Origin of the sequence: Pseudoalteromonas sp. NSLLW218 (assembly GCF_015864775.1) — a bacterium.
Lineage (GTDB): Bacteria > Pseudomonadota > Gammaproteobacteria > Enterobacterales > Alteromonadaceae > Pseudoalteromonas.
Genome location: NZ_JADYWO010000003.1, coordinates 115344 through 173014, shown reverse-complemented (window position 1 = coordinate 173014; position 57671 = coordinate 115344). Strand labels below are relative to the sequence as shown.

General features: G+C 39.4%; 40 protein-coding genes (2 of these 40 cut by a window edge). 27 read left to right on the top strand and 13 right to left on the bottom strand.

Going from position 1 to position 57671, the window contains the following annotated elements; all coding sequences use genetic code 11:
- A protein-coding gene (locus I6E80_RS05535) for a dicarboxylate/amino acid:cation symporter (protein WP_024599384.1) crosses the window boundary here: on the bottom strand, nt 1-254 show its 5' end (the start). It extends 1081 nt beyond the left edge of the window; the window shows 254 of its 1335 coding nt (coding positions 1-254); the start codon lies at nt 252-254; its stop codon lies off the left edge, out of view.
- A gap of 194 nt (nt 255-448) precedes the next feature.
- Here I6E80_RS05535 and I6E80_RS05530 point away from each other — a divergent pair, with 194 nt between their 5' ends.
- Together I6E80_RS05530 and topA are read left to right on the top strand one after the other, a co-directional pair.
- Nucleotides 449-3784: a hypothetical protein gene (locus tag I6E80_RS05530; protein ID WP_197185026.1), complete on the top strand. Its 3336-nt coding sequence runs from the start codon at nt 449-451 to the stop codon at nt 3782-3784.
- Nucleotides 3785-4032: 248 nt separating this feature from the next.
- Entirely contained in the window at nt 4033-6741 is a 2709-nt protein-coding gene (gene topA / locus I6E80_RS05525; RefSeq protein WP_197185025.1) for a type I DNA topoisomerase, read from the top strand.
- Nucleotides 6742-7056: 315 nt separating this feature from the next.
- On the opposite strand, the gene I6E80_RS05520 is transcribed toward topA, so the two are convergent.
- Entirely contained in the window at nt 7057-7299 is a 243-nt protein-coding gene (locus I6E80_RS05520; protein WP_007582596.1) for a hypothetical protein, read from the bottom strand.
- Nucleotides 7300-7538: 239 nt separating this feature from the next.
- On the opposite strand from I6E80_RS05520, the gene I6E80_RS05515 reads away from it, so the two are divergent.
- Complete coding sequence (locus I6E80_RS05515) at nt 7539-8084, top strand: TIGR00645 family protein (RefSeq protein WP_007582598.1); 546 nt, start codon at nt 7539-7541, stop codon at nt 8082-8084.
- A 92-nt stretch (nt 8085-8176) separates the two neighbouring features.
- Here the strand turns inward: I6E80_RS05515 and I6E80_RS05510 are convergent, their stop codons facing one another.
- Complete coding sequence (locus tag I6E80_RS05510) at nt 8177-9799, bottom strand: alpha-glucosidase family protein (RefSeq protein ID WP_197185024.1); 1623 nt, start codon at nt 9797-9799, stop codon at nt 8177-8179.
- Between the two features lie 662 nt (nt 9800-10461).
- Here I6E80_RS05510 and I6E80_RS05505 point away from each other — a divergent pair.
- From I6E80_RS05505 to I6E80_RS05480, 6 genes are all read left to right on the top strand, one after another.
- Nucleotides 10462-13245 carry a TonB-dependent receptor gene (locus I6E80_RS05505; RefSeq protein ID WP_170071017.1) on the top strand — a complete coding sequence of 928 codons (2784 nt, stop codon included), beginning with the start codon at nt 10462-10464 and terminating at the stop codon, nt 13243-13245.
- A gap of 109 nt (nt 13246-13354) precedes the next feature.
- Entirely contained in the window at nt 13355-14845 is a 1491-nt protein-coding gene (locus I6E80_RS05500) for a tryptophan halogenase family protein (RefSeq protein ID WP_197185023.1), read from the top strand.
- A 2-nt stretch (nt 14846-14847) separates the two neighbouring features.
- The gene (locus I6E80_RS05495; RefSeq protein WP_197185022.1) at nt 14848-16698 is read left to right on the top strand and encodes a glycoside hydrolase family 13 protein; all 1851 of its coding nucleotides are present in this window, start codon (nt 14848-14850) and stop codon (nt 16696-16698) included.
- A gap of 90 nt (nt 16699-16788) precedes the next feature.
- The gene (locus I6E80_RS05490; protein WP_197185021.1) at nt 16789-18648 is read left to right on the top strand and encodes an alpha-amylase family glycosyl hydrolase; all 1860 of its coding nucleotides are present in this window, start codon (nt 16789-16791) and stop codon (nt 18646-18648) included.
- Nucleotides 18641-20146: an MFS transporter gene (locus tag I6E80_RS05485; RefSeq protein WP_197185020.1), complete on the top strand. Its 1506-nt coding sequence runs from the start codon at nt 18641-18643 to the stop codon at nt 20144-20146. The genes I6E80_RS05490 and I6E80_RS05485 overlap by 8 nt, the downstream gene beginning before the upstream one ends.
- Nucleotides 20147-20156: 10 nt before the next feature.
- A complete protein-coding gene (locus tag I6E80_RS05480) occupies nt 20157-22565 on the top strand; it encodes a glucan 1,4-alpha-glucosidase (RefSeq protein WP_197185019.1) in 2409 nt (802 codons plus the stop codon).
- Between the two features lie 290 nt (nt 22566-22855).
- Here I6E80_RS05480 and I6E80_RS05475 read toward each other — a convergent pair whose 3' ends face one another.
- The 3 genes from I6E80_RS05475 to I6E80_RS05465 form a co-directional block, all read right to left on the bottom strand.
- Nucleotides 22856-24763, bottom strand: a complete 1908-nt coding sequence (locus I6E80_RS05475) for a S9 family peptidase (protein ID WP_197185018.1) — start codon at nt 24761-24763, stop codon at nt 22856-22858.
- 72 nt (nt 24764-24835) lie between these two features.
- Entirely contained in the window at nt 24836-28021 is a 3186-nt protein-coding gene (locus I6E80_RS05470) for a TonB-dependent receptor (protein ID WP_197185017.1), read from the bottom strand.
- Nucleotides 28022-28299: 278 nt separating this feature from the next.
- A complete protein-coding gene (locus I6E80_RS05465) occupies nt 28300-29316 on the bottom strand; it encodes a LacI family DNA-binding transcriptional regulator (protein ID WP_197185016.1) in 1017 nt (338 codons plus the stop codon).
- A 291-nt stretch (nt 29317-29607) separates the two neighbouring features.
- Here I6E80_RS05465 and glk point away from each other — a divergent pair, with 291 nt between their 5' ends.
- The 6 genes from glk (at nt 29608) to I6E80_RS05435 (ending at nt 36834) form a co-directional block, all read left to right on the top strand.
- On the top strand, nt 29608-30600 hold the full coding sequence (glk, locus tag I6E80_RS05460) for a glucokinase (protein ID WP_197185015.1): 993 nt from the start codon (nt 29608-29610) through the stop codon (nt 30598-30600).
- Between the two features lie 36 nt (nt 30601-30636).
- Nucleotides 30637-31650, top strand: coding sequence for a LacI family DNA-binding transcriptional regulator (locus I6E80_RS05455; protein WP_076923932.1), 1014 nt, complete (start codon nt 30637-30639; stop codon nt 31648-31650).
- A gap of 335 nt (nt 31651-31985) precedes the next feature.
- Nucleotides 31986-33836 carry a phosphogluconate dehydratase gene (gene edd, locus I6E80_RS05450; protein ID WP_076923933.1) on the top strand — a complete coding sequence of 617 codons (1851 nt, stop codon included), beginning with the start codon at nt 31986-31988 and terminating at the stop codon, nt 33834-33836.
- 33 nt (nt 33837-33869) lie between these two features.
- On the top strand, nt 33870-34490 hold the full coding sequence (eda, locus tag I6E80_RS05445; protein ID WP_002959756.1) for a bifunctional 4-hydroxy-2-oxoglutarate aldolase/2-dehydro-3-deoxy-phosphogluconate aldolase: 621 nt from the start codon (nt 33870-33872) through the stop codon (nt 34488-34490).
- 9 nt (nt 34491-34499) lie between these two features.
- Nucleotides 34500-35504 (top strand): type I glyceraldehyde-3-phosphate dehydrogenase, encoded by a 1005-nt coding sequence (gene gap / locus I6E80_RS05440; protein WP_076923935.1) that lies wholly within the window; start codon nt 34500-34502, stop codon nt 35502-35504.
- Between the two features lie 205 nt (nt 35505-35709).
- Nucleotides 35710-36834 (top strand): sterol desaturase family protein, encoded by a 1125-nt coding sequence (locus I6E80_RS05435; RefSeq protein ID WP_197185014.1) that lies wholly within the window; start codon nt 35710-35712, stop codon nt 36832-36834.
- Nucleotides 36835-36927: 93 nt separating this feature from the next.
- Here the strand turns inward: I6E80_RS05435 and I6E80_RS05430 are convergent, their stop codons facing one another.
- The 4 genes from I6E80_RS05430 to I6E80_RS05415 all read right to left on the bottom strand — a co-directional run bounded on the left by I6E80_RS05430 (nt 36928) and on the right by I6E80_RS05415 (nt 43373).
- Complete coding sequence (locus I6E80_RS05430; RefSeq protein WP_197185013.1) at nt 36928-38217, bottom strand: leucine-rich repeat domain-containing protein; 1290 nt, start codon at nt 38215-38217, stop codon at nt 36928-36930.
- 78 nt (nt 38218-38295) lie between these two features.
- On the bottom strand, nt 38296-39009 hold the full coding sequence (locus I6E80_RS05425) for a YebC/PmpR family DNA-binding transcriptional regulator (protein WP_010555049.1): 714 nt from the start codon (nt 39007-39009) through the stop codon (nt 38296-38298).
- A gap of 271 nt (nt 39010-39280) precedes the next feature.
- A complete protein-coding gene (locus tag I6E80_RS05420) occupies nt 39281-41359 on the bottom strand; it encodes a M13 family metallopeptidase (protein WP_197185012.1) in 2079 nt (692 codons plus the stop codon).
- 235 nt (nt 41360-41594) lie between these two features.
- Complete coding sequence (locus I6E80_RS05415; protein ID WP_197185011.1) at nt 41595-43373, bottom strand: ABC transporter ATP-binding protein/permease; 1779 nt, start codon at nt 43371-43373, stop codon at nt 41595-41597.
- 101 nt (nt 43374-43474) lie between these two features.
- Here I6E80_RS05415 and I6E80_RS05410 point away from each other — a divergent pair, with 101 nt between their 5' ends.
- The 7 genes from I6E80_RS05410 (at nt 43475) to I6E80_RS05380 (ending at nt 48769) form a co-directional block, all read left to right on the top strand.
- The gene (locus I6E80_RS05410; protein WP_197185010.1) at nt 43475-43936 is read left to right on the top strand and encodes a hypothetical protein; all 462 of its coding nucleotides are present in this window, start codon (nt 43475-43477) and stop codon (nt 43934-43936) included.
- Between the two features lie 109 nt (nt 43937-44045).
- Nucleotides 44046-45884, top strand: coding sequence for a protein translocase subunit SecD (gene secD, locus I6E80_RS05405; RefSeq protein ID WP_197185009.1), 1839 nt, complete (start codon nt 44046-44048; stop codon nt 45882-45884).
- Nucleotides 45877-46821, top strand: a complete 945-nt coding sequence (gene secF, locus I6E80_RS05400) for a protein translocase subunit SecF (RefSeq protein ID WP_197185008.1) — start codon at nt 45877-45879, stop codon at nt 46819-46821. The genes secD and secF overlap by 8 nt, the downstream gene beginning before the upstream one ends.
- Before the next feature lie 180 nt (nt 46822-47001).
- Nucleotides 47002-47478 carry a GreA/GreB family elongation factor gene (locus tag I6E80_RS05395; protein ID WP_024605994.1) on the top strand — a complete coding sequence of 159 codons (477 nt, stop codon included), beginning with the start codon at nt 47002-47004 and terminating at the stop codon, nt 47476-47478.
- Nucleotides 47479-47799: 321 nt separating this feature from the next.
- Complete coding sequence (locus tag I6E80_RS05390) at nt 47800-48057, top strand: type II toxin-antitoxin system Phd/YefM family antitoxin (RefSeq protein WP_010555056.1); 258 nt, start codon at nt 47800-47802, stop codon at nt 48055-48057.
- Nucleotides 48045-48362, top strand: coding sequence for a type II toxin-antitoxin system RelE/ParE family toxin (locus tag I6E80_RS05385; protein WP_024592928.1), 318 nt, complete (start codon nt 48045-48047; stop codon nt 48360-48362). Before I6E80_RS05390 ends, I6E80_RS05385 begins: the two co-directional genes overlap by 13 nt.
- A 197-nt stretch (nt 48363-48559) precedes the next feature.
- Nucleotides 48560-48769, top strand: a complete 210-nt coding sequence (locus I6E80_RS05380) for a zinc ribbon domain-containing protein (RefSeq protein ID WP_024600295.1) — start codon at nt 48560-48562, stop codon at nt 48767-48769.
- Between the two features lie 286 nt (nt 48770-49055).
- On the opposite strand, the gene I6E80_RS05375 is transcribed toward I6E80_RS05380, so the two are convergent.
- Nucleotides 49056-49394 carry a zinc ribbon domain-containing protein YjdM gene (locus I6E80_RS05375; RefSeq protein ID WP_197185007.1) on the bottom strand — a complete coding sequence of 113 codons (339 nt, stop codon included), beginning with the start codon at nt 49392-49394 and terminating at the stop codon, nt 49056-49058.
- Between the two features lie 303 nt (nt 49395-49697).
- On the opposite strand from I6E80_RS05375, the gene I6E80_RS05370 reads away from it, so the two are divergent.
- The 3 genes from I6E80_RS05370 to I6E80_RS05360 are packed head-to-tail and all read left to right on the top strand — an operon-like array spanning nt 49698 to nt 52730.
- On the top strand, nt 49698-51092 hold the full coding sequence (locus I6E80_RS05370) for a RimK family protein (RefSeq protein WP_197185006.1): 1395 nt from the start codon (nt 49698-49700) through the stop codon (nt 51090-51092).
- A gap of 4 nt (nt 51093-51096) precedes the next feature.
- Nucleotides 51097-52209, top strand: a complete 1113-nt coding sequence (locus I6E80_RS05365; protein ID WP_197185005.1) for a GNAT family N-acetyltransferase/peptidase C39 family protein — start codon at nt 51097-51099, stop codon at nt 52207-52209.
- A gap of 8 nt (nt 52210-52217) precedes the next feature.
- The gene (locus tag I6E80_RS05360; RefSeq protein WP_024600291.1) at nt 52218-52730 is read left to right on the top strand and encodes an MgtC/SapB family protein; all 513 of its coding nucleotides are present in this window, start codon (nt 52218-52220) and stop codon (nt 52728-52730) included.
- A gap of 15 nt (nt 52731-52745) precedes the next feature.
- Here the strand turns inward: I6E80_RS05360 and I6E80_RS05355 are convergent, their stop codons facing one another.
- Nucleotides 52746-53972 carry an EAL domain-containing protein gene (locus I6E80_RS05355; protein ID WP_197185004.1) on the bottom strand — a complete coding sequence of 409 codons (1227 nt, stop codon included), beginning with the start codon at nt 53970-53972 and terminating at the stop codon, nt 52746-52748.
- An 88-nt stretch (nt 53973-54060) separates the two neighbouring features.
- Nucleotides 54061-55071, bottom strand: coding sequence for a GlxA family transcriptional regulator (locus tag I6E80_RS05350; protein WP_197185003.1), 1011 nt, complete (start codon nt 55069-55071; stop codon nt 54061-54063).
- A gap of 126 nt (nt 55072-55197) precedes the next feature.
- Between I6E80_RS05350 and I6E80_RS05345 the strand changes: the two genes are divergently transcribed.
- On the top strand, nt 55198-57105 hold the full coding sequence (locus tag I6E80_RS05345; protein ID WP_197185002.1) for a beta-ketoacyl synthase: 1908 nt from the start codon (nt 55198-55200) through the stop codon (nt 57103-57105).
- 194 nt (nt 57106-57299) lie between these two features.
- Nucleotides 57300-57671, top strand: partial view of an energy transducer TonB gene (locus I6E80_RS05340; RefSeq protein WP_076923950.1) — the 5' portion only. 654 nt of this gene lie beyond the right edge of the window; only the first 372 of its 1026 coding nucleotides appear in the window; it begins with the start codon at nt 57300-57302; the stop codon falls past the right edge of the window.

Below are 57671 nucleotides of genomic sequence, written 5' to 3'. Positions count from 1 at the left end.
CAGGTACCACAAACAAGCGATACAAAAACAAGAGGCACAACTAACATTTTCAAGCTGGCAATAAATATTTGACCACCAACATGGAAAATACCATCAACAAAAAAGGCTTTAATTGGCAAAGAGAATAACCCAAGTGGTATTAGATAATCGTCTTCACCAGCTAATATAGCCTGAAATATAAAACCTACTGCAACCCCAAGCGCCATACCAATCATGATGCGAGTGGTTAAACTCATTGAACGGATTTTTGACATATTTCCTGATCTACATTTTTATAAATTTGCCATAGACTACCAGCAAGGAAATATTTACTACAGAAAAAGTTAGTATTTATTTAAAAATATTTTGCACAAAAAAGTAATAAAAAACTGTGATTTTAGACTAAGTTATAGGTTAATATTAAGTGTAAATTAATTTTGATTATAATAACAACGCTAGGGAGAGGTTCATGCCTTTAATGCGACTGCTCGGCATTTCATTGCTAAGTTTTTTACTCACAGCCTGTGGTGGCGGTGGGTCACTTGAAAAAGACGGTTCTATTAGTGATGGTGATTCCACTACAGAGACTAGTACATATTTGGTTTCACTGAAGGGATATTCTCAAACAGACGCAACAGAGTCAAATTCTGTTACTGCTACCTCCTCTTTAGATTTACGTGCAACTCTTACTCAAGACGGGGTAATTGTCGCGGGTAAGCGTATTGCTTTTACATTAGAAGATGAAATTGGTGAATTGTCTCCATCAAGTGCATTAACTCAAAACGATGGTATTGCAACGGTTGAACTTACCGCCGGTACTGAAGCCGGTGCGGGTGAAGTAACTGCTACTTATACAGTCGATGGTGAATCTTATACAAGTACTTTTGCTTTTCAATCAAGTGGTGGGCAAGGTGATGATACGGGTGTTAGTGGTTCAACAACCTTAACGGTAAATATAGTCGATGAGAGTGGCGCTAAGTATTCGGATACAAATCCGGTTACAACTGACAACTTAGGCACGGTTACAGCGACTTTAAAAAATGATGGAGTTGCACTCAGCGAGCAGCTTGTTACTTTTACTACAAACTTCACAGGTAAAATAACGCCTGACTTAGGTACTGCAATTACTAACTCAGCGGGTGAGGCAAAAGTAACTCTCTCTAGTGGTAGTTTTAAAGGTGCAGGTCAAGTTGTTGCTACTTATAACCCTACTAACTCTACAGAAGTGAGTAATACAGCTGTATTTTATTCATCAGGTGATTCTGCACCAGTTGATTTGGCACAATTCTCTATATCAGTAAAGCTTTTAACAGGCTGTAACGTTGGCTGGGACGATAATCGTTCTAGTGTAAAACTTGACCCTACACAAATAGCGTCGGGTTGTACGGTAGCTAATACTATCTCTTCATCAGAACTAGGTGAATTATTTGTTGAAGTCATTGATGAGCAAAGTGGTGAAGGTAGTAAAAATTCGCTTGTTAATATTTCAACAAATTTAGGTTCTGTTCTTCCTTCATCTGGAACAGCCCTTACCGATAACTTTGGTATTGCTTTACTAAAATTGCAACCTGGTAATACTGGTGGCGCAGGTACTGTTACTGTAACGTCTGTAGGTGAAAGTAATTCAACTAATTTTGCTGTAGGTATTGCTGATTTAACCCTAGAGGTTGATAACGGGCTTAATACAGATACTTCAGGAAATGTTATCCCTTTAAAAGCAGGTGGTAGTACAGTTATTGAAGTAACACTTTTAGATGAAGATGGTAATTTATACTTAACTCCAACAGATGTTGAGTTCAGCTCAACGTGTGTAATTAGCGGCGACTCAGTAATTGATGCATCAGTAAAATCATCAAGTGGTATCGCAACATCAACATACCGAGCTACAGGTTGTAGTATTGATGATGATATTAATATTACGGTTGAGACAGGTGGTAAAAACTTCACTGCAACTACGATTATTCCTGTAGAAACATCAGCGGTACAATCAATACAGTTTGTTGATGTCAGCGAAACATTTATTGCATTACCTCCAGGTGAAGGCGGCGCTCCGACTCAATCGATTGTTAGATTTAAGCTAATAGATGCGGATGGTCTTGCTTCCACGCAGCAACGTATTGATTTTAAGTTAACAGATTCAGTGGGTGCAGCTAAACTGTCACTTAGAACAGGTGATACAAATAATGAAGGCTTTGTTCAGACAACGGTTGAATCTGGCATAGTACCTGGTCCATTAGTGGTAAAAGCGTGTTTTATTTCTAAAGAAGATGTTAATAATTTACCTGAAGGTGATGACTTAACATGTTGGGTTGATGATGTTGCGCTGTGCTCTGCAGACCCAACCAATGAAATTTGTCCAGATGGGACACTAACTTTAGTGCCGTTGAGTGAGCAAATAAGCTCTGTATCAGCTCAGTTAACTTTAGCTTCGGGCGTGACAGACCAAAACAGTTTTGATGCAAGCCCAAATACGCTTAATACGAACTCACTTAATTATAACGGTGTTTTAAATGATATTACGGTATATTTTGGTGACCAATTTAATAATTATAACGGTGACGGTGTAGAAGCAACTATTTTAGCTGAAGCTGGTGTTATTGGCTCATCTAGCAATGAAGTTACTTGTAAAACTGACGATGCTACCTGTGTTGTAACCTGGCGCTCTCAAGGAGACCGTCCATTTTATGATTATAAATGGGGTAACCGAATTGGCGATATTGATGGGGACGCAACAACTACTGAAGGTATTAATCCAAAAACCGGTATTATAAATTGTGACCCATATTTTGGTATTGCAGCTCCTTGTATAAATGGTATTACACGCGCTAAAAATAATGCTGATGGCGTTGTTATGGGAGGGCGTGTAAGTGTTCTCGCTGTTACTAAAGGGCAAGAGAATTTTGTAGATGAGCAAACCAGTGATGATGTTAAACGCACTAATGGCTTGTTTGATATTGGCGAGTATTACGCAAGTTATGACTTACCAGAGGCATTTATTGATCATAATGAAAATGCAAGCTTTGATAAAGTCGATTGTAGTGATGCGCGTGGTGGTGATTATAATGCTGATGAGGATGCGTGTTCAGAGAAAAACTCACGGGGCGGCCATAATGAAACGTGGCGCGATTTAGACAATAACGGTACTTATAACTTCGCTGATGGCTTATATAACGGTTTGTTATGTAGTGAAGCTGCACAAATAGATGAAAAATGTTCTCGAGAGCTAATTGAAGTACGTAAACAAATAGAATTGGTTATGTCTGGAGATGATCCATACGTTCGTTTTTCTGTACTGAAAACTACGGATATTCTTGATGCGCCGTATCCTGTTTACGTACCAGCAGATTGCTCAAGCTCTATTGTTGCTTCTCTGGAAGGTTCTGATGTGCTAGAACGTTGTGATGCTGAATCTATTAATTTATCTACGGTTAACGTTATTATTGATAACCCAGATTATGATGATACGGATCCAGATGAAACAGATCCTGAAACACTTACTATTGATATAGGTTTAAGTGGTATTACAGTTCGTATTCACTACACAGATGAGTTTGGTAATCCACTACCAGCGGGTACAACTGTATCTATAGCCTCTACAAATGGCGACTTATCTATTATCGAAAATAACGCGATTATTCCAAGTACGAATACGGATAAACCGATGTATTCAGATGTTCGTATTTCTCGTGAAGCGGATGGTAATGATAAATTTGATGGTGTACTTTCAATAACATTTGAGTTTACTACTCAGGCTGGTGGCACTAAAACAGTCTCCAAGGGAATTGAAATTTACGATAGTAAATAAGGCTTTATTTTAAAAATGCCAACCTTTAGGTTGGCATTTTTGTTTCTGTTCTATATATTCCACATCAATTAATCTAAAAACACCTGTTTGTTTAATTTAACGACAAAAATTGTTCGTTTATTCAGTAAATACTGAAAAGTTTGTATTAAAAGCTTGTAACAACTAGTGTTTGTAGATATACCTATAAATATTCGCGCCGCTTATGTCGGCAAAACACATTTTTAATATTTGGTTAGAAATAGGCAACTATGGGCAAATCGCTAGTAATTGTAGAGTCTCCTGCTAAGGCTAAAACAATTAATAAATATTTAGGTAATGACTTCATCGTAAAGTCCAGCATTGGGCATGTACGAGATTTACCTACTTCAGGTTCGAGCAAAGCTAAAGTGCCGGCAAGTAAAACGCCAGCAGAAGTTCGTAAAATGGAACCTGAAGAGAAAGCAGCGTATAAAAAGCAACGAGATTATACAAACTTAGTCGCGCGTATGGGTATTGATCCAAACCAAGGCTGGGATCCGCATTACGAAATACTGCCTGGTAAAGAAAAAGTTGTTCAAGAATTACAAAAGCTGGCAGAAAATGCAGACCAAATATATCTCGCAACGGATTTGGATAGAGAAGGGGAAGCAATTGCTTGGCACCTTCAAGAAATCATTGGTGGTGATCCTGCTAAGTATAAGCGCGTAGTTTTTAACGAAATTACTAAAAACGCAATACAGCAAGCGTTTGAAACACCTGGCGAGCTTAATACTGATATGGTTTACGCTCAGCAAACACGTCGCTTTTTAGACCGTGTTGTTGGCTTTATGGTATCACCTTTATTGTGGGCTAAAGTGGCCCGTGGACTTTCTGCAGGACGAGTTCAGTCTGTTGCGGTACGTTTATTAGTAGAGCGTGAGCGTGAAATTAAGGCTTTTATCCCTGAAGAATTTTGGGATATTCACGCTGACGTTAAAAATGCTGAGTCTGAGTTACGTTTAGAAGTAGCCAAACAAGCAGGAAAGCCTTTTAAGCCTGTAAATGAAGCTCAGGCTAGCGCAGCGGTTAAAAGCCTTGAGAATGCAGAATACAAAGTAATTAGTGTTGAAGAAAAACCAAGTAAAAGTCGCCCAAGTGCACCATTAATTACTTCAACCATGCAGCAAGCGGCAAGTACACGCTTAGGTTATGGCGTTAAAAAGACCATGATGCTTGCTCAGCGTTTGTATGAAGGCGGTTATATTACATATATGCGTACCGATTCAACTAATCTTTCAAAAGATGCCGTTGAAATGTGTCGTGAGTATGTAACAAACGAGTTTGGTGCTAAATACTTACCAAAAGATCCAATTAGCTACAGCTCCAAAGGCAATGCACAAGAAGCGCATGAGGCAATACGTCCTTCAAGCGTTACCGTGTTATCTGGTCATGTTGAAGGTGTAGACGCCGATGCTAAAAAGCTGTACGAGCTAATTTGGCGTCAGTTTGTAGCGTGCCAAATGGTACCTGCTGAATACGATTTAACAACACTAACTGTTGCGGCTAACGACTTCCAGCTTAAAGCGAAAGGCCGTGTGCTCCGCTTTGATGGTTGGACAAAAGTACAACCTGCAGTACGTAAGAAAAACGAAGAAGATCAATCACTACCGGCTGTTAAAGAAGGTGAGATCCTTACTTTAATCGAACTTGATCCCAAGCAACATTTTACTAAACCACCAGCGCGCTTTAGTGAAGCAAGTTTAGTAAAAGAGCTTGAAAAACGCGGTATTGGTCGTCCATCTACTTATGCGTCAATTATATCAACGATTCAAGATCGTGGTTATGTACGTGTAGAAAACCGCCGTTTCTTTGCTGAAAAAATGGGTGAAATAGTTACTGATCGCTTGGTTGAAAATTTCACTGATTTAATGAACTTTGATTTTACAGCTAAAATGGAAGGCCGTTTAGATGATATCGCTGAAGGCGAGCGTGTATGGACTCAAGTTCTAGATAAGTTTTATGCTGATTTTTCAACGCAATTAACTGTCGCTAAAGACGAGCCAGAGAATGGTGGCATGCGTCTTAACGAGATGGTTGAAACCGATATTGAATGCCCTACATGTAGCCGAAAAATGGGTATACGTACGGCATCAACCGGTGTTTTCTTAGGGTGTACTGGTTACAGCCTTCCGCCAAAAGAGCGTTGTACTACGACAATGAACTTAGTGTCGGGTGATGAAGCTGTTGCAGCTGATGTAGAAGATGTAGAAACTGAAAAGTTAATGCAAATGAAGCGTTGTCCTATTTGTGAAACTGCAATGGACTCATACCTAATCGACGAAACCCGTAAATTACATGTGTGTGGTAATAACCCGGCATGTAAAGGGCATATTGTTGAAGAAGGTACCTTTAAAATTAAAGGCTATGACGGACCAATTATCGAATGTGATAAATGTGGTTCTGACATGGAACTTAAATCGGGTCGTTTTGGTAAGTACTTTGGCTGTAATAATGACGAGTGTAAAAACACACGTAAACTACTTAAAAGTGGCGAAGCTGCTCCACCAAAAGAAGATCCTGTTCACATTACTGAGTTAGAGTGTGAAAAGTCAGATGCGTATTTCGTATTACGTGATGGCGCCGCGGGTATATTTTTAGCTGCAAATACTTTTCCCAAGTCTCGTGAAACACGTGCACCTAAGGTAGAAGAGTTAAAACGCTTTAGAGACCGTATCTCGCCTAAGTTTTATTACTTAGCAGATGCACCTGCTAAAGATCCTGATGGTAATCTTGCTGTTGTACGCTACAGCCGTAAAAATAAAGCTCAGTATGTTATGACTGAAGTTGACGGCAAAGCAACTGGCTGGACTGCTCATTATGAAGCAGGTAAATGGACAGAAGAAGCGAAGAAAAAGGCAGCACCTAAAAAGAAAGCTGCTGCAAAAAAGGCACCAACTAAAGCAAAGCCTAAAGCTAAAGCTAAAAAAGAAGATGAATAAGCACATTATCGCTTATTCATAACTTTTTATAGGTTTAAAAACTATAAAAAAACCGGAACGCACAGCTTGTGTCTATTCCGGTTTTTTTGTGCCTAGTTAAATGTTTTCGCAACGGCTTTATTAGCAGTACATTCAACTAAGCGTATTGGAGATACCAATTTTATTAAAAACATGGTCATTATGTTGCACTAAATAACCCACTCACTGTGTTAAAAAACATTTATATAAAACAACTATATGTCATGCTTTTCGACTTGCTATTGAGCTATTTTTTTAGCGCTATAATAGCTCACTAATTTAATGCAATTGGTATGATTAAATCTTAACAGAAGATACTTTTTTATAGCCTTCAGATTCAAGCTCATCATTTACGCATTTTAATACGTAGGCATTTAGCTCTTCATTGCTTACGTCATCATCTTTAGCCCAGTTAACACACATTTCTGTGTATTCTTTTACCATTTCGGCTGAAGCTGTTGGCGCATCGTCTGCTACCGCGTAAGTCGCAGATACTGCAAATAGTGGTGCTACGATTAATGCTAGCAATGCTTTTTTCATTCGTTTATTCCTAAAAAAATGGTGTGATGACTGATTTACCCAGTTTAAGGTTAGGTTTAAACCAGTAGTGCCCAATCCAGAACAACTCTGTTGGTATATTGATTTTTAAACGAAAACGAAATAAAAGATAACGAAATATTTTTATCGTGAGGATGAGTAATTCACTTGTCAGGATTTCGCAACATTGTGTTGTAGTGGTTTATAAGCTAAGGTCGCTTTTTTAATTAAAAGTCAAACCAATGTCATCACACACCCCTAATAAAAAACCACGCCAAGCTAATAAAGTAGAGCATGCATTAGAATCTTTTATTTTTAAAGGGCGTTGGTTACTAGCCCCATTTTTTGTGGGTCTACTATTTGCAGTTGTACTGTTGTTAATAAAGTTTTTTAAGCAGCTTTATTTAATGGGTATTGCGACATTTACAGCAACCAATCAAGAGTTACTTGTCGGTATTCTAACTTTAGTTGATACGGCATTATTAGCGGGGTTATTGCTGATCATTACATTTAGTGGTTACGAGAACTTTGTTTCTAAGCTTAATATTGATAATCACGAAGACAGACCATCTTGGATGGGCAAAGTTGGTTTTTCAGGTCTAAAGATGAAATTAATAAGTGCGATAGTGGCTATTTCTGCTGTTGAGTTATTAAAAGTTTTTATTAACTCAGGTGCATATCCAAGTGATGAGCTACTTTGGAAAGTGACTATTCATGTCACGTTTGTAATGTCAGGCGTTTTATTTGCTTTAACTGATTACTTAAACAGTAAAACCCAAAGTCATTAGAAAAATTAAATGCACAAAAAAGCCCAAGTAATTTACTTGGGCTTTTTATGTTTAGAGCTTAGCTGTAACATTGAGTGTAATTATTGATGTCATTAACACTCTGCATAAAAGCAAGCGAAAGGCTCAAGCGTTAGTCTGTCTTGGCTTAATTTTGCGCTGTGGTGGCTAAGCTCGTTATATTCTTTAACGATTGATGTCGGCATACCAATATTAGTTTGTTGAGAGCTTAGATTAAACAGGCAAAGCATTTTTTGCGTTCCAAGCGTTCTATAAAAAGCAAGCACAGGCTCAGGCGTTTCAATAAACTCAATATCACCCTCAAGTAAAACTGTTTGCTTTTTTCGCCACGCCATAAATTCACGGTAGGCGTTTAAAATTGAGTGACTATCATTTGTTTGCATCGCAACTGATTGCTGTTTGTGTGCATGATCAACGGGTAGCCAAGGTTTCACATCACTAAAACCAGCATGAGATGAATCAATTTGCTCCCAAGGCATTGGTGTTCTACAGCCATCACGCCCTTTAAAATTAGGCCAAAATGTAATGCCATATGGGTCTTGTAAGTCTTCAAAGGCAACAGATGCTTCGCCTAAACCAAGCTCTTCACCTTGGTACATACATACACTGCCACGAAGGGAAGCAAGTAGGGCGGTTAGCATTTTACATTGCTGAGGGTTTATTATGCCATTTTCACTCCAGCGACTCGCTACGCGCTCTACATCATGGTTGCTAAATGCCCAACACGGCCAACCCTCAGTCATACGTTGTTCAAGAGTTTGAACCGTGGTTCTAATATATTCACTTGAATAATCATTTGTTAAGAGCTCAAAGCTATATCCCATGTGCAGCTTATCGCCACCTTGGGTGTACTGCGCCATAGTCGCTAATGAATCCTCTGATGAGATTTCTCCAAGCGATACTGTACCTGGGTATTTATTAAGTAATGTGCGAATGTCTTGCATAAACTCAATATTTTCTGGCTGAGTGTTGTTGTAGTAATGATACTGAAATGCGTATGGGTTATCCTCACTAAAACCACGACCCTGGCGCTTATCTTTTGGTTTAGCTGGGTTATCGCGAAGTTGTGCATCGTGATAGCAAAAGTTAATAGCATCTAATCTAAAGCCATCTACGCCTTTTTTAAGCCAAAACTCTACGTTATCAAGTACAGCTTGTCTTACGTCAGGGTTATGAAAGTTTAAATCGGGTTGTTCGGTTAAAAAGTTATGCAAATAATATTGCCCACGGCGAGGTTCCCACTGCCATGCGCCACCACCAAAAATAGACAGCCAATTATTAGGTGCTGTGCCGTCATCTTTGGCTTCAGCCCAAACATACCAATCCGCTTTATCGTTATTTTGATTTTCGCGGCTATCTGTAAACCATTGGTGTTGATCTGATGTATGGCTTAGTACTTGGTCAATTATAATTTTAATATTGCGATCATGGGCTTGGCTAATAAGTTCATCAAAATCGTTTAAATCACCAAAAAGCGGGTCAATGTCACGGTAGTCACTAATATCGTAGCCAAAGTCTTTCATTGGCGATTTGAAAAAAGGTGAAATCCAAATTGCATCAACGCCTAAGCTTTTAATGTAATCAATACGATTAATAATCCCTTTTAAATCACCAATACCATCGTTGTTGCTATCTTGAAAGCTACGCGGATAAACTTGATAAATAACCGCACCTTTATACCACTGCTTTTGGGTCATGCTTTTCTCCGTCATTCCACACAGTATTTAGACTATTCTTTATTGTGATTACGATTAATCACGTTATTTGCAAAAAGCATACGTGAAGCCTTTAATCCTGTAAAAAGTCTGCATACGTATGCACTAAAAATAATGCAATAAATTTATTAAAAATAAGTGCTTAGAATAGCTTTAGTAGCGTTCATTTTGCGTATCTATTGTTTACCAATTACGTCAGTCATTGATTTATTAGTTAAATTGAATCTAACAGATTGTACTGTAAGGGAAATATATCCCAGGATCTATATGAATTGGTCTGACCAATTTAACGCTTGGTAAATGTGGAATAATTTAAACGTTATTTGACAGTGATAATTAATTTCACCTTGTTTACATTTAAGTAAAAGTGCCATTAAGTTTCAATAGAATTGATTTGACTATTGATGTTTGTCTTGTGTTTTTTATCTATCTTATTACCAATAAAATCAATTGGTTAAAAATACACGTGTGTAATATGTGTTAATGTTAGGCTACATTGAAATTGTTGAATACGTATGCATAAAGTTGTTAATAAAATAAATCTGGCGTTAATATTCATCCTGACAACAAAATTAGCTCGCCTTGTTTAACTATCACTTAAACATTGAACGCGGGTATCACAATATGGGTAACGGGAAAACATTATGTCTATGTTCAAACCAAGTATATTAACTTTGGCATTAACAGCTGCAGGCTTATCGAGCTTTGCTACACAGGCTGCTCAAGAAGATACAATAAAAAAAGATGATGTAGAAGTTATCGAAGTTAAAGGCTTTCGTGGCAGTGTGGTTGAGTCTATTAACACAAAACGCTTCTCTACACAGGTTGTAGAATCTATATCGGCTGAAGATATTGGTAAATTGCCAGATTCTTCAATTGCTGAATCGATTGCGCGTTTACCCGGTTTAACAGCTCAGCGCTTAGACGGCCGAGCAAGTCGTGTCTCTATTCGTGGTTTTGGCGAGAATGAAAGTGGCACAACGTTTAATGGTCGTGAACAAGTATCGATTGGTGATAACCGTGGTGTAGAATTTGACCTTTACCCATCAGAAATAATGAGCGGTGTAACTGTTTATAAAACGCCAAATGCAAGTATTGATGCTGAGGGTATTGCTGGTGTTATTAATATGCAAACAGTTCGTCCTTTAAGCAAAGGCGAACGTGTTGTACAAGTAAATGGACAGTATGAGCAAACCAGCTTTAGTAAATTAAACCCTGACGGCAACGACGACGGTTACCGAGGCACTATTTCATACATTGATCAATTTGCAGACGATACCATTGGTGTTGCATTTGCACTAAACACCATGAGTTCACCAAATCAAGAAAAACGTTGGAACTCATGGGGTTATCCAGAATTCACTGAAAATGGTAACGATTATTCAATTTTAGGTGGTGCTAAACCTTACGTACGTTCATCAACGCTTGAGCGTGATTCGGCAATGCTTGTTTTAGAAGCGGCGCCCACAGATAAATTAAATATGACGTTTGATGCGTTATATGTAGATTTTACAGATGAAAAAATTCTACGCGGTATTGAAGTTCCATTTGCATGGGGACAAGGTAGTATTGATGCAAATAGTGTTGTAGTTGATGAAGCATCTGGCTTTATAACAAGTGCAGTAACACAAGGTCAGCGTGTTGTAGTTCGTAACGATTATGAAGAACGCGAAGCCGAACTTACAGCCTTTGGTTTTAATACTAAATACGATATTGACGATTCATGGTCAGTTGAGTTTGATGCAAGTTACTCACAAGTAGAGCGCAAAATATGGAGTGTTGAAAGCTATTCAGGCACTGGTCGTGGTGATGCTCGCGGGGTAGCAGATAACTTGGGTTACACATTTAATGGTGGTAACACTGGAGCTACTTTTTCACATGATTTAGATTATAGCGATTATGGTTTAATACAATTAGGTGGCCCACTATCGTGGGGTGCAAGCTCTGCACTTAACGATAAATATGGTTTGACTGGCACTGAGTATGAAAACCAAGCGCAAGATGGTTTTATTAATGCACCGACCATTGAAGATGAATTATCAACATTAAAAATAGCGGCTTCAAAGGTATTAGAAAACGAGTACATAAGCTCTATTGAATTTGGTATGTCTTACAAAGAACGTGAGAAAACAAAAGATTCAGAAGGTTACTTTATGACGTTATCTAGCTTTTCGCTTGATAACCCAGGCATGCTTAGCGTGCCAGAACAGTACCGTAACGGAAGTGTTGACCTAGGCTTTATAGGCATGGGCGATATGATTGCTTATGACGTAAATGGCTTAGTTAACGATGGTTATTACGACTTACTTGCAGAGAGCTTAACAAATACAAGTCATGCGACGAAATCGTGGACTGTAAAAGAAGAAATTACTTCTGCATTTGTTCAAGCAAATATTAATGCTGAAGTAAGCGGTCTTGCATTAACGGGTAACGTGGGCGTGCGTTATGTACAAACTGATCAATCATCACAAGGTAATGCATTTAGTACTGTTGATGGTGTGGTTGTTACATCACCTACAAACATAAGTCATGATTACTCACACGTATTACCTAGCTTAAACCTGTCACTTGCGATTGATGAGCAACAAACGATACGTTTTGGTGCTGCTAAAACAATTTCTCGTGCACGCTTAGATGAAATGAATTCATCAGTTAATGCGTCATATAATCAAACGCCAGATGAAAATGGTAACTATTGGTCTGTATCGGGTGGTAATCCAAATTTAGAGCCTAAAGAAGCAACAGGCTACGATTTTACTTACGAGAATTACTTTAGTGATGAGGGTTACTTCTCTGCAGCGTTTTTCTATAAAGATTTAACTCAGTGGATTTTTGACGGTACTTACGCAATTGATATGTCGGGTGTTGCAGATCCATCTACCGGAGAATTACCAGCAACATCATCGGGTACTGGCAGTGGTAAAATAAATGGCGGCGGTGGCGATCTATATGGTTATGAGTTGTCACTGGCATTACCGTTTAAAATTTTCCATCCGTCTCTTGAAGGTTTTGGTTTAATTGCCAGCCATACTGGTATTGAGTCTGATATTGAGGACCAAAACGGTAACGAATACGAACTACCTGGTCTTTCAGATAAAATTCAAAGCTTAACGGTTTACTACGAAATGCATGGTATGCAGTTACGTACCAGTATGCGCAAACGCAGTGCCTTTAAAGGCGATGTATATGGTTTAGGCTTTGATACGGAACAAGTTGATATTTTAGGTGAAACTATTTGGGATGTTCAAGCGGGTTACGACTTTAGTGAAGCAGGTATAGAGAGCCTTGAAGGTTTATCAATTCAGTTCCAAGTACAAAACCTAACCGAAGAACCGTTTACGTCGCTTTCAGGCGACAATGCTTTACAAGTACGTGATTACCAAGATTACGGTCGCACTTACTTGTTAGGCTTTAGCTACAAGCTATAATAAAAGCTGTGTGTAGAAGCCCTTGTAATTTGTGTTACAGGGGCTTTTTTATAGCTAGTTTACCTAACTTTTTAACCGTACTTAAATTTAATAAAACGTGGATAATAATATGAAACCAATAAAACACGTGGTAATTGCAGGCGGTGGTACCGCAGGGTGGATAACAGCAGCACTGCTTAATAAAGTGTTAGGTAAAGTAATTAATATCACACTAATAGAATCATCAGCTATTGGTACGGTAGGAGTGGGTGAAGCAACGATACCGCCCATTATTCAACTTAATAACGCGCTGGGTATAAACGAGCAAGATTTTATTAATGCCACTAATGCTTCAATAAAATTAGGTATAGAGTTCGAAAACTGGAAAACGCCAGGGCATAGCTACATGCATGCGTTTGGCTCGTTCGGTAAAGATTTTCCCTTCTGCGATTTTTATAACTTTTGGCTAAAAGGTCAAATTACGGGTTGCGAAGACGACTTATGGGATTTTTCACTCAATTACCAAGCGGCTAAACAGCATAAGTTTGCACCCCTCAATACAATTCCTAATACCCAACTACCTGGGCTGAGTTACGCATATCATTTTGATGCGACGCTTTACGCTGAATACTTAAAAAAGTTGGCTATATCGCGCGGTGTTAAACACATAGATGCAAAAATAAGCCACGTTGAACAATGCGATACAGGCAATGTTAAAAGCCTAGCACTGGATAACGACAGTCAAATTAGTGGGGATTTATTTATAGATTGCACCGGGCTGCGTGCACTATTAATTGAACAAACACTAAATACAGGTTTTATTGATTGGTCTCATTACTTACCATGCGATAGTGCAGTAGCCGTACAAACAAAAAGTACTCATGAGCTTAAGCCCTATACGCGATCTATTGCACATAGTGCTGGTTGGCAATGGCAAATACCACTGCAAAATCGTATTGGTAATGGCCTTGTTTATTGCAGTAGATACTTGTCAGATGATGATGCTAAGCAGTTACTGCTAAAAAGCTTACCCGCTGAGCCAATTACAGAGCCCCGTATTATAAAATTCAAAACAGGTCGGCGTTTAAAGCAATGGCATAAAAATGTGGTGTCGGTTGGCCTCTCAAGTGGTTTTTTAGAGCCGCTAGAGTCAACCAGTATTCATTTAATTCAAACTGCGGTTACGCGTTTAATTAAGCTATTTCCACACAACGGTATTAGCGATGCGTTAGTAACGGAGTTTAATAAACAAAGCGTTATTGAATTAGAGCACATACGTGATTTTATTATTTTGCATTATAAACTCACCGAGCGAGAAGACTCCCCGTTTTGGCGTCAATGCATGCAAATGGATATACCAAATTCCCTTACCCATAAACTGAATTTATTTAAACACACAGGCAAAGTAATACGTGAAGATGATGAACTATTCGCCGAAGTTGCTTGGCAGCAAGTCATGATAGGGCAAGGGCTTATCCCTGATGACTATAACAGTATTGTTGATTCACTAAGTGATGATCAACTGAGCGATTTATTCTCTACTTTAAAAACGTTGATCAGCTCAACTGTAACGCAGTTACCAACTCACCAGAATTTTTTAGCCAGCATTAAAAAGGTATAACAATGCGATTTTTAAACACACTTTTACTCGTAAGCGCTTGTAGCTTACCAAGCTTTAGTTATGCACTTAATGTAGAGCCTGCCAATTGGTGGGTCGGCATGAATAAAAATAACATTACAGTACTCGTGCATGAGCAAAATATAGCTAACGAAGAATTTAAATTAGATAAGTATAAAGGGGTTGAACTTAATAACGTAACACGTACCGACAACCCTAATTATGCTTTCCTTCATTTAAATATTAGCGATAACGCCAAAGCAGGAACGGTCAAGTTTAACAGCACTAATACAGCGCATAGCTTTGAGTTTCCTTTATTTACCCGAGATAAAAATAGCGCGCAACGCCAAGGTTTCACAAGTGCAGATGCTTTATATTTAATTAACCCAGATCGCTTTGTAAATGGCGACTCCACAAATGACACCGTTAAAAGCATGCTAGAAGCTGCAAACCCAGGTTTTAAAGGCGGGCGACATGGAGGGGATATTCAAGGTGTGATTAACGCATTACCGTATTTAAATAATCTAGGCGTGACACAGCTTTGGCTAACACCTGTGCTTGAAAACAACATGCCTGATTACTCTTATCATGGTTACGCGATTACAGACTTTTACAACGTTGATCCACGTATGGGTTCAAACCAGTTGTATAAAACGTTGTCAACAAAGGCTAAAGAGCAGGGCATTGGGCTTGTTATGGACATGGTGCTTAATCACTTTGGCTCTGAGCACCTGTGGATGAAGGATAAACCAACTCAAGATTGGATTAACTTTAATGGGCAGTTTGAAAATGGCAAAAATGCCACAAGCCATGCGCGCCAAACAATTCAAGATCCACACGCAAGTAACTACGATAAACGCCAATTTAGCGATGGTTGGTTTGTCGCTAGCATGCCCGATTTAAATCAGCGCCAACCATTATTAAATGAGTATTTGATTCAAAATGCAATTTGGTGGATTGAATACGCAGATTTAAGCGGTATTCGTGTAGATACTTATTCTTATTCAGATAAAGCGTTTTTAAGTGATTGGACCAAGGCCATTATGGATGAATACCCACACTTTAATATTGTTGGCGAAGAGTGGACTTCAAACCCTGCAATAGCGTCGTATTGGCAGCGCGGTAAAGTTAATCAAGATGGGTATGTGTCAAGCTTACTCAGTGTGATGGACTTTTCGTTGCAAGAGGCGGTAATTCGAGCTTTAAATGAAGGTGAAAGTTGGAGCACAGGCTGGGTTAAAGTATATCAGTCATTAGCTAACGATTTTTTATACCCAGACACCAATAACATTATGGTGTTTGCTGATAACCACGATATGAGCCGTGTATATACGGAGCTTGGGCAAGACTTAGCTAAAACTAAAATGGCGATGACTTTGTTTTTAACAACGCGCGGCATTGCTCAAATATATTATGGAACCGAAATATTATTGGATAACACGCCGAGTAAAGATCATGGTGATATACGTATTGATTTTCCAGGTGGGTTTAAAAATCAAAACGCCAATGCGTTTACTGGAATAGGTTTAAGTAAAGAGCAGCGCGATATGCACAAGACTATAAGCACGCTTCTTAACTTTAGAAAGCAAAGCCCGGCACTTACAAAGGGTAAGCTCGTTCATTTTAGTCCGAACAATGGTGTGTATAGTTATGCTCGTGTTAGTGATACGCAAACAGTATTAGTTTTTATGAATAAAAACAAAGTAACACAAAAGCATAATCTTGATTACATGCAAGAAGTTATACCAAAAAATGCCAATGCGCAGGTATTATTCAAACAACACACTTTTAAACTAACTAACAGTATTAACTTAAAGCCAATGGCTGCTACGGTATTAGTGATTAATACGCCGTGAATGTTTAAGTGAATACGTATGCAGCAACTGTATGCTTGCTGCAGATATCTTTAGTATAAAGCTATAACACTACTGACAAAAAGACACACAATGAAAAAATCAGTTTATGTACCTGCATTACTATGTAGCGCACTTATAACAAGTGCGTGCTCAGACAATAATGAAACCGAACAACAGCAAGCGCCTAAACAGGCGCAAAATGAGTTAACAAAGCCTGTTGTATACCAAGTATTTACACGCTTATTTGGCAACACACAGACCGCGAATGTGCCTTGGGGTACGAAAGAGCAAAATGGCGTAGGTAAATTTTCCGACTTTAACGATGCTGCACTTAAAGGTATTAAAGAATTGGGGACGACCCATATTTGGTATACCGGTGTTTTACATCATGCGCTAGTGGGCGATTATACCGAGTATGGAATTACGCAAGATGACCCTGATGTAGTTAAAGGCCGTGCAGGTTCACCTTATGCAATAAAAGATTACTACGACGTAAACCCAGATTTAGCCATAAATGTGACCAATAGAATGGGTGAGTTTAGTGACCTGATTGAACGCACTCATAAGCATGGCATGAAAGTGGTTATAGATATTGTACCTAACCATGTGGCTCGTAATTATAAATCAGTAGCAAAACCCAAGGGAATAAATGACTTTGGTGAACAAGACGACACCAGCAAAGAGTACGATAAAAATAATAACTTTTATTATGTACCAGGTCAGTCTTTTCAGGTTCCAACATCACAAAGCTATCTAGTTTTAGGGGGGAGTACTCACCCTTTAGCTGACGGTTTTTTTGATGAAACCCCAGCAAAATGGACGGGTAATGGTGCGCGTGCACCAAAGCCAGATATTAACGATTGGTACGAAACCGTAAGAGTGAATTATGGCGTTAAGCCTGATGGCAGCTATGACTTTCCTGCATTACCTAAAGAACTAGAAAACCAAGATTATCGCGCTCATTATGCGTTTTGGCAAAATAAAGAGCTTCCTAATAGTTGGTATAAATTTAGAGACATCACTTTGTACTGGCTTGATAAAGGCGTAGATGGCTTTAGGTACGATATGGCCGAAATGGTGCCGGTTGAATTTTGGAGCTTTTTAAATTCATCAATAAAAATGCAAAAGCCCGATGCGTTTTTATTGGCTGAAGTTTACAACCCACAAATGTACAGAGCGTATATTCAGCAAGGAAAAATGGATTACTTGTATGACAAAGTCGGCTTTTACGACACATTAAAAGCCATTATGCAGGGTAAGCAAGCTGCTAATACTATTTTTGCAGCCCAAAGCCAAGTGGCTGATATTGAAGCGCATATGCTGCACTTTTTAGAAAATCACGACGAACAACGCATTGCGAGCCCTGATTTTGCAGGTGATGCACGCTGGGGGAAACCAGCAATGGTCGTTTCTAGCTTAATTAGTCGCGCACCCACTTTATTATATTTTGCCCAAGATGTGGGGGAGAACGGATCTGAAAACGCAGGTTTTGGAACACCTACTCGCACCAGCATTTTTGATTATATTGGTGTACCAGCGCATCAAGCATGGATGAATAAAGGCAAATTCGACGGCGCTAACTTAACGAGCGAACAAGCATCACTTCGTGATTATTATAAAGCAATAATGGCTCTTAATAGTTTACCCGCTGTTGTAGGTGGAACCATGACAGCGCTTTCGGTTAGTGGTAGCGAGCGCGTTGTTGGTTTTGTACGCACGCTGGGACAGCAATCTATTTATGTTTTTAGTAATTTTAGTGAGGAGCCACAAACGGTATTAATTAATTTAACACCAGAGCAAGTAAAGACCTTTGAGCTAAATAAACCGCTACACGACTTACTTGAACAAAATACGGTAAAGATCATCACTGACAAAGAAGTTACAAAGCTTATGCTTTCGCTAGATGCATTTAGTAGCGCAGTTTTAACTAATAAGGCTAATCATGAATAATCAAAATAATAATTATGACAGCAACAAACCAAATCTAAGTTTTTGGCAAATATGGAATATGTGCTTTGGCTTTTTAGGCATTCAATTTGGTTTTGCACTACAAAACGGCAATGTGAGCCGTATTTTTCAAACCCTAGGCGCTCAAGTTGATGATATTCCTATTTTATGGGTTGCAGCACCGCTAACAGGTTTGATAGTGCAACCAATAATTGGTTATTGGAGTGATAAAACATGGGGACGTTTTGGTCGTCGACGTCCATTCTTTTTCATAGGGGCGGTACTTACTACTATCTCACTCTTTATCATGCCGCATTCACCAACCCTTTGGATTGCTGCAGGTATGTTGTGGATTATGGATGCATCAATCAACGTCACTATGGAACCTTTTAGAGCGCTTGTAGGCGATAACCTGCCAGAAAAACAACGTGCTACGGGCTATGGCTTACAAAGCTTTTTTATTGGTATTGGTGCGGTATTAGCCTCAGCACTACCATGGATGATGACCAATTGGTTTGACGTAAGTAATACCGCTGCGCCAGGACAAATCCCTGAATCTGTTAAATATTCATTTTATTGGGGTGGGGTTGTATTGCTAGTTGCAGTTCTCTGGACAGTTATGCGAACCAAAGAATATAGCCCTGAGCAATTAGCTGCTTTTGAAAACCACACTGCCAAACCGACTAACATCGCATTAGTAGATATCAACTTCAATAAAGGTGCCATTATTTTTGTGGTGTTAGGTTTAGCAACACTTGCTTTAGTAATGGGTTTATCGCTTGAAAAAGAGTTATACCTACTTGCTGGTGGCTTACTAGCGTTTGGTATTGTGCAGTGGATAGCAAGCGCATTAAAGGCTGCTAACAAAATACAAGGCGGTTTTTACCAAGTAGTACAAGATGTATTTACCATGCCAGAGGCAATGAAGCAGCTTGCTTGGGTGCAGTTTTTTAGCTGGTTTACGTTATTTGCTATGTGGATATACACCACAGCCGCAGTAACAAGCTTTCATTACGGTAGCAGTGATGCAACAAGTAAAGCCTTTAACGATGGGGCTGATTGGGTCGGCATTTTATTTGCAGCTTACAATGGCTTTGCGGCTATTGCTGCTATGTGTATTCCGTTTTTAGTTAAAAAAATGGGATTAAAAGGCGCGCATTGCTTTAACTTATTACTAGGCGCATTGGGCCTTGCGAGCTTTATGTTTATAACAGATCCAAAAATGCTCCTTATTCCAATGATAGGCGTTGGCTTTGCATGGGCTTCTATTTTATCGCTTCCTTATGCAATGTTAAGTAATGCACTACCGAGTAACAAAATGGGCGTGTATATGGGTATTTTTAACTTCTTTATTGTTATACCGCAATTGCTTGCCGCTAGTATTTTAGGGCTTATTTTACGACACGTATTTTCTAATCAGCCTATTTACGCATTATTAATTGGTGCTGCATCATTCGTTGTTGCTGCAATTGCTGTAATGCGCGTTAAAAATTCAAACTAAGGGTCACACAATGAAAAAATATAACCTTATTACCACCGCTCTTTTAACTTTGGGTTTAACAGCCTGTGGTGCACAAAATAAGAATAACGAAAATATTGACGCTACAGTTTCAGCCGCTCCTGGCGCACCAGGTGCTGAACCATTTTGGGCTTACGCGGGTAAAACCGGAATTGGTACTTCTTTTGAGCAATACCAAAACGGCCAATATAATAACAACGCTGCGACAGGTGAAGTATCAAAAGTATGGTTTTCAATTGCTAAAGGTATGATCACCGAAACTATGTTTGGACTCATTCACCAAGCACAAATCAAAGATATGCAGTTTGTAGTAACCGGTAAAGACTTTACAGTCACTGAAGCTGACGACTTAGACGTTACAATTGATTACTTACATAAAGACGATAAAGGTAGACCACTATCGCTTGCTTACAAAGTAACAAGCACAGATAAGCAAGGGCGTTTTACCCTCGAAAAACACATATTCACCGATCCAGGCGGACAAACATTGTTTGTACGCAGTATTTTTAATACATCACTTAAAGGCGTGAGAGCGTATGTTGCTGTTAACCCTTATATAAACAACAACGGCTTAGGTGATTTTGCAAAAACCACTGAGCAAGGCTTAGTTGCCTGGGAAGACGATAACTTTTTAACGTTGCAATCATCTACGCCATTCAAAATGCAAAGTGTAGGCTTTACAGGTGTGAGCGATGGCATCACCTCACTTAAAAAACAACACACACTAAGCAAACAATATTCAAACACTGGCGATAAGGCAGGTAACGTCACTCTGCTGGCAGAGCTTGGTAATATCGATAGTAATACCACATTTGATTTAGCACTAAGCTTTGGTAAAACCCAGCAGCAAAGCCATCAACAAGGTGCGCAGAGCTTATCTAAAGGTTATCAAAATGTGCTTGATGCCTACAACGGTAAAGGTGAAGCGCTAGGCTGGGAAGATTATTTACAAAGCCTTGAGCCATTAAACGCCATGGTTAATCAAACAGCCGATGACGGTAAGCTACTTTATACCAGTGCAATGGTGCTAAAAGCGCAAGAGGACAAAACCAATGCGGGTGCGCTCATTGCCTCACTTTCTAATCCTTGGGGTGAAACTGTTTCAGCCAAAGAGGGTTCTACAGGTTACAAAGCGGTATGGGTTCGTGACTTTTATCAAGTAGCTATGGCGTTTATGGCCTTAGGCGATACAGCCACTGCAAAAACGGCCTTCGAATACCTTGAAAAAGTACAAGTTACTAGCAAAACTCCCGGTAACAATGGCGACACTGGCTGGTTTTTACAAAAAACACATGTTGACGGTGAACTTGAATGGGTAGGGGTACAGCTAGATCAAACGGCTATGCCAATTATGCTCGCGTGGAAGTTACATCAAGCAAACGTACTAAGTGATAACGAACTTAAAGATTGGTACGCACGCATGCTAAAACCGGCAGCTGACTTTTTAGTTAATGGCGGAAGAGCTAAAATTTTATGGAACGACATGCAAATCACTCCACCTGCAACACAGCAAGAGCGCTGGGAAGAGCAAAGTGGTTATTCTCCCTCAACAACGGCTGCCGTTGTTGCTGGCCTTATAACAGCCAGTGACATAGCAACACTCAGTGGTGATACTCAAAATGCTAATCGTTATTTAGCAACGGCTAAAAAGTACAACAGTAATATAGAATCGCAAATGTTTACCACCCAAGGTAATTTAAAAGGTGATAGCACCGATGGCGAGTATTTTATTCGTATAGGTCAAGACACCGACGCTAACTCTAATACTAAAATTAACGCCAACAATGGCCGTGAAGGTTTTAACAAAAAGCAGATTTTAGACGGTGGTTTTTTAGAATTAGTCCGCTACGGAGTGAGAAGTGCCAACGATTCAAGTATAGTTAAAACCTTACCTGAATATGACGACGAAACGCTTGAAGATAACTTACAAGTTAAATACAGCTTTAACTTTACCGATGGTAGCGGCACATTTGCAGGCTATCGCCGTTATGGTAACGACGGTTACGGCGAAGATGAAACCACAGGCACTAATTACGCCGAAAGCGGGAGCAACACGCCAGGCCAACGTGGTCGTGTATGGCCATTTTTTACAGGTGAGCGCGGGCATTATGAAATAGCAGCTGCAAATGCAAATAATGCGCTTGATGATAAAAAACAAAGCGAGATCAAAAACAGCTATGTTAAAGGATTAGAGCAGTTTGCCAATAGCGGCATGATGCTACCGGAGCAAGTATGGGATGGCGTAGGCGTAAATAAAGCAGGTTATGAGTTAGGCGAGGGTACAAACTCAGCAACACCTCTAGCTTGGACACACGCAGAATATATCAAGCTTGTACGCTCACTCAGTGATAAACAAGTTTGGGATTATTATCCGGTGGTTGCCGAGTCTCTAAAAAAATAATATATAATACCAATTCGCTTAATTAAGTGATCTATTTTGAGGCAGGAAAAACGTGTTGATAGCTAGGCAAAAAATTCGCTATTTAGTTGTTCTAAATAAGAATTTTTTAACGCAGTTAGCGATACGTTTAGCCCCGCAAAATGATTAAGTATTATTGCGGATTGGTATAAAATGCTGTAGTGATTAAAAAAGGCTTCTAAATAAATTTAGAAGCCTTTTTATTATGTAGTAACTCGGTATTAAAACTAAAGAATTCTCTTCACAAAAATGAATGTCACCCTTTAATTATATTATTTGAGCCCACATTTATTATCAAACCACGATAATAACTCAGTATAAAACTCTTTTTTATGATCGTAAAAAAGCGTATCAGAAAAGTGATCGGCATCTTCTAGCTCAATATATTTAAAGTCTTTTTTGTACTTTTCAAGCTCAGATACGAAGTCTCTACTGTGTTTTACTGGAACACGACTATCTATATCACCATGTACAATCAGTATCGGAATATTTACTTTATTTACTTGCTCTACAGGAGAGACACCAGAAATAGTAGGGCGTTGTAAAATACTTAAAAAGCGATTTTCGTTAAGAGTTGCATTGATACGACTCAAATCACTTACACCCGCACCGGCAACAACACATTTATATATGTTGTTTTCACGCATAGATGCAGCAAATGCAGCATAACCGCCATAACTCCAACCAAATAAAGCAAGCTTATCTTTTATTGCTAAGCCTTTATCGATCAAATACTGCGCGGCATCGTCTAAATCATCTTGTTTTTTCAAGCCCCAGTTATTATCACCTGCTATCCAATGCTCTAAACCGTAACCAGTAGAACCACGATAGTTTGGTTGAATAACAACGTAACCATGATAGGCGAGTAACTGCGCCCAATCATCAAAAACAATAGAGTCGCGCACCCAAGGACCACCGTGAGGGAGTACTATTGCGGGGTAAGGACCTTTAGTCGCAGGAATTGTTACATACGCTTTTATTTTGCGTCCATCTCTTGCTTTATAAGAGATATATTTAACGGATCCTAGTTTACTTTTATCAATAAACGGAAGTCGATCACCAATTTTGGTTAACTTCTGTTTATTAGTAACAATGTAATAGCTGCCTGGGTTATCGTCAGCAGATACTCTCACTACTAATACATTATCGTTATCAGAACTACTAATGATTTGCACAAACTTATCTTTAAATAAAGAAGCAACAGATTCGTTAAGTGCTTGAAGGTTAGGATCTGTGAAATAAAACTTAGGTTGCTTGGTGGTATAGCGAAAGCCTTGTAAAGTACCGTCTGTATCAAGTATAACACCGTCGGTATCTACCGATTTAAGGCCAAATTGGCGTTCAGAATACTGACCTGTTTTAATATTGTAAATATAGATGCCAGTCGTATTTTCGCCCAAGTTGGCGTTAACATAAACTTCGTTAGGATTACTTTTTGCGAACCCTAATATCTCAAAGTTTTCACGCTTTTTAGGGCTAACTTGCTTAATTACTTTCCAATCATCATTGCCTTTATCTCGGGCATAATAATCGATTGCGTTATCAGACTTATTCCAACCTTGGGCTATTCTTATTTCACCATCGTAGTCAGAAACAAATGAGCCTGATACTTTTTCATTTCCGCGCATTACAGTAACGCTTCGTCCAGTATTAATATTAAAGCGCACTACATCTGGAATGTAGTTATTATTAATATCAACCTCTACTAATACTTCATCTTTTTTGTCAGGAAGTATATTTATTATATTAAATTGAATATTTCGTTTTTTCTTAAATGGCAATAACCAGTCGCCTTTACCATCTGCATCAGTTATTGCAAACTTATTAACCCAATACTTGCGACTACCATCTTCTAGTATTTGTCTAAACATAACGCCAATTTTTTCATCGTTTAACCATACGATGGAAGATATCAGCATTTTATCAGCGCCCAACCTTACGGGGTCTGCTTCTAGGTTATTTGGATCTCTTATCTCAATTATATAGTCACCATTTTTGGTAGTGGCTCTTAAAATAGCAAGCTTCTTACCATCAGGTGATGCTACAACACTACGGATAGCCGATGACATTGAAAAAGCATCGATACTGCTCATTTGTGTCGCATCTTCAGTTTCGCTATTAGCGAAAGAAGATAGGCTTAGTAAGGTAAATCCTACTAACATTCTTTTTTTAAGTTTCATTTTTATTCCCTCAAAAAAAATGGCCTAAAATTTTAGGCCATCTGGATTGAATATATACTCAGCCAATTCTAATTAAAAAGAAGCTGTAAAACTGATGTATGGGCTACGTCCTGAGGTATCATAACCAACACCTAGAGGGATGTTAGTATTTGAGAAAGAACCATTTGGATCTACTTTTGGTGGAGCTTCATTAAATACGTTACGTACACCAAAGTTCACTTTATAAGCATCGTTAGACCAAGTCATACCAATGTTATGCACAAAGTAGTCATCAGTGAAACCTACAGGGCGACATTTAAGTGGAGCACCATTTGCGTCAGTTAAACCACGACAACCTGCAGTACCTTCTTCGAATTCACCTAAATCATCTTCATCTTCACGACCTTTACCGATGAAACGTGTTTCCCAGTTAAATCTAAAATCAGAATATTTAAGTTGTAAGCGTGCTGTACCGCGCCATTCTGGTGAATCTGGCTCACCCATATTGTCATCAATAGTACCAAGTACATCAAAAACTTGCTCTGTCATGCGCGTAGCTTGAAGGTCTAGTGTAATACCTAAGTTTTCTTCTGCAATTACCGTATCTGTTTCAAAGTAGATATTGTAATCAAAACCTTTAGATGAGATTAAACCAATATTGATAAAGCTAGCATCAACTAAATCAATTTGACCATTTTCGTCACGCCCTATACGGCTACAGAAAGCATCATTACCATCAGCAGAATAACACTGACCAATACTGTAACCAGCGCTTGGCTCTGCAATACTATTTGTTACTTCAATATCAAAACGAGTTAATGACATTGTTAAATCAAATGCATCAGTGAACGGTTGTTCAAAGATAAAACCGTATGTTTTAGCCACTGATGTTTCAGCACTAAGCTCAGTTGTACCGCCAGTTTCAATCTCAGCGCTATAAGTTCCAGTATATGAATCAGTCCCACCTTGACCTAAACCAAGAGTAGTTGGATCAATACCTGATGCTTGACAAGCGTTTAGTACCGCTGTATCACGTGTTTCTTCAGCCGCATTATATGTAGCTGCTGAACCTGGGTTCAATGGGTCTATATTACGAGCATCTTCCGGAACAACACATGGATCGGCAACTGTATTAAAACCAGACGTACCGTTTAAGAAACGTTCACGTAAGTTTGGCGCTCTATAAGAAGTACCTTTTGTAGCACGAAGAGTAAACCAATCAACAGGACGGTAGATAGTTTTAAGACTATAAGTTGATTCAGCATCGTAGAAAGATTCTTCAGAAACACGGCCAGAAGCTGTAAATGTAAGTTCTTCAGCACCTTTAACTCCTTTAAGTAAAGGGAAGTCAACTTCTGTGAATATTTCTTTTAGATTACGAGAACCATCAGCGCCTTGGTCAGCAAAGTAACCCCATAGTAGGCCTTGAGATGCAGCAGCATTTGGATTTGATTCAATTTCATCACGACGATATTCAACCCCAACGATACCTGCAACAGTTTCGTTATTCCATGGTAGTGCAAAGAAGTCACCACCCATGAATGCATTAAAAACAAACTGGTTTACTTTAGTTTCGATGTCGCGATCAATAAATAAATAGGCCGCTTCTTCAGGTGAAAGCGTACCGCCGCCTTCTTGGTAAATACTGTCTGCAAATAAATTAACAGGAACACATCCATCAGAACCGGTACCACAGGTAACAGTCCCATCATCATTAAGAACAGCGGTTTCTAATGAGTTAATTAAGCGCTCTTCATCAATACCAACACGGTGGTCAGTACCTTTAGATGCGCTGTACGATACAGACGCGTCGTAGTACCAATTGTCTAAACCAATGTTTTCAAACATACCGAGGTTACCAGTAACACCAGTAACTAAACGATATTGTGAAACTTCAACCTCAGTTTGATCACGGTCACCACGAATGTTGATGATTGGCTGAACGGCTTCAGGTCCACCAGGGCCTACACCTAACACGCCAAAACAGTCAATACCGTTTGTACCACAAGGGTTATACGGATTTGATGCCGCTACTTGTTGGAATATTTGTGCACCAGGGCTAAAAATTGGTGATTTACGACTCGCATATAAACCTTCATAGTAGAAAGTTGTGTCGTTATCATCTTGGAAGTTGTATTCACCATTAAGCATTAGTGAGATACGTTCATTTTTACTTCTGTAATCACCGCTTTTGTAGTAATCCGATTGTTGGAAAGCGTATAGAGGGTCTTGGAAGTCAACGTCACGGAAACCATCGCCGTTACCATCAACAAATACACCATCATTAATACCATCGCCATCGAAATCGCCAGCTACCCATGAAGGTAAAAATCCTTCAAGACTTGATGGTACAGTTGATTCGCTGAAGTTTGGAATACCAGTGTTTGTAAAGTTAGGAGTGTAATAAACACTACCAAAGAAAGAAGGTACGCTAATGCGGTTTGTTAGAGGGAAAATGTCACATGAATCTTCACCGCTTGCTACAGGACCATAGCCACTGTTTCGCGTTACGATACTGCCATCTTCAGCTTCCCAAATACGCTCTTCACACCCTTTAACAAAAGGGTTGCCAGATAAAGATTGAGATTTTTGTTCTGAATATTCAACACCTACAGTGATAAAACCATTATCCATGGTTTTGCCCCACATACCCGAAAGTACAGTTTCTTCACCGCCTTCACCTTTAGGTTGACGATAAGATGCATCAAAAATAAAACCTTCAACATCTTTTTTCAATATTACGTTAGCTACACCAGCTACCGCATCAGAACCATAAACGGTTGATGCGCCATCAAATAAATTCTCTACACGCTCAATCATCACGCCAGGTATTAAATTCAAATCAGGGGATGTTGGTGCACCACCAACGCCAGCAGGAGCCATTCTTCGACCATTAATAAGTACAAGAGTTCGCTCAGCACCTAAACCACGAAATCCGATTGTTGCAGCGCCCGGGCCGTTATCTAGTACAAAACCACCAAATGTATTATCTATTTGAGCACCAGCCGCTTGGCTGGTCGATTGAAGCATTGAGCCTGCATCAAATAAACCCATTTCACGAGATAAGTCGCCATTGATAATTTGAATTGGTGATGCATTTGAGAATTCAGCTTTTCTTATACGTGAGCCTGTTACAACTATTCGTTCAGGTGCTTCTTCTTCTAATTCCACGTCTGAATTCAAATCATTTTCTTGAGCCAGCGCGTTAGGCGCTAAGGCTACAGAGCCTAGCAATAAGGAGTATCTTATTGCATTTGATAGAGCTTTAGTTTTAAACATATGTAGATCCCTGAGGTATTATTGTTATTTAAGCTATAAAGTTAGAAGGTAAGATCATAGCGGCACAATAAATTTACATTAAGGAAACAAAATAGTAAATATGGTTAACAGGGCTCTATGGTTGTGGGAGGGCTAGCTGGGTGGTTTTTTGACCAAAAAGTGTGGTTTATGAACTTTTCATTTTTTTAGTTCATTGTTTTTTATGATTTTTATGTTTTTTATGTTGTTTGTAAATGAATGTGAACAGCTCGTAGTCAATACTTACTCAATATGAAGGCTCAGCTTGACCTTCTAGGAATGAGAATAGGAGCTAATAGGGTAGTTTGCACTTCTTCACCACGTATCAGTTTTAATAAGTTCTCTACAAGCATTTGCCCAGCAACAGTGGTGTTTTGCTCTATCGTCGTCAGTGGTGGATTTACATAACTTGCAATGGCTATATTATCAAAGCCGACTACCGCAACATCTTTTGGTACGTTGATATTTGCTTCTTTAAGCGCACGTATAGCGCCAATAGCGATTAAGTCGCTTGCGGCAAATAAGGCGTTAAATTTAATATTATTAGCGATAAGCGAACGAGTGGCGTGATACCCAGATTCTTCAGTAGATATAGCATTAGCCATTTTACGTTCGTTTATTTTTACGTTGTTAGCCAATAGCTCATCTTTAAAGCCCTGAAAACGACTAAAAAATTCGGGGCTATGATCAGATGCATCACCAATAAAAGCGCAATCAGTTCTGCTGTGTGCAATAAAGTGCTCAGCGGCAAGCTTACCGCCACCGTAGTTGTCACAACAAACAGTTAAATCTGGGCGATTATCAACCGTTGCGCCCCAACAAACAAACTTAGTGTTTTGTTCAAGTAAGGTATTAAATTTTGGTTGGTAATCAATGTAATCGCCATAACCGAGTAAAATAATACCATCGGCTCTGTGGCTATCTTCATAGTCTGCTTGCCAATCAGCACTGGCCGATTGAAATGATACTAATAAATCGTAACCTTCTTTAGCGCAAGCACGGGTAATGCTGCCAAGCATGGCTAAAAAGAACGGATTAATTTGTGACTCATCAGAAGTAGGGTCTTCGAAAAGAAGTAATGCTAGAGTACTGCTTTGCTGAGTCCGTAAGTTGCTGGCATTTTTATCAACTTTGTAATTAAGTTTTTTAGCTATATCGAACACACGCTTACGTGTTTCTTCATTAACAAGATGGCTGTTACGTAAAGCGCGAGATACAGTTGATTGAGATACCCCTGCATAGTGGGCAATATCAAATGAGGTGGCTTTACCTTTCATTGTTACAACTTAATTAAATTGATAAATAATTGTGTCATTTTCGTTTATTAATGAATAATTTCAAGCTTTTTGTGAATTAACGTATATTTTTATTGATAAATTCATGACACCGGTGTCATAATGTCAGTGTTTTATCATTTTGTTGTCAAAACGTATTCGCTGTCAATATCTTTTATAGACAGCATTTTTTACTGTGATAGCTACTTTGAGGTGATAGCTCAAAGTATAAATAACAATGGTATACCATTGTAAAATAATAAGCACGAGTCGCTTAACAAAAGAGATAATACTATGAGCCTAAACTCTTCTGCCCAATTTGATCCCATCTTAGTTGCTGATGTTGGCGGCACTAATGCCCGCTTTGCTTTAATAACTGGTTTTAATGAAGACACTAACCAATTTGTAATAGAGCACATTAATATATTCCCTAGTGCTAATTTTGGTTCACTTGAAAGTGCGCTAGAACAATATTTACAAACAGTTTCGCATATTACCCCTAAACGCGCATGCTTAGCCGTTGCAGGTCCAATAAAAGCTGGGCAGGTACACTTAACCAATTTAGGTTGGCATTTTAGTGTTAGTGAATTTAAAGCACACTTTAATTTACTTCAACTAGAAGTCATTAACGATTTTGCTGCTTTTGCGTACGCTGCTCCTTACTTAGATCCTACACAAAATGTAATTGTTAAATCAGGTCAAGCTGATGGCAATGCAAACATTGGTGTTATAGGCCCAGGTACTGGTTTTGGTGCTGCATGTTTAGTAAGAACATCGCAATCTACCGCTGTTTTAAGTTCAGAAGGTGGGCACATATCACTTGCACCCGTTAATGAACTCGATACTTTATTATTAAATGAATTACGTAAAGACCACCCCCACGTTTCTATCGAAACTGTATTTTCAGGACCTGGCATAACGCATTTATATAAAGCGATGTCTGCGGTTAAGGGTGTAACAGCTAAAAATTTAGATGCAGCGCAAATTAGTAGCCTAGCTAATAGCGGTGAATGTGATGTGTGTGATGCAACGCTAAACCAGTTTTGTGATTGGATTGGCAGTGTAGCTGGCGATTTAGCCGTTGTTTACGGTGCTTTAGGCGGACTATTTATTGGCGGTGGAATACTGCCTCGAATGCAAGCAAGACTTCTAGAAAGTCGTTTTGTTGAACGATTTTCGCAAAAGGGTATTATGTCGCAGTACGCAGGGCAAATTCCTGTAACACTTGTAACACAAGATAATATTCCACTAATTGGTGCCGCAGCGTGTTTGCACAACAGCAAATAAGGAGCTTTCCTTGTTCGCATTTGGAAAAATAGAGTGATGAAAAAAGTAACAATAAACAGTGTGGCAAGTCATGCTGGTGTTTCTAAAAAAACCGTATCACGCGTTTTAAATAACGAGCCTAATGTTAGTGCTGCAACCCGAGAAAAGGTGCTTGCGGTATTTAAAGAACTCGATTATACCCCAAACCCAATTGCACGAGGCCTTGCACAAAATCGTAGCTTTATTATTGGCTGTCTTTACGATAACCCAAGTAAAAGCTACATCACTCGCGTGCAAACGGGTGCTCTAGAAGCATGCAAAGAAAATAATTATAATCTATTGATACACCCCTGTGAGTTTCGTGGTGATGCCCTTATAAATAATATTGAGCAATTACTGCAGACATCTCGATTAGATGGCATTGTGCTAACACCTCCTTTTGGTGATTTTGCTGAGCTGGCTTCTTTTTTAAAATCTAAAAAAATTCCTTATGCAAGAGTTGCGTCAGCTTTACTTCAAGATGATTCTATTTCAGTTCGTAGTAATGATGAGCAAGGCGCATTTGAAATTACTGAGCATTTAATTAGCCTTGGGCATAAATCTATAGCGTTTATTAAAGGGCACCCGGATCACAGTGCTACGCAACAACGCTTTAAAGGTTACAGACGCTCACTTGCAAGCCATGGGATAGAGTTTGATGAACGATTAGTAGAGGAGGGTAACTTTAGTTATCATTCTGGTGTAGATAGTGCACGTAGCATATTAGATTTGTCCCCTAGGCCAACAGCTGTATTTGCATCAAACGATTACATGGCGGCAGCGGTATTAAAATTAGCTACTCAGCGCCAATTAAAAGTGCCTGATGACATTTCAATAGCTGGTTTTGATAATGCACCCATTGCGCGTCATATTTGGCCTGGTTTAACAACTATTGCACAACCGGTTGAAGAGATGACTAAACAGGCCGTAACTCAACTTATTTCACACATAGCTCAACCACAAGAAAAGCCTTATCAGGTAACACTTGAGTCGCGCTTAATTACACGCGAGTCTACCTCTGCGATAAAATAGTGAGTTAAAAAACTTTCACAGTAGCCCGAATATGAGTGACGCTTATTTGGGCTTTTTTTTGCTCTGAACTTGCTAAAATATACTTTGTGCCTAAAAATCAATTAGGTCATTATTCGGTCATGTTAAAATATTAAACTATTTTTGTTACCCGGGGTTGACACCGGTGTCATTGCTATGCGTTAATACAGTGACACCGGTGTCAGGGCTGTTGTGAGAGGCTCCCTGGTAGCGTACCTTTGAACGGGTAAATCAAAGATGCTCAGTACAGTTATTTACGTGGAGTCTGTAGTTGCTACTGAGCCTTTATCCTCTAACTAATAGAGATGAGTTAAATTATGTTACATCCTCGTATTCAAGAAGTTACCCAGCGCGTTATCGAGCGCAGTAAAAATACCCGTCAAGATTATTTAGAACGTATTTCGCACGCAAAAAAACAAACAAGAGTTCGTGCCGGTTTAGGTTGCGGAAATATAGCCCATGTTATGGCTGCGTGTAGCAGTGATGACAAAGCGCGCTTAAAATCTGATGAGCAGCCAAATCTTGCTATTATCAACTCATATAACGATATGCTTTCGGCTCATGTGCCATACAAAGATTACCCAGATTTAATTAAAGACATTGCAACAAAATTCGATGCTACAGCACAAGTTGCTGGTGGTGTTCCTGCAATGTGTGATGGTGTTACGCAAGGGCGTGACGGTATGGAACTTTCGCTTTTTTCTCGTGATGTAATTGCTATGTCTACGGCAATATCGCTTTCACACGATGTGTTTGATGGCGTTTTTTGTTTAGGCGTTTGCGACAAAATTGTCCCGGGTTTATTAATTGGTGCATTGTCTTTTGGTCATTTACCTGTGTTCTTTTTACCCGCAGGTCCAATGCAATCAGGTATTCCTAATAAAGAAAAAGCACGTATTCGTCAAAAATTTGCACAAGGTTTAGTAAGTCGTGAAGACTTATTAGAGGCTGAAAGCGCGTCTTATCACAGCGCAGGTACTTGTACGTTCTACGGTACTGCAAACTCAAATCAAATGTTAATGGAAATAATGGGCTTACACCTTCCTGGTAGCTCGTTTATTAATCCTTACACTGAGCTTCGCGATGGCCTTACAGGTAATGCTGTAGAAACCATGCTTAAGCAGCTTACAGATGATAAAGAAAGCCCGTGTTTAGCCGATGTGATCAGCGAAAAAACGATCATAAACGGTTTAGTCGGCTTGCTTTCTACAGGTGGTTCTACTAACCATGCTATTCATATTGTTGCGATAGCAAAAGCGGCGGGCATTCAGGTTACGTGGAAAGACATGTCTGATTTATCAGAAGTTGTACCACTACTTACACGTATTTACCCTAACGGCTCAGCTGATGTAAACCACTTCCAAGCAGCTGGCGGTATGGGTTTCTTAATGCGAGAGCTAGCAAGCGCTGGTTACTTACACACAGACGTTAAAACAATGCTAGGCGATGGTTTAGCACCTTACATGACAGAGCCTCGTTTAGATAAAGACGATAGCCTGATCATGAGCAACTCAACCGGCCCAACTAAAGTAAAATGGGTAGATTGCCCAGCAAATTCACACGATGAAGAAGTACTTCGCCCAGTGAGTAACCCTTTTAGTAAGCAAGGTGGTCTGCAACTCCTAACGGGTAACCTAGGTAAAGCTGTTATTAAAGTGTCAGCTGTTGCTATTGAACATCAAGTTGTTACTGCTCCTGCAAAAGTATTTAGCTCACAAAGTGCTCTGCAAGACGCATACACGCGTGGCGAATTAAACCAAGACTTTATTGCCGTGCTAAAAGAGCAAGGCCCTAAAGCGAAAGGTATGCCAGAGCTACATAAATTAACGCCAGTAATGGCAACGCTTCAAGATGAAGGCTTTAAAGTAGCCATTGTTACTGACGGTCGTATGTCGGGTGCATCAGGTAAAGTACCAGCTGCTATTCACTTAGCACCAGAGGCAGTCGAAGGCGGCGTTATTGCTAAAATCCGAGAAGGTGATTTAGTGACACTTGATGCGCCAAACGGAATATTAAAAGTACACGTTAGCGACGAAGAACTAGCTAAGCGTGAAGCAGAGCTTAGCCTGCCAAGTGCAACATTTGGTACAGGTCGTGAGTTATTTACTGGATTTAGAAATATCGTAAGCAGTGCCGATTTAGGCGCGAGTGCTTTTGGACTTGAATAAATATTAGCCATACTGGGTAATGAGGAACAAGTAATGAGTATTGAAAAAATCTTAGCATCGGCACCCGTAGTGCCAGTGGTTGTAATCGAAAAATTAGAAGATGCAGCACCACTTGCAAGAGCGTTATATAACGGTGGCTTAAAAGCCTTAGAAATAACACTACGTACACCTATTGCTGCAGAAGCTGTAAAGCTGATGAAAGCAGAAGTACCTGAAGCCTATGTAGGTACTGGTACGGTAGTAGATAAAGCAAGCTTTGATCTTTCGGTTGCCGCAGGTGCAGATTTTATGGTGAGTCCAGGTGTTAGCGATGAGCTTATTGCTTTGGCTAAAACATCAGATATACCATTTTTACCAGGCGCTGCAACTGCAAGTGAAGTTATGCAACTTGCGTCGCATGGTTTTAAGTATTTAAAATTCTTCCCTGCAGAAGCTGCAGGCGGAACAGCAATGCTTAAATCAATCGGTGGCCCGTTACCACATATTACTTTTTGCCCAACTGGCGGCATTAGCCTAGCAACTGCACCGAACTATTTAGCGCTTAACAACGTTATTTGTGTTGGTGGTACGTGGATGCTAGATAAACAACTAATTGAAAATAAAGACTGGCAAGCAATTGAAGCGCTTGCTCGCCAAGCAAGTGAACTTAAATAGGAGTCTAAAATGATTAATGTAGCAATTAACGGTTACGGCCGTATCGGTAGAAATGTTTTACGTGCACTTTATGAGTCAGCTCAAAACAGCGAAATTAAAATTGTAGCAATTAACGATTTAGCACCTGCTAACGTTAATGCACATTTAACGCAGTATGACTCAGTTCATGGTCAATTTTCTAAAAAAGTAACACTTGAAAATAACACTATGCTAATCGATGACGACGTAATTACGTTAACGCAAGAACGCGACCCTGCAAATTTACCGTGGAAAGCACTAAACGTAGATATCGTTTTAGAATGTACTGGTTTTTTCACTAAACGTGATGACGCTGCTAAGCACATTACAGCGGGCGCTAAAAAAGTAATCGTTTCTGCTCCAGGTAAAGACATGGATGCAACAGTGGTTCATGGTGTAAACAGTGATGTAATTAACGCTGATAGCCAAATTATCTCAAATGCATCGTGTACTACTAACTGTTTAGCACCACTTGCAAAAGCAATTAATGACACAGTAGGTATTGAAAAAGGGAGTATGACAACGATTCATTCTTATACGAATGATCAAAACCTATCTGACGTATACCACCCAGATCTATACCGTGCTCGTAGTGCAACTCAATCTATGATCCCAACTAAAACAGGTGCTGCGGCAGCTGTTGGTTTAGTATTACCAGAACTTGCTGGTAAATTAGACGGTATGTCGGTACGTGTACCGACAATCAATGTATCTTTAGTTGATTTTACGTTTATTACTAAGCGCGATACGACTGCAGAAGAAATCAATGCAATCATGAAAGAAGCGTCAACGGGTTCAATGAAAGATATTTTACAATACAACGAGCTTCCGCTTGTTTCTATCGACTTTAACCATAACCCAGCGTCATCTATCTTTGATGCAACGCAAACTAAAGCCGATGGTAATCTAGTTAAAGTAATGGCTTGGTACGACAACGAATGGGGTTTCTCAAACCGCATGCTAGACCAAGTTAAAGCACTAGGTCAGTACTTATAATTGACCTTGTAAAAGTTTAGCTTTATCCAACCAAGCCACGCATTGCGTGGCTTTTTTGCGTTTGGTTTATCTGTGTATTTGCAACTCAGACTATGGAGTGAACTATTTGTATTTTTTATACCCTAAATTTTGTTAATATGTGGGTGTGTAAATCAATGGAATTTCGTTGTATTTAATCAACTCAACGAAGCAAGGGATAATAAAAATGATCAGAGCTTTATCACGAAAGGTATTTCGCACAAACCACCTTCAGATAGGTGAGGGCAACATAAGTGGCTACATAGCCTGTTTTTTAGCAATACTGAGTTGTTTAGGCGTATTAGCTTTTCACTTTCCCGAATACTTAACCACACCAGAACTGAGAAAAAGCTACAGCGTCGACTTTTTACGTCAGCTTATGTTTGCATCATTATTGGTCTCGGGCAGTTTAGGACTACTTAACTTTGTACGTAATACCAATAAGCGCTTAGGAGCTACAGCGTGGTTTTTTATTATATTGGCTATTATGTTTGGCGGACCAAACGTTGAGGTGAACGAGTTTGCCAGCGACACACCTTACATAGGGCTCGATTGGTTTATTTTAGACTTACTCGGCTCAACACTCATATTTATTGTTATTGAAAAGCTGCTACCGCATCGGAAAGAGCAAAAAATATTGCGTAGTGAGTGGCGAGGTGATTTAAACCACTTTTTTGTAAATCATTTAATTATTGGTTTTGTATTACTTGTTACTAACCATTTTGTACATTATGGTTTTGGTTGGGCTGTATCATCTACAGTACAAGGTTATATAGAGCAAACACCCTTTGTAGTGCAGTTGTTTTTAATAATACTTGTGGCCGATTTAATGCAGTATTGGGTGCATCGTGCTTATCACGAAGTCCCTTTATTATGGCGTTTTCATGGCGTACATCACAGCGCTAAAGAAATGGATTGGTTAGCGGGCTCTCGCCAACATATTCTTGAAATACTGGTTACTCGCAGCTTAGTGCTCACGCCCATATTTGTACTTGGATTTTCACAGCAAATAATTAGTTTATACGTAATAATTGTGGGTTTGCAGGCTGTGTTTAATCATGCAAATGTACGTGTTAGATTTGGTTGGCTAAAATATTTTATGGTTACACCGCAGTTTCACCATTGGCATCATGCGTCAGATAAAGCCGCGATTGACCGTAATTACGCTGCGCATTTTTCGTTTTTAGATTATGCGTTTGGTACAGCTGTTAAAGGCCAAAAAGAGTGGCCAGAAGCATATGGTGTAGTCGGGGATTACATGCCGATAGGTATGCTAAAACAACAGGTTCATCCGTTTAAGCGCACTAAATAAATTCAAAAGTTCAAATAAATACACAATACAAACTAACAGGGAGCAACGTGTTACACGTTGCACCCTTTTAGAATTTATTTAATTAATACTGAGTTATACATTTAGCTCTTCTAATAACTCAATAAATGTAGGCCTTTGATTTAATATAGGTTGCATAGCACGTTTTGCCATATCGGACATTTTAACAAATAGCTCACTTTGCCTATCATCGCCGGTTACCGTGCCTAATAAGTCTTCAATTAAACAGCCCAAAGCGCTTACTTCTATCAACTCTAGTTGCTTTTGCTGATACTCACTTAGCATTGTTAAATTAGTTGCCGCACCAAAATCACCAAACAAAACATCATGGTCTTGGTTAATCATAGTATTGTGCGCATAAATGTCACCATGGCTCACTTTATTAGTATGCAAGTGATGCAGTGTGCTTGCCATTTGCTGTGCAATTTTAAAAATAGCGTGAGTTGAGTAATGGCAATCATTATTAAAGGTATCACGCGTACAGGTTTCGAGGCTTGGAGGCAGGCCTAAATTAGCGAAGCTCTTATCTATTAGTTCCATCACTAAACCTAGCTGATCACTTTGTTCAATATAAGCAAGCACCTTAATTAAACTAGCGTGATCGCCTGCTTGTAAGCAGCAATTTACTTCATCAAGTGGGTAGCCGTCGCTGGTAATTGCACCTTTAAATAATTTAATCGCTACAGCGCTATCAGCAGCTTGTGCTAAATGAATAACGCCCGATGCACCTTGGCCAATAACATGACTAAGTGTGTAATCGTTAAGAGGTTTATTTTCTAAGCTGCATTTTGTAAGGCACTGAGCTTTATTAAAATCGTTACCGGCAAACGCAAGCCAAGCAAGTTTAGGCAATTCAAACAGCCAGTCGTCTACGTGTGTTAAGTTATTAGCAGAGAGCCTAACAAGCTCGAGGTTTTTACATTGCGCCATGCTACTTGGTAGCTGCTTAAGTTGATTGCCCGCAAGCGCGAGCTTTTTAAGCTGTGTAAATTGGCCAAAACTTTGTGGAAGCTCAGTAATATTATTGTCGGTAAGTATGAGCCATTCAATATTTTTTGGTAAACAATAATCGCCAAACTCAGTTATTTTACAGCCCTTAAATGCAACCATTATCAGAGCAGGGCATTTAGCTAAAACCTCAGGAATATGCTTAAACTGATTAAACGATAAAAATACACGCTTAAGACGTGTTAAACAGGCAAATTCATCAGGTAGTGTTGATAAATTATTATTTGATAAATCGAGTACTTCAAGCGTGTCAGCTAAGCTAAAAATTTCTTCAGGGAATGTGTTTAGCTCTTCTACTAATTGCAGGCGAGTAGCACCAACAAGTTTGCCACTTTTAAGCTCCGTAAGATTATTCATATATTTATACCACGTTCTAAAAATGAAAAAGCCAACATAGCTGTTGGCTTAAAGTCGTTCTAACTTAGTTAACTAATTTTAGAATTGCGCGTTATGGTAAACGTTTTGTACGTCGTCGCAATCTTCTAGCATGGCTAAAAAGCGTTCCATAACTTCTACGTCTTCGCCTTCAATAGGCGTTTCAATTTGTGGCACAAAGCTAATTAGGTCTTCGTCAAATTCAGTCACGCCCATTTCTTCAAGCGCTGTACGTGTGTTGTTGTACTCTGTGTGAGGAGCAAAAACAGTGACTTTACCGTCATCAACTTCTACGTCAGTTACATCAACGTCAGCCATCATTAGTGCTTCAAGTACTGCTTCGTCGTCATCACCGTCAAATACAAAAATAGCAAGGTGATCAAATAAATGTGAAACAGAGTTTTGAGCGCCAATTTTAGCATTTGCTTTAGTAAAACAAACACGTACATCAGCAAAGGTACGTTTGTTGTTATCTGTTAAACAATCAACAATAATCATACAGTTACCTGGGCCGTAACCTTCATAACGTGTTGCTGAGTAGTCTTCGCCGCCGCCGCCTTTTGCTTTATCTATTGCGCGGTCAATAACGTGTGCTGGCACTTGGTCTTTTTTAGCGCGTTCAATCAAACGACGTAATGATAAGTTACCATCTGGATCTACACCGCCGTTTTTAGCGCAAATATATATTTCTTTGCCGTACTTAGAATAAACTTTAGTTTTAGCACCCGCAGTCTTAGCCATTGAATCTTTTTTGTTTTGGTAAGCTCTTCCCATCTGCGTTTCGCCTTAATATATGTAAATAATAGAATAAAATTATAATGCGTATTCTAAAGGTAAATGCATTCAAGGGCTAGTAAGTATTAAAGTAGATTAAAACTGTCGCGTTTAAAAGCTATCTAAAGTGCATTTTATTAAGGGATTTTAGGGGGGACTTAAAGGTGGTTTTCAGAGCAAATAAAACCCAATAAAAAGGCAACTCATTTAATGAGTTGCCTACATTGAGTAATAAAATTAAACGAGGCAAACTAATAGCCTCATATATTACTTACCAAATACGTACACGTTCATCTTCAGGAAGGTATAACTCATCGCCTGGTTTTACATCAAACGCTTTGTACCATGCATCGTGGTTACGCGGCGCTTGTGCTCTAAAGCGACCTGGGGCATGTGTGCCACCACGAAGTTGGTTAAGCATGCTTTGCTCAGTACGCTTTTCTTTCCATACTTGTGCCCACGCAAGGAAGAAACGTTGATCGCCAGTAACACCGTCAATAACAGGTGCTTCTTTACCATTTAAACTTAGCTTATAAGCGTGATAAGCCATTGATAAACCACCCACATCACCAATATTTTCGCCAAGGCTGTTGCGACCATTAACAAAATTACCTTCAATTGGCTCGTACTTACTGTACTGCGCAGCCAATTGATCGGCTTTTTTGTCAAATGCAGCGCGGTCAGCATCAGTCCACCAATTACGTTGCACACCGTTTTCGTCTGATTTTGAACCTTGATCGTCAAATCCATGACCCATTTCGTGACCAATTACAGCGCCAATACCGCCATAGTTTACTGCCGGATCGGCATTTGGATCAAAAAATGGCGGTTGTAGTATTGCAGCCGGAAATACAATTTCATTAAACGAGCTATTGTAGTAAGCGTTTACGCGTTGTGGCGTCATGCCCCAGCGGTTACGGTCTGTTTTTTGTAGCTCTTTTTCAACACTTTCTGCGTGGAAAAATTCACGCATGTTTTTCACATTACCAATCAAATCATTTTTAGTAATGCTTAAACCTTCATAAGACTGCCATACATCGGGGTAACCAATTTTCGGTACAAAGGCAGCCAGTTTAGCGCGCGCATTTACTTTAGTTGCATCGCCCATCCACTCTAGGTTATCAATACGTTCACCAAGGGCTGTACGAAGGTTTTCAACCAGTTCAGACATTTGCTGTTTTGATGACTCAGGGAAGTAACGTGCTACGTATATTTTACCAATTGCAAAACCAAGCGAATTTGTGCCCGACATTTGACTTATTGCGCGTTTCCAACGAGGTCGAGGTTCTTGCTGTCCGTTTAGTTCTTTACCAAAAAAAGCAAAGTTAGTATTAAATACTTCCTCTGATAGTAAACCTGCGTTACCGCTAATAGCGTGGTACGTTAGGTAGTCTTTCCATACTGCAATATCTTCTTGATTAATTAGCTCAATCATCGCTTTTATTGGCTCAGGCTGAGACACATTTAACTGAGGTACTTTATAACCTGTTTGCGCAAAGTATAAATCCCAGTTAAAGCCAGGGTAAGCAGTGCTTAAATCGGCACGTTCAACTTGGTTTAGGGTTAAATCGCGATTACGACGCTTTTCACGTGGCCAGTGACCTTGTGCAATTTTGGTTTCAAGGTCAAGAATAGCTTGAGCGCGCTCAGCGGTATTTTCAGTGCCTGCAAACTCAAGCATTTCAGCAATGTGAGCAACATAGGCTGCACGCGTTTTAACAAAGCGCTCAGCGTCTTCAAGGTAGTAAGAGCGATCTGGTAAGCCTAAACCACCAGCACCGAGGGACATTTCATATTTGTTAGGGTCTAATCGGTTAAACCACATGCCGCCGCCAAAAGGGGCTTTATTACCGGTTAACCAAGACTTACCAAACATTTCAGCTAAATCGTCAGTTGACGCTATATCACTAATTTCACTTAACAATGGCTTAATAGACGCTACACCTAGTTTATTAAGTGTTTCGGTATCCATATACGCATTGTAAAAATCAGCAACTAGTTTTTCTTCTGCGTTTAAATCTTTACGTGCTGCTATTTCTTCAATAATAGCTTTAACATCGTCTTCGCTGCGCTCAGCTAATCCTGAAAATGCACCGTAGCGGGTTTTATCTGCAGGCATTACGTAGTTGTCATACCACGTGCCACTGGCATACATAAAAAAATCATCGCCTGGTTTAACGGCTTCATTACGTGCTGTTAGGTCAACACCAAAACTACCTAACTCTGCTTTTTCTGTTACTGCTGCAGTGGCTACTTTAGATTGTTGCTCGTCTGTTTTTGTTGTTTGCGGCTCTGAACAACCGGTAATAAATGTGGCAGCTAATGCTGCGGCAATTAAACTCTTTTTCATTATGTTCCCCTGAGGAGCTTCTTGATTCAAATAGGAGTGAATCATTTATTGTTACGAATATTTAACTTATCGATTGTTATTGATATTAATCATACAAACAAACCTTTTGAGGTGAATCACCACAGTGCTCGATAAAACTAATATAGAATAAAAGAGAAAGGCTAATAGGTGCTATAAAAGCTTTATTTAGCTAGAATACTTGAAAGTATCCGAGCTAAGAGGGGTTACACACTATTTATTTTTTATGCTGAAGCTCCCACATACGGGCATATTCTCCGGCGAGTGTAAGTAACTCATCGTGCTTACCTTGCTCAATAATTTGTCCGGCTTTGAGCACAATAATGGTGTCTGCATCGGTAATAGTAGAAAGGCGATGAGCAATAGCAATACTCGTATGGTTACTGGCAACTTCACGCATTGCTGCGAGTATTGCTTGCTCAGAATGAGAATCGAGTGCAGAAGTTGCTTCATCAAAAATTAAAATAGGGGACTTTTTCAAAATAGCGCGTGCAATGGCAATACGCTGTTTTTCGCCACCGGATACTTTTAAACCGCGCTCGCCAACCAGTGTTTTATCGCCTTTATCAAGTGTTGCTATAAAGTCTTTTAAATGCGCCATAGCAATGGCTTCATCAATTTCTGCATCACTTGCTGATGGTCTGCCGTAAGCGATATTCTCACGAATAGTCGCGTTAAACAGCACAGTATCTTGTGGGACTATTGCAATGGCTTTTCGTAAACTATTAAGTGTTACTGAATTTATTGCTTGATTATCAATACTAATTTCACCAGCGCTTACATCATAAAAACGATAAAGCAGTCGCGCTAATGAACTTTTACCTGCACCACTGGCACCAACAATGGCAACTTTGCTGCCCGCTTTTACACTAAAGCTAAGATTATTAAGAATAGGGCGATGCGTATCGTAACTAAAACTTACATTATTAAATGTTATTTCACCTTGGTTAATATTGAGTTCTTTAGCATTAATTGCATCGGTTATTTGTGGTTTTTTGTTAAGTAGCCCAAGCATGTTTTCAAGGTCGGTTAGCGCGCGTCTTATTTCGCGGTACACAAACCCTAAAAAGTTAAGCGGTAAAAATAGCTGAATCATATATGCGTTAATCATCACAAGTTCACCAATAGAGAGTGTACCTGAAACTACTTCTGTTGAGCCCAACCACATTAACGCGGTAATAGCACAGGCAATAATAAGTGCTTGGCCTGAATTAAGGGCGAGCAACGACATTCTGTTTTTTAAACGGGCTTTTTCCCAGTTTGCTAAAAAGGTGTCGTACGTTTTTGCTTCAAACTGCTCATTATTAAAATACTTTACAGTTTCATAATTAAGTAGGCTGTCTATAGCGCGGGTATTACTTTGATTGTCGGCAGCATTTGCTTCTCTAATAAATCGGTTTCTCCACTGGGTAACCACCACAGTAAAGGTAATATAAATAGCGACTGCCAGTAATGTAATAAGCGCAAACCAAACAGAAAACAACGTGCCAAAAATAATCGCAACAGTCAGTATTTCGAACAAAGTAGGCACAATGTTAAACATTAAAAAACGCATTAAAAAGCTTAATCCACTTGTACCGCGTTCTATATCGCGGCTAATGCCACCGGTTTGCCTACCTAAATGAAAAGCCAGTTCAAGCGAGTGTAAATGCTTAAATACTTTTAAACCAATATCACGCATGGCGTGCTCGGTTACGCGAGAAAATACAGCATCTCTTATTTCACCAAAAAATACGCTAGCAAAACGCAGTGCACCGTACATCAATAACAATAAAGCGGGAATAACTAACAGTGGGTTAATCGACTTATCTACAGAGTCTATTATTTCTTTAAGCGCCCAAGGCATTAAAAGCGTGGCACCTTTTGCGCCTATAAGCGCCATAAGTGCAATAAAAACACGGCCTTTAAATTTTGTAAGGTAGGGCCAAAGCGTTTTTACACTTTGGCGTAGGTTCATGGCGTCTGGTCGTTTTTCACTGCTTTGTCTGGGGCGCATTAGTGATCTCTGTTAAAACTAAATACTTAATTAATAAGCATTGTATTTTAAATGCTTGCCCTTATATACTACGCATCCCTTATTTTAGTTTTAAAACGTGAATGTTTAAATTTAGAGTGTTTTTAACTGCTTTTTTGCTACTTGCTGCACTTTTTAGTGTGCAGAGCAATGCTATGGGCGCCTCACAAAATTTAAATATCAATATTAGTACGCAGGTTTCGCTTACTGATATTGGCGATTTTACTAAAATACAGCCTATTAGTAAGTCTGTAGATATTACGCAGCATAAAAAAACGCATCAAACCGATTTTGACGCGCACCAACCAAGGTTAACTGCCAATAATTCATCATTGTTTTTGCACACAGTTCAAAGTGAACCAGAATACGATGTGGTTTTTGAATTTTTTGCTCAAAATCTTGTTAGGCATATATTCTTACGACCAAGAGCCGTTAATCCTATACAGCCTTGGTATACGCTTGTAACTAATAGTAAAAAGTCGCGCTTGAGTGGCTGGAAAGACGTTAACTTACTCTACAGAGCTGTAACTACCTACCACGCTTAATTTTCCTTATTTAATTTTATTAGGTTTTAACTTTTAAAGTTTTAGCCTGCAGATTAATTGTGCTTTTAAAAAGCACGTTGCTAGCATCTGCTGGTAATAAGGATTAAAGATGTTAAGTTTTAAAAAAGATAAAAAGCCGTCTACGGCTAAGTTCAAATTAAGCTATATAGCCATGCTAATGGTATTGGTTTTATTGGCTATCAGCGCATTACCAAATTTATACCCAAATAAATCGTGGTTGCACGTAAGTAATACCCCGCACAGCGAAACGCAATCTTTACCGAGCACTAAAACGCTAGTTACTTTTTTAAATAACCAAGGGTTAGAGGTTGAGCAGGGTTTAGATAAGCAATCAACTATTAATGTACTTTTAAACGAGCCAACTAAAAGCGCTCAGGCGCAAGCGGCTATAAAAGCACAGTACCCAAACACGCAAGTTAAAATTGTTGAGCATGCAACCAGCCCTACATGGATACAAAATTTTGGTTTATCACCAATAAAGCTAGGCCTTGATTTAAATGGCGGTGTGCTATTTGTACTAGACGTAGATTTAGATAAAGCCGTTGATGAACAATTAGTCAGTGCGTATCTACAAGCTAAATCGATCATCATTAAGCAAAAAGCACATGGCGTAAAAGCGCAGCAAACTCAGCACGGGTTTGAAATAAACGCATTGCCTAATGCAGCCGACAAGTTAACCCCCGTTATTGAAGAATTGCTAAGCCGCTTTGCTAATTTAGCCGTGGTAACAAGCAATAACGGCAGCGTTAAAACCGCCAGATTTAGTTATTCAGAGCAAGGGCGCAGTAGCTTTGATAAAGAAGTTATGGGGCAAACACTTACAACCCTTCGCTCACGTATTGAAGAATTAGGTATTACCGAAGCCGTAACACAGCGACAAGGAAAGCATCGCATTCGTATAGAGCTACCAGGCGTGCAAGATCCAACCGAAGCTAAGCGTATTATTGGTGCAACCGCATCGCTTGGTTTTTATCAATTAAAAGAAATTGGCGGGCAAACATTTAATATGCAATCGGGCGGAACGATAAAGCTCGATCCTGTGCCAATTTTTACAGGGGACCATATTGATAACGCCAATATAGGCCGCGACGATTGGGGTAAACCACTTGTACAACTAAGCTTAGACGGTCAAGGCGGGGATGCAATGTCGGCGTTTTCAAAAGCCAATATTGGTAAGCCAATGGCGACGGTTTACTCTGAGTACTCTCAAAATGCTAAAGGCGAAGTAGTTAAAAAAAGCGAAGTCATTAACGTTGCCAATATTGCTCAGCATTTAAGTTCGCGTTTTAGTATTACCAATATGAAAAGCCAACAAGCTGCAGCCGACCTAGCATTGTTACTACGTGCAGGCTCGCTTACAGCACCCGTTACAATTGTGCACGAACAAACAATAGGGCCAAGCCTCGGCAGCGAAAATATTAGTAATGGCTTAGCCGCGCTTATGTTAGGCATGGGTATTACGCTTGCATTTATGGCGCTTTGGTATCGCCGTTTAGGCCTTATTGCAAACGTAGCACTTATATTAAATTTAACGTCGCTTGTGGGCTTAATGTCATTATTACCAGGGGTTGTGTTAACGCTGCCGGGTATTGCAGGTCTGGTGCTAACCATAGGTATGGCGGTAGACACTAACGTAATAATATTTGAACGTATTAAAGAAGAACGTCGCCAAGGCCGTGCACCATATCAAGCTATTCAAGAGGGTTATAAACAAGCCGCAAATACAATATTTGATGCCAATATAACCACCATGATCACCGCACTTATCTTATACGGCATAGGCTATGGGCCCGTTAAAGGTTTTGCCATTACACTCGCACTGGGACTTTTAACGTCTGTATTTACAGGTGTATACGTATCAAAAATATTAAGCCAAACGTTGTATTTAAAAATGGGTAAAAAAGCAGGAGTAAAAGCACATGCTTAATTATTTTTTGAAAGGCGAGGCGGGCACACGTTTACGCTTTATGGGCATGCTTTTAAGCGCCATGTTAGTGCTGCTATCAGTATTTACGCTTACGCAAAAAGGTCTAAATTTTGGCCTAGATTTTACCGGCGGTTATTTAACTGAGTTTACAACCAGCCAAAGTGTTGAGCTAAAAGAGCTTCAATCGTTTATTGCTAAAAATCATAACGGTGAGTTTGAGTTAACCGCGCAAGGTAATAGCCATTTTCAATTAAGAGAAGCGCCAAGTGCATCTACCACATCAACAACAGCTAATAGCCTTGATTGGCAAAGCGCTGTTACACAAAACGATGATATAAACGCACAGGTATTATCGTCAGCTTATATTGGCTCACAAGTGGGCGATGAGTTATTTGATCAAGGCTGTTTAGCCATGTTTGCTGCAATGATTGCGGTAATGATTTATCTTGCAGTGCGTTTTGAATGGCGATTAGCACTCGGCTCTGTGGTAGCGCTAGTGCACGATTTAATACTTGTACTTGGGTTATTTTCATTATTACAAATTGAGTTTAACCTAACCGTACTTGCCAGTTTGCTGGCTATTATTGGTTACTCACTTAACGACTCAATAATAGTAGGGGATAGAGTACGCGAGCTTTTACGTGTTAAGTCAAATAATGTACTTAGCCCAGCGACTATTATTAATAATGCGATTAAAAGTACGCTAACGCGTACCTTGATAACGTCGGGTACTACACTTGCAACGGTTGCCAGCGTTTGGTTACTTGCAGGCGCACCACTGCAAGGCTTCGCTATTGCATTATTTACCGGCATTGTAGTGGGTACGTTCTCATCTATTTGTATAGCGGCAACCTTGCCAGAGCTATTGGGATTAAGCGCTAAAAATTACGAAGTTAAAGTAGATGCCCACACGCAAACATTATTAGATATGCCATAAGGTTTTAATAAAGCATAAGCAAAGAGCTGCACCAATCAACGGCTCTTTGCTTGTTTAATGCTTATTTAAACCCCGCTAGTATCCCAACCAAACTTGTGGGGTTTAAAACAATGGTTTTAGGCCCCGCAAAAATGTTAAACTATCTGCCTTATTTTTACAGCCTGTATTGTATTAATCCCCATGAATAAAACCCACGTTATCGAACACCTTCGTTTTGCGCTAGAAGCGCAGCTTACAACAGCAAAAGTAGCGGCAAAAACTGCGCACGACACCGCCACACATGAAGAAAACATAGCCGAAAATAAATACGATACGCTAGGGCTCGAAGCCGCTTATTTAGCTCAAGGCCAAGCCCAGCGCGTAAACGATTGCTATAAAAGCATAGAATTGTTCGAACCTGCCTTTAACGAAAAGCCAACCGACAAAATAGCTATCGGTTCGCTGGTATGTTTAGAAGATGATAACGCAGCACAAAAATGGTTTTATTTGGGCCCAGCCGCTGGTGGATTAACGGTAAACGTTAAACAGCACGCAATTGCTGTAGTAACACCCGGCGCTCCTATGGGTAAGCAGTTATTAAATAAACAGATTGATGATGAAATTACGCTAACAACTGCAGGTAAAGCCCAAGAATACGTGGTGGTAGAGATTTTATAAAGCTTTGGTTTGTGAGTGAACCGTTTGCTGGTAGAGCCATATCGACACAATAAACGCTTATTTTTATTCATAAATTAATTGTCGTATGGCATGGCTTCGCCATTTATACGACCTACAGCTATGCTTTTATAGCGTAACGTGGTGTGTATTACAATTTGTACAAAGGCATATAATGAGAGTACCTAACAGTTTAAAAATGAGCAGGGTTGACGTTAGGTGCTCCCTTTTTAATTAATTTTAGTGCTTTACAGCCTCGTTAGTTGTATTTCCCAAGTTGGCCACTCGGTGCTACAATAGTGATACATTTGTTTGGGGATTATTATGAGAGTAGAACTAGTAACAACATTGAAGCGTCAAGCAACGAAGATATTATCTGAACTTCATTCCTCTAAAGAACCTGTGTTGATAACTGAGCATGGGCAACCATCTGCATACTTAGTAGATGTTGATGATTATGAATTTATGCAAAAGCGTATGCAAATTCTTGAGTCTCTTGCAAAAGGAGAGCAGGCAATAAGTCGTGGTGAAACCATGTCGAATGTTGAAGCTAAAGATAAAATGAATAAATGGCTGAAATAATTTGGACTAATCCAGCTTTGGATGATCTTAACGATATTGCTGAATATATCGCATTAAGCAATTTGCAGTCAGCGAAAAAATTGGTTTCCAAAATATTTGAAAAAGTTGAACGTCTCGAACTCTTTCCTGAATCAGGTAAAAAACCAATTGAGTTAGCTAACCTAAATTATCTTGAACTGGTCGTGAATCCTTGTCGTATATTTTACAAAAAAGATAACGATAAAGTATATATTTTGCACGTAATGAGACAAGAGCGGGACTTACGAAAATTTTTGTTGCTAACGCAATATACAGCTAACAAGTAGGTAATCCCTGAGTGAAATTAGTATGACCCCCATACTAATTATTATAAAAAGCAATTATTAAAAAGCCATTCAAACATTTATCAAAATTCCAACTTAACCAATATAAGAATTAAATATTGGTTTGTTTATTAAAAAATTGCTACACGTGTTCGTTAAGTGTCTAATATACCGTACATAAATAATATGGAGGTTGAAAGATGAGACATAACAATTGGTCTTGCCCTAAGTGTAATAATAACGAATTTGATACCGGTGAAATAAGAGTTTCGGGTGGCTTTTGGTCAAGAATTTTTGATGTTCAAAATAAAAAGTACACCGCTGTGACATGCAGTCGATGTAGTTTTACTGAATTTTATAAAGGTTCATCATCAACACTTGGTAACGTATTTGATTTCTTTACTGGGTAATCAAAGCTTAAAAAGCACCTTAACTGAAATGTAAACTGATCAGTTCATGAGATACCTCCTCATTAAGGTGAGGAGGTTAAATGCTTAAACACCCCTAAGCGATAATTCGCCTTATTAAATGTATGGTGGAACTTTAGATATACACCAACTAATAGCAGTTAAACAAAATCAATTACACGCACTAATAATAGGCTTCAATAAAAGACTTCAATAATAGACCATAAGGCTTGGATGAATTTATTTTTATGATTTTTCATCTAACATCCTATATTTTAAATATCCAATTTTAGGTAGCTTTTTTCACAAACTTCGCTGTTACCATCATTTCGCCAATACCATCTACTTTACAATCAAGTTCGTGATCTTTTTTATCAAGCACTCTTCTAATGACCGCTTTGGTGCCAATTTTAATTACTTGCGAGCTGCCTTTAATTTTTAAATCTTTGGCTACAGTCACTTTGTCGCCATCATTAAGTAATGTGCCGTTGGCATCTTTAACTAAAATGGCGGCTTCATCGTTTATATTATTTGGGTTCCACTCATGGGCACACTCAGGGCAAATAAGTAGTTGTTGGTCCTCGTAAACATATTCACATTGGCATTTTGGGCAAGCAGGCAGCGACATTTTTAACTCTCTTAAGGTATTGTTTTGGGTATTTTAATCGGCATTAGTTGGAAAATATAGTTAATCAATATTTTTCATCTTCACGCTAAAAATATCTCGTTTGTGCGTTTTAAAAAAAGGGCATATAAAGCACATGTCGCTTAAGCAATTTAAGCGCTAACTCGTACAGTAGGTACCTGTTAAAGCACCCATCATATTAAGTGATTCGCGCAATGCCCACTTAGTACGATGGGTGTTTCTATTTATAATGCTTAGTATTTTACTAAGCATGCTTTTTATATTTTGACTTAACTAGGAAAAGTCGTGTTTAAAACCTTAATTGTGGTTGATAACAACGAGCAAACGCTTGCTCAATCGTTCGAAAATGTAATTACGTTTAATACCTACTTACGTGATTACCCTAAACATAACGAACCAAAAACACGCATTATTAATCTGTGCGACTCAAGCCAATACTTGAGCAAAGGTTACTATTGCTCGTTACTTGCTGAGGCACGCAAGCACCAAGTTTTGCCAAGTGTAAAAACCATAAACGCATTGCGTAGTGGTCAAGCTCCTATGTTAAAAGTGGGCCAAATAGATGGCACACTTTACTTTGGTAATGCCCAAAACGATTTACAATCAAAAGCAGCAAAGTCGGTATTTAAACAATACCCAGCACCTATTTTATTTGTTGATGAACAAGGCTTATTGCAACAAGGCTCGATGTCGTCTTTAAGCGAGCAGCAGTACAGCGAATTTGTAGCCAAACTAGATAACTTTACTAAAACGCAGTGGCGTATTGGCTCAGTGCAACGTCGTTTTAGGTGGGACATGGCAATACTTGTTGATCATAACGAAAAAGTACCGCCGAGTGATAAAGACGCCATTGCACGTTTTATTAAAGCCGCCGCTAAACACGGCATTAATGCACAAGCTTTAAGCTTCGACGAAATTGATAACATAGCCCAGTTTGATGCGTTATTTATTCGCCAAACTACAGCGATTGACCATCCAACGTACCGCCTTGCAAGCAAAGCGCAAAGCCTGGGTTTAGTGGTTATTGACGATGCTGAGTCTATTTTACGTTGTTGTAATAAAGTGTATTTACACGATGCGTTTAATTATCAAAAAGTGCCAAGTTTAAAAACGGTTGTAGTGGCTGATCAATCAAGTGAAACGCTTGAGCAATTAGAAGAAGCGTTTACGTATCCGCTTGTTTTAAAAATGCCTGAGGGGTCTTTCTCAAAAGGTGTTTATAAAGTATCAAACCGTGATGAGCTTGAAGCTAAGCTTACAGAGCTGTTTGAATTTAGCGCATTAGTGCTTGCACAAGAATACATGTATACCGAATACGATTGGCGAGTGGGTGTGTTAAATGGTCGTGCAATTTATGCATGTCGTTATTTAATGGCGCGTAACCATTGGCAAATTTATAACCACGATGCTAAACGGTTTTTCTCTGGTGGCTTTGAAACATTGCCAACCTTTGAGCTACCAAAAGCGGTATTAGATGCCGCATTAAAAGCATGTAAAACAGTGGGTAGGGGTTTATATGGCGTTGATGTTAAAGAGCATCAAGGCAAAGCATACGTACTTGAAGTAAACGACAACCCAAGTATTGATCACAAAGTAGAAGACGGATATTTGGGCGACGAGCTATACATGATCATTATGGATGAATTTAAACAACGCTTAGAAGCGCGAGGCCGTGGGTAATAACATGAGCAACCTTGTTATTCGAAAAGCGCTTAGCAGTGATTTAAATGCACTGATTGACGTTGAAAATGCCTGCTTTAATAACGATAAATTGAGCCCGCGCAGTTTAAAGCGCTGGCTAAGTGCTAAGCATGGTATTTTACTCGTTGCAGAAAATGGCGAGCAAATATGCGGCTATGGGCTAGTGTGGTGCCATAAAGGGACTCGTTTAGCGCGTTTATATTCGCTTGCTGTGTTACCCATAATGCAAGGTAAGGGGATTGCAAAAGCACTGCTTACTAGCCTTGAAAAAGAAACGTGTGAGCGGGCTCGTATTTACCTTCGTTTAGAAGTGGCTGTAAATAACGAAGGTGCAATTGGGCTTTATAAAAGTTTAGGTTACAGAGTGTTTGGCCAATATAGCGATTATTACGATGACCACAGTGACGCACTACGAATGCAAAAAAACATTCGACAAACGAGTGAGTTAAAAGTGGCGCGTTTAACGCCGTGGTATCAGCAAACTACCGAGTTTACATGCGGACCTGCTGCACTATTAATGGCAATGGGCGCACTTGTGCCAACAACTGAGCTTAGCCAATCACATGAGCTGGCACTTTGGCGTGAAGGTACCACCATTTTTATGACATCGGGTCATGGTGGTTGCCATCCGTTTGGTTTGGCACTTGCCGCTAATAAGCGTGGTTTTGAAAGCGAGGTAATGGTTAATACCACCGAGCCTTTGTTTTTAGATGGCGTACGCAACGAAAACAAAAAAGTGGTACTTGCCACCGTGCATCAACAATTTGTAGATGGTATTGCACAGGCAAATATACCGCTTACGTATAAAGATGTAGAGCTTGAACATATTGAGCGGTGGTTAAGTAAAGGCTTTAGTGTGCTGTTATTAATTAGTACATACAGTTTTGATGGTAAAAAATCGCCACACTGGGTGTGTGTTACGCACCTTGATGAGCACTGCGTGTATGTTCACGATCCGTTTTGTGAGCCGGGTAGTGATAAACAGCTCGCAATAGATTGCCAATATGTACCTATTGCGCGAAGTGATTTTAGTAAAATGTCAGCGTTTGGTAGCCAACGTTTACGAACGGCGGTGGCTATAGCTAATAAAATATAAGGTTAACAGTGACTTTTTTAGATTTAATTGATGTAGCCCCGTATTCGTGGGCAGCTATTGGTACTGCAGCTTTTTGCGGTGCCATTATTGGTATAGAGCGCCAATTGCGCGGCAAACCTGTAGGTATTCGTACCTCTGCGTTAATAACCTTGGGTACGTATTTGTTTTTATCGACCGCGTTTAATTTACAAGGGGATGTGATAGATCATTCTCGTGTAGTTGGGCAAATAATTACAGGTATTGGCTTTTTAGGGGCTGGCGTTATGCTCGCAAAAGATGGTGCGGTAGTTGGTGTAACCTCTGCTGCAACCATCTGGGTGCTTGCATCAATAGGTGTTATGATAGCGACCGAAAACCTTGGCGCTGCAATAAAGCTCTCGGTGCTGGTGGTCGGTATTTTATACGGTGTAGACGTACTCGAGGCTAAATTTAAAAGCTTAAGCAAAGGCGTACACACTAAAGTAAAAAACTATCAAAAACGCTATTATCGAAAAGAATTTAACGACTCAGAACGCCACTAAAAGTGGCGTTTTTTATTAAAGCCTGACTGTTTGAAAATGAATAGCGTCTTCAAGCGGGGCAGGGCGGCCTATAAAGTAACCTTGCACGTTATCAACGCCTAGCTTTCTCAGCGTACTTAATTCTTCTTGATTTTCTATTCCCTCTGCAACTATTGAGCAATTAATTGCTTTGGCAAATCCGCATAGTGCCTTAGCTAATAAAAATTTTCTACGATCTGTATTTATATTTTGAGTAAGGCTTATGTCTAACTTAATGATATCTGCCTCTAATTCTAAAATATGCTGAAAAGATGAAAATCCAGCACCTACATCATCGATAGCGAGTTTTACACCTCGGTTTCTTAATGGTTGAAGTGCGGTTCGCATCGCTTGGTAGTCTAAAATAGGTGAATGTTCAGTCACTTCTAAAATTATTCTATTACAATCGATGCTTTGTAATACTTTGTCTATTGAGCCTGATAAAATATGCTGAGGTGAAGTGTTGATAGTGATATAAGCTTTTTCATCAAATTTATCCAAGCAATGTAATGTATTTTGTATAGCAAGTATCTCTAATGCTTCTCCTAGACCTAGCTTTTCAGCATCTTTAAACCAAATGTCAGGTGTTTTATAGGGTTCAATAAAAAAGCGTGACAGAGACTCATAACCCGAAAGTTGATTGGTTGATAAATTAAATATGGGCTGAAAATAAATCGTAATATCGTTTGTTTTTATAATATTTTCAATAAGCGATTTTGACTCATTATTTAAAATGTTAGATTGGACATTTTTTTCGATTAACTCTGTAGCTATTTCAGAAATTAACCTAAGAAATGACAAATCTTTGTCGTTCAAGGTATTATCTAATATGGTTTTATAACAGCAAAAAGTGCCATAAACTTTTCCTGTAGATAACACAATAGGTACACCTATATAAGAGCCAATATTTAGCTTTTCTGTAACTGGCATGTTACGGGTTATAGGGTGCTCAAGAGTATTAGGGATTATTTGTTCTAGCTCGTTATCGGATATTTTTTTACAGTAAGTTTCGCAAATTGGATCTGAATTACCCACGGATACGCAGGTATTTGTAGTTTGGTTATCTACCACTTTAAAAACGCGATCATTATTGGTGAATTCTGAAATAAACGCGACTTCCATACTCAAATGTTTTCGTACGAGTGAAAGTAACTTTAATAACTTTGATTCAATAGAAGCATCGCTTTGTGGATCAAAAAGGTGCTTACTAAGTTTATCTTTCATGCAGTTACCTTGGTATGGCATAAATTATATTATTGATAAGAGTATAATTTATGTATAAAAAAATGCCAATTTAGAGTGCCGTCGCTGGTTATCCAAATAACTTTCGTCTAACTACTTTTCTGTAACCACTGGGTGTTTGGCTTAATACTTTTTTAAACACGCGTGTTAAATGCCCTTGGTCGTTATATCCCACTTCTAAAGCCACTTCTTGGATTGATAAATTTGATGATGCTAATAACTCCTTCGCACCTTCTACGCGTAATTGTTGCCAATACTCAATAGGGCTTTGATTAGTGGCTGCTCTAAAACGGCGGGTAAAAGTACGGTAGCTCAAGCTAAATTGGGCAGCGACTTCTTGCAGGTTTAGCTCGGTGGCTAAATTGGTTTTTAGCCAAAACTGAATTTGCGCAATTAGCTCATCGGGGTGACGGTCTACTGCACCTTCTAAATAGCGTTGATCTTCGTAGGGTTTACGTATTTCGTGCGAAAAATTACGCTCTACATGTTGAGCGGCTGCTTTTGTATAGTACTGACTAATAATATGTACGATCACATCTGCAAGGGCATTAAGACTCGCTACGGTATACATACGCTCTGATTGGGTTATAAAAAAGTCGGGTTTTAAACGCACTAACGGATAGTCATGGCTAAATTGATTGGCGTAGTGCCAATGTGTGGTAGCAGGGTGCCCATCAAGTAAGCCAGCCTCAGCTAATAAGCAGTTGCCAGTACCTACACCAATTATATGACTGCCTGCGCTAAAGCTTTCGCTTAGCCAATCAACTACGTCTTGATTTGTACGCACTACTGGGCGCGGGTTTCGCCAAATACCCGGGACTATAATTAAATCGCTGTAGGGCGCATTAGTTGTTATGCAATCAGGAATTATCGCAAGGCCTGCGCGAGTAGCTATAGATTCTGCATTTTTAGCCACTAAATTTATAGCAAGCGGTCTAAAACTTTGCTTATTAAGGTGGCCTTTAGCAAAGGCCTCGCCGGCTCTTAGCATTTCTATAGGTAACGTTAAACTAGTCACTAATAAATGCGGATATACCGCTATAGCAATGTTTAGTGGTGGATTAGTGTTTTTTTCAGTCATGTAAATGCTCCGACCAGTACTTTTTGGCCTTTTGTGCTGAATATTTGGCTATTAAAGCACAATGTATGGTACGTAATCCATTTAAACTGCGTGTTCATCTTATAACACGTTTTTTAAAGGTAAATTATGACTGCATTACCCGTTATAGTAGGCATGGGTGGCATTAACGCCGCTGGCCGTACTTCTTTTCATCAAGGTTATCGCCGTATCGTGTTAGATAGTTTAAACGCTAAAGATCGCAGTGAAACATTTTTAGGCCTCGCCACATTGATGAATCTAGTAAGCGTTGTAAACGGCCAATTACAAGATACACAAGGTAATAATGTTGAGCAAAGCGACATAGAAGCACGCTTTGGTGAGCAAATTATTGCCGGTACACTTATTCGTAAAATTGAAAAAGAACACTTTGATGCAGATGCCACACCGTGGCAGCAAAAAATGACGCTAAACGCATCAAGCGATAACGCTATTGTGTTTGAAACTCGCGCTCGCGACTTACCGGTACCTGTTCCAGCTAGCTGGCAAGTTGAAGAACTTGAAGGCAAAAAAGTAAAAGTAACTATTGCAGCCGACTTAGATGTTAAGCATGACTCAACACGTGATAATCCAATTAAATCTGCAGGGCAATTTCCGACTGGATTTGATCCGTCTGTTATGTATAACAGCCGCTATCAGCCTCGTGGTTTGCAAGCGACTATTTTTGCAGCTACCGATGCGATTAAATCAACAGGGCTTGATTGGCAACACATTATGAATAGCGTAGAGCCAGATAAAATTGGTACTTATTCAGCATCGGTAATTGGCCAAATGGACGACAAAGGCCTAGGCGGTTTAGTAAAGGCGCGCCAACAAGGCGACCGTGTTAGCACTAAGCAGTTAGCACTGGGCTTAAATACAATGTCTACCGATTTTATTAACGCGTATGTTACGGGCAATGTGGGAACTACGTTTTCGACCTCGGGCGCCTGTGCTACGTTTTTATACAACTTACGTGCAGCAGTAAACGATATACAAGCAGGGCGTACACGCGTTGCGGTTGTCGCAAGTGTTGAGTGTGCTATTACACCCGAAGTGATTGAAGGCTTTGGTAACATGAGCGCACTTGCAAATGTTGAAGGTTTGCGCCGCTTAGATAACTTATCACATGATGAAGAACCAGACTATCGCAAAAGTAGCCGCCCGTTTGGGGATAACTGCGGCTTTACATTAGGTGAAGGCGCACAAGTTGCTATTTTAATGGACGATGCATTAGCCCTTGAATTAGGCGCTGACATAATGGGCTCTGTGCCGGATGTATTTGTAAATGCAGATGGTATAAAAAAATCAATTACGTCACCTGGTCCTGGTAACTACATTACCATGGCTAAATCGGCTGCTTTAGCAACGAGCCTTTTAGGCAAAGAAGCTTTGCAAGAACGTAGCTTTATTTTAGCGCATGGCTCAAGTACACCGTTAAACCGTGTAACAGAGTCGCTGATATATCACAAAGTGGCACAAACGTTCGCTATTGATAATTGGAAAGTGACAGCGCCTAAAGCCTATGTTGGTCATACTATAGCTCCTGCAAGTGGCGACCAATTAGCGATAGCTCTCGGTGTATTTAGTCACAACATTATGCCGGGTATTACCACAATTGATAAAGTGGCTGATGATGTTTACACCGATCATCTTGATATTCGTAATAGCCATTACGAATGCAGTGAAATGGATATAGCTTTTATAAATTCAAAAGGCTTTGGCGGTAACAATGCAACAGCTACCGTACTTTCACCAAAAGTGACAATGCAAATGCTCGCTAAGCGCCATGGCGATGACGTTATGACTAGTTACGCTCAAAAAAATGTGGCAATTAAAGCCGCGCAACAAACGTATCAAGCTCAAGCTGATTTAGGCCAGTATGAGCTAATTTACCGCTTTGGCGACGGACTTATTGATGACAATGACATTTTAATAGACGAGCAAAGTATTCAGTTACCAGGCTTTGAAAAAGCAATTACGTTTAGCACAACAAATTCCTATCAAGATATGTTTTAAGCACACATACTTGTTAGCAAGGCGCTTTTTAAGCGCCTTTTTTAATGCCTAAAATATATGTAGCTATTAGATTATTTTTGTTACCCCCCCTCAAATTTAGCTTATTAATTGAACTTATTTTTTGTGTTTATACTTGCTTTTATGTTGATCGTTTGTTTCTATTATATAAACACTATCTAGGATGGATAAAACCGATGAAAAAACTCATATTAGCGCTTTCTTTAACTTCTGCTTTTACTCAACTTCCTGCTTTTGCAGACGACTTTGTTCCTGCAGAAGTGATTAATAAAAACTACGATCAGCTCACTAATACTTCCTCGCGCGCTTCGAGGTTAGAGGGGATTAACTTAAGCAGTTACGTTGTCGATAAAAGCGGGCAGGTTAGTGATATAGAAATTGTAGCTACGGTCGGGCAAAAAAAGTACCAAAGAGAAGTAATAGATTACGTATCTAAACTAAATTACAAAAGCGCAAAATTAAATGGTGAGACTATACCTGTAGCAAAAACTATTACTGTAAGTTCACAAAATTTACATGTTGGGTTTTCAAACGATAAGGCATCACGT

Excerpts from the sequence above, each read along its gene's own strand:
- I6E80_RS05530 (WP_197185026.1), top strand. The coding sequence starts at position 449 with ATGCCTTTAATGCGACTGCTCGGCATTTCATTGCTAAGTTTTTTACTC.
- topA (WP_197185025.1), top strand. The coding sequence starts at position 4,033 with ATGGGCAAATCGCTAGTAATTGTAGAGTCTCCTGCTAAGGCTAAAACA.
- I6E80_RS05520 (WP_007582596.1), bottom strand. The coding sequence starts at position 7,299 with ATGAAAAAAGCATTGCTAGCATTAATCGTAGCACCACTATTTGCAGTA.
- I6E80_RS05515 (WP_007582598.1), top strand. The coding sequence starts at position 7,539 with ATGTCATCACACACCCCTAATAAAAAACCACGCCAAGCTAATAAAGTA.
- I6E80_RS05510 (WP_197185024.1), bottom strand. The coding sequence starts at position 9,799 with ATGACCCAAAAGCAGTGGTATAAAGGTGCGGTTATTTATCAAGTTTAT.
- I6E80_RS05505 (WP_170071017.1), top strand. The coding sequence starts at position 10,462 with ATGTCTATGTTCAAACCAAGTATATTAACTTTGGCATTAACAGCTGCA.
- I6E80_RS05500 (WP_197185023.1), top strand. The coding sequence starts at position 13,355 with ATGAAACCAATAAAACACGTGGTAATTGCAGGCGGTGGTACCGCAGGG.
- I6E80_RS05495 (WP_197185022.1), top strand. The coding sequence starts at position 14,848 with ATGCGATTTTTAAACACACTTTTACTCGTAAGCGCTTGTAGCTTACCA.
- I6E80_RS05490 (WP_197185021.1), top strand. The coding sequence starts at position 16,789 with ATGAAAAAATCAGTTTATGTACCTGCATTACTATGTAGCGCACTTATA.
- I6E80_RS05485 (WP_197185020.1), top strand. The coding sequence starts at position 18,641 with ATGAATAATCAAAATAATAATTATGACAGCAACAAACCAAATCTAAGT.
- I6E80_RS05480 (WP_197185019.1), top strand. The coding sequence starts at position 20,157 with ATGAAAAAATATAACCTTATTACCACCGCTCTTTTAACTTTGGGTTTA.
- I6E80_RS05475 (WP_197185018.1), bottom strand. The coding sequence starts at position 24,763 with ATGAAACTTAAAAAAAGAATGTTAGTAGGATTTACCTTACTAAGCCTA.
- I6E80_RS05470 (WP_197185017.1), bottom strand. The coding sequence starts at position 28,021 with ATGTTTAAAACTAAAGCTCTATCAAATGCAATAAGATACTCCTTATTG.
- I6E80_RS05465 (WP_197185016.1), bottom strand. The coding sequence starts at position 29,316 with ATGAAAGGTAAAGCCACCTCATTTGATATTGCCCACTATGCAGGGGTA.
- glk (WP_197185015.1), top strand. The coding sequence starts at position 29,608 with ATGAGCCTAAACTCTTCTGCCCAATTTGATCCCATCTTAGTTGCTGAT.
- I6E80_RS05455 (WP_076923932.1), top strand. The coding sequence starts at position 30,637 with ATGAAAAAAGTAACAATAAACAGTGTGGCAAGTCATGCTGGTGTTTCT.
- edd (WP_076923933.1), top strand. The coding sequence starts at position 31,986 with ATGTTACATCCTCGTATTCAAGAAGTTACCCAGCGCGTTATCGAGCGC.
- eda (WP_002959756.1), top strand. The coding sequence starts at position 33,870 with ATGAGTATTGAAAAAATCTTAGCATCGGCACCCGTAGTGCCAGTGGTT.
- gap (WP_076923935.1), top strand. The coding sequence starts at position 34,500 with ATGATTAATGTAGCAATTAACGGTTACGGCCGTATCGGTAGAAATGTT.
- I6E80_RS05435 (WP_197185014.1), top strand. The coding sequence starts at position 35,710 with ATGATCAGAGCTTTATCACGAAAGGTATTTCGCACAAACCACCTTCAG.
- I6E80_RS05430 (WP_197185013.1), bottom strand. The coding sequence starts at position 38,217 with ATGAATAATCTTACGGAGCTTAAAAGTGGCAAACTTGTTGGTGCTACT.
- I6E80_RS05425 (WP_010555049.1), bottom strand. The coding sequence starts at position 39,009 with ATGGGAAGAGCTTACCAAAACAAAAAAGATTCAATGGCTAAGACTGCG.
- I6E80_RS05420 (WP_197185012.1), bottom strand. The coding sequence starts at position 41,359 with ATGAAAAAGAGTTTAATTGCCGCAGCATTAGCTGCCACATTTATTACC.
- I6E80_RS05415 (WP_197185011.1), bottom strand. The coding sequence starts at position 43,373 with ATGCGCCCCAGACAAAGCAGTGAAAAACGACCAGACGCCATGAACCTA.
- I6E80_RS05410 (WP_197185010.1), top strand. The coding sequence starts at position 43,475 with ATGTTTAAATTTAGAGTGTTTTTAACTGCTTTTTTGCTACTTGCTGCA.
- secD (WP_197185009.1), top strand. The coding sequence starts at position 44,046 with ATGTTAAGTTTTAAAAAAGATAAAAAGCCGTCTACGGCTAAGTTCAAA.
- secF (WP_197185008.1), top strand. The coding sequence starts at position 45,877 with ATGCTTAATTATTTTTTGAAAGGCGAGGCGGGCACACGTTTACGCTTT.
- I6E80_RS05395 (WP_024605994.1), top strand. The coding sequence starts at position 47,002 with ATGAATAAAACCCACGTTATCGAACACCTTCGTTTTGCGCTAGAAGCG.
- I6E80_RS05390 (WP_010555056.1), top strand. The coding sequence starts at position 47,800 with ATGAGAGTAGAACTAGTAACAACATTGAAGCGTCAAGCAACGAAGATA.
- I6E80_RS05385 (WP_024592928.1), top strand. The coding sequence starts at position 48,045 with ATGGCTGAAATAATTTGGACTAATCCAGCTTTGGATGATCTTAACGAT.
- I6E80_RS05380 (WP_024600295.1), top strand. The coding sequence starts at position 48,560 with ATGAGACATAACAATTGGTCTTGCCCTAAGTGTAATAATAACGAATTT.
- I6E80_RS05375 (WP_197185007.1), bottom strand. The coding sequence starts at position 49,394 with ATGTCGCTGCCTGCTTGCCCAAAATGCCAATGTGAATATGTTTACGAG.
- I6E80_RS05365 (WP_197185005.1), top strand. The coding sequence starts at position 51,097 with ATGAGCAACCTTGTTATTCGAAAAGCGCTTAGCAGTGATTTAAATGCA.
- I6E80_RS05355 (WP_197185004.1), bottom strand. The coding sequence starts at position 53,972 with ATGAAAGATAAACTTAGTAAGCACCTTTTTGATCCACAAAGCGATGCT.
- I6E80_RS05350 (WP_197185003.1), bottom strand. The coding sequence starts at position 55,071 with ATGACTGAAAAAAACACTAATCCACCACTAAACATTGCTATAGCGGTA.
- I6E80_RS05345 (WP_197185002.1), top strand. The coding sequence starts at position 55,198 with ATGACTGCATTACCCGTTATAGTAGGCATGGGTGGCATTAACGCCGCT.